The organism is Serratia sp. 22278 (assembly GCF_052045405.1).
GTDB lineage: Bacteria > Pseudomonadota > Gammaproteobacteria > Enterobacterales > Enterobacteriaceae > Serratia > Serratia marcescens.
On record NZ_JBQEOW010000001.1, the window covers coordinates 341,539 to 395,940 of the forward strand.

Below are 54,402 nucleotides of genomic sequence, written 5' to 3' on the forward strand. Positions count from 1 at the left end.
CAGCAGTTTATGCCTAACCTGTTGTCCGATACCGAATTTGCTGGCAATCATGATGACCTCCTGAGAAACAATGCCTTGCTCATATATGGGGGCAAGGCAGCGCATTTCAAGTTACATCACCCGACAAGCGAAGCCTTTCAGATACAGCCCCTCAGGATACGTGGCGATCACCGGGTGATCGGCAGCCTGGCGGAACTGCTCTATAAATTGTACATCACGTCCGGCATCTACAGCGGCATCGGCCAAAATTTTCTGGAACAGGTCGGTCGGCATCAGGCCGGAGCAGGAGAAGCTGAGCAGAATGCCGCCTGGATTCAGCAACTGCAGCGCCAGCATGTTGATGTCTTTGTAGCCGCGGCAGGCGCTGGCCAACTGATTCTTGTTCTCGACGAACTTAGGCGGATCCATGATGATCAGATCGAATTTTTCGCCTTGAGCGCGGTAGTTGCGCAGCAGTTGGAACACGTCATCGCGAACGAACTCCGCCTTGCTCAGGTCCAGCTTGTTGAGCTCGACATTCTGTTTTGCGATGTCCAGCGCCGCCTGTGAGGTATCCACGCTGATCACTTGCTCGCAGCCGCCCATCAGAGCGGAAACGGCGAAGGCGCCGGTGTAGGAGAAGCAGTTCAGCACCCGGCGGCCGGCAGAGTAGTTCCGCGCCGCCAGGCGACTGTCGCGCTGGTCGAGGTAGAAACCGGTCTTGTGCCCTTGCTGAATGTCCACCAGCAGCTTCATGCCGTGCTCGGTAATAGGCAGCAGTTCCGGCGGCAGATCGCCCAGCACCGGGCCCTGCGCCAGCGGCAGGCCTTCTTTTTTACGCACCGCAACGTCGGAGCGATCGTAAATCGAACATTCCGGGTAGCAATGCTGCAGGGCGGAAAGCAGGGCCGGGCGCTGGTATTCGGCACCGGCGGACAGCAGCTGCAGCACCAGGTAATTCTGGAAGCGATCGATAGTGATGCCCGGCAGGCCGTCGGACTCGCCGGCGATCAGGCGGTATCCGTCCAGACCGTCACGCTGCGCGACCCAATCACGCCAGCTTTGCGCTTGCTGCAGGCGGCGAATGAAGAAATCGATGTTAATCTCTTCATCCTGTTGGAAAGTCCAGACGCGTGCGCGGATCTGCGACTCGGGCGAATAGGCGCCGCGCGCCAGCCACTTGCCCTGGCTGTCGAGGATATCGATGGTTTCACCGGAGAGGGCTTTACCCTCAACGCGTTGAACGGCGCCGGAGAACACCCAAGGGTGGCGACGGAGTAAGGACTTTTCACGTCCTTTGGCGAGATGTAAGCGCATGGTTAAACTACTTTTTATTCAATGGGTTAATTGGCGGTTTTGAAGAATTGCCAAAATAAGTTCGTCATCATAGCTGAATCTTACGGTGTTCACTACCGCGTTGGCTCGCATTGTATCGCGTTATCTCTGCTGACGTCACACCGTAGAGAGAGAGAGAAAGTGCAGCCTTCAAACTGAAGAAATGACAGCTTAAATAGGTGTATTATAGCGAGGTAGAGATGAACGCACGTCGAACAGCGTGTGAAGGCGCCTCGTTACCTGTAGGCGCCGATATTCGTCTGAGGCATTATGCTTTATAGGAAATAAGGCTGAATAGTAATGTTTTATTTTAATTAAGAGTGTTGCTGATTGTTTTTAAGATATGAATTGAAGGGAGTGCACCAGTGAGGATGTTTTTGTTTTTAATTTTTTTTATGACGACTAACACAGTATTAGCTAACGAGTGGGTTTTTCATGGTGATGAAAACACTATAAGTGATGGAGTATTAAAGATTTCGGTTCAGGCCGGGCATTATAAAATTTTATTTCCACCCACTGCGAACCCAAACTCAGGTGCTGTGTTGATTAACGGCGAGCGATTTTACGGCAACCGTTATTTTGGATTCGACGGCGAGCAAGCGGACAGAATGATTGATAGGTTATTAAAGGTAAAAAATGCTCAGGTTGAATATGATGATCGTTTTAAAACGAAAGTCGTTCGCAAGTTGGTTGATTTTTCTGATATTACATCATCCCTCGATAACTTGAAAAAAAATCATTGACGCCTCTCACATAATCGTCAATGGAGCAGATGGCTTTACTCGAAATAGGAATAGCGCTGCCGCTTGGTTGTCCGACGGTAAGTGTAACAACGACGGCATGTCGACGGTGCGCTTTCTTGTGAGCAAGCAGAGCCTATCATTCAATGGGGGTTGGGGATTGGTTTTTTTAATTAATTGATTGTTATCGTTTTATTTTCGTAGTAATTGACTTCAGACTGTCGTTTGCCTCACGGAGGAAAGCCTATCCTCCGGGCGACGGTTTGTAAGTTCTTTGTAAGTTTTTTGTGATTTTTAGGTTTTTTCGCATTGACAAAAATCTTAACTTAATCTGTTATTGAGCACCTGATATTTATTATTTAGATGTTAGGATTTTTCTTAAATGGCTAAAGAAAGAAGCTTATCGTTTGATTTTTTGAAAGGGTTGCTTATCTTGCTCGTCATTGTGGGACATGTATTGCCTGGCAGTGCTGATGTTGGTTTGCGTGGGGCAATATATTATTTCCATATGCCGCTTTTTCTAGGGGTGACGGGCTACTTTGTTCGGCGCTATTTTCTTGATGGCGGCGTGATTAGTGTGCTGAAAAAGTATCAGTGGCGAATGATAATTCCTTATGTGTTGGCATTCGTTGTTTACAGTGTTTATTCTCTTTACTTCTCAGAAGAAGTAGGCTTAAAGCAACTCATCGGTCTATTTCTCTACCCCTACTATCATCTTTGGTATATCCCAGCAGTGATCATATTTGTGCTATATACTATGGTCATTTACAAGAGTAATTTCTTACTCGGTTTCTTTCTGTTCACTTCCGCCATATTGTCTATTGTCTGGTACTGTTACGCCGACACGCTGGAAAACCAATATGCCTGGCTGAAATTCATTGGTGATAAGCGTTTCTATTATTACTACTCCTTCTTTTTATTAGGCTTCCTGGTGGGGGATAAGAATTTTTACGGTAATCCGCTGGCATTGTTCGCTATCGCGTTGGCCGTAGGTATATTAGGGTATTATGAACCGAGCGGGGCACTGCTGGATGCCGCCTCATGGTTTGCATTTAATGCTGCGCTGTTGTTGTTGATGCTGAGTTTGTGTAAGCGCCTGAAGCTAAGAATTGAGGGCTTAGTGGTCAAAATGGGGCAGGTATCTCTGCCTATTTATCTTTGGCATGTGTTACCCATTTTGCTTGTCGGAGCAATGGTCGATAAGGATTCGTCAGGTTTTTATCTCAGCGTAACGGCCATTATTTTCGCCCTGGTCATCATATTTATCCGCTTGCGTGGCAAAAGCAGATTTATCGACTCTTTCTTTTACGGGGAAAGGGCCAACTGGCTACCCGCCGAAAAATAGAACGTCTGTCCCGGCCGAGGGGACTCGGCCGTCTACTTTTTACGTAAGCCTCCATTAGACAAATTGTTGTCCTATGGCTCCCTGTCTCTTTATCTTTTGATTGAGTTTCTATACTCAATACATCCTTATTCTTTAGACAAGACAACAGGGGGCGATTATGTCACAAGTTTGCATTGCTGCGTATGTGTATGGCGTGGTGCAGGGGGTAGGGTTCCGCTATTCCACTCAGCGGCAGGCCGAGGCGTTGGGGGTGACCGGCTATGCGCGCAATCTCGATGACGGCAGCGTTCAGGTGGTGGCCTGCGGCACACAGGCGCAGGTGGATAAGCTGGTGGAGTGGTTGAAACAGGGCGGCCCGCGCAGCGCGCGCGTCGAACGCGTGCTGGTGGAGCCGCAGGGGGTGGCCGATTACGCCGGGTTTGGCATTCGCTACTGAATGCTCGCCTGCAGCGGCGCTGCGGGCTGAGCGGTCAGATGCATTTCACCGGTTTCGGCAAGCCGGCGATTTTGGTGGCTTGTTTGGCCGGCCCTTTCGGAAACAGGCGATACAGATAGCGGCTGTTGCCTTTTTCTTCGCCGTATTTCTGCGCCATGGCTTTGACCAGCATGCGAATAGCCGGCGAAGTATTGAATTCCTGATAGAAGTCGCGCACGAAGCGCACCACTTCCCAGTGTGCTTCGGTGAGCACGATCTCTTCCTGCGCGGCCAGCAGCGGCGCCAGGCCTTCATGCCAGTCGGCGCTGTTTTTCAGATAGCCCTGCGCGTCAGTGTCGATAACCTGACCTTCAAACTCCAACATACTGCCTCGATAACGGATAATTCGGAACGGCCGCCAGTTTAGCAAATTTTTTCGGCCGCAAAAAACAAAGCCCCGCCGGAGCGGGGCCTGGAAGGCATGCGTAACGCGCGATCAGTTGCTGCGGGCGAAGCCCAGAATGCTCAACAGGCTGATGAACATGTTGTAGAGCGACACGTACAGGCTAACGGTGGCGCGAATGTAGTTGGTCTCGCCGCCGTGAATGATGTTGCTGGTTTCCCACAGGATCGCGCCGGCGGAGAACAGGATGAACAGCGCGCTGATAGCCAGGTGCAGAGCAGGGATCTGCAGGAACAGGTTGGCGATCACCGCCACCAGCAGCACCACAAAACCGGCCATCATCATGCCGGACAGGAACGACATGTCTTTACGGGTGGTCAGCACATACGCCGAGCAGCAGAAGAACACCGCGGCGGTGCCGCCCAGCGCCAGCATGATCAGATCGCCCGCGCCGGCGTTCAGGAACGAACTGAGGATCGGGCCGAGGGCGTATCCCATGAAACCGGTCAGCGCGAAAGCCGCCAGAATGCCCGCCGGGCTGTTGGCCAGTTTATGGGTCAGGAACATCAGGCCGTAGAAACCGACCAGCATCAGCAGCAAGCCTGGCGCAGGCAGACCCAACATCGTACTGGCGGTCGCGGTCAGGGCTGAGAAAGCCAGGGTCAGGGATAACAGGAAATAGGTGTTGCGCAGGACTTTATGCGTGCTGAGCAGCGAGTCGCGCGAAGAAGATGAGACGACAATGCGGTCCATAATGATGCTCTCTCTTATCAGGCCATCACAAAATAATCCCGATGATAGGCAGCGCAAGCGCTTGATTAAAGTTTGTTTACCAATCTTTACCCTTAGTTATCATTATGGCAACAACGGGGAAGGTGTTCGTTTGATCGCCGCTTGCTTTGCCTGCGGCGATTTTTCGCGCGGTTGAACGCGTTTGGGCTTTACAAGCGAATAAGGTCTGTTTATAGTGCGCGTCGTTGCGGAGGGGTGGCCGAGTGGCTGAAGGCAACGGTCTTGAAAACCGTCGACGGGAAACCGTTCCAGAGTTCGAATCTCTGCTCCTCCGCCATACATTCTGACCCCGTGCTCTCTGAGCACGGGGTTTTTTGCTTTTGCGTGCGGATAAACCGGGGCGCTTCTGCAGGAAACGCGATCGGCTATTGATAAGGGCCATGCGTCGGTGAGATTATGCACCCATCAAGGTCGGCCGCTCGGATGCCTGCTGTTGCCAGGCGTTACCGGTGCGACAAGCAACGCCGCCTTATCAATTTCGCTTAATGCTCTTATGGAGACAGAGATGAACTGGTATCAAGTCGCCTTATGGACGATGATCTTTTTGAAGTCCGGCGCTTTTCTGGTGTTCGTATGGTGGTGGATGTTCAAACGCGCGACCAAACCTTATGTCCGCCCGCAAGACGTCGTGGTGGATGATACGCCGTACGATGAGAACCTCACCATGGAAGAGGTGATGAAAAACCATGGCATCGTCCGCACGGATATGTCGGTAAAATAATCCTCCCGCCTCCCCAACCGCTATCTGGGGCGTGTTTGCCAAGAGCACGCCCCCTTGTGTTTCTTCGCTGTCGCTTTATGGCATTCTGCTTTCACGTTAACGGCATAACGTGACCGGGAAAAGCACGCCATGAACGATGTACGCATCCTGTCGAACTTTACGCATCGAAAAAACGCCGTTCTTAATGCCGAGAGAGATCATGGGGATTTCTTTGGTCAACTCATCCGGCGCGTTATCGTCGGGGGCTTTGCTGATTTCTCGGTGGGTGGTCATGTAAAATCCGTGATCCAACCTCTTTATATCAAAGTTTATTTTCCTATCCAGGCTGTAGGTTTTTCCTCCCACGCTAATGTCCCCACGTTGAACGATCATGGCGCGATGCTCGTCATAGATGAATAAACTGCCCGTCACTTTTAGTTCCAGGTCATCGCCTGAAGCTAATCGTTTTTTTGTGATCGTATCGGCTTGGCAATTCATATGTACAGGTGCGGCGGGTGTTAAAACGCGAAGCAGGACAATGAAGAGAATCACTGCCAAAAATCCGATAATCAGTGTTTTTGGGTTGCGCAATGCGGCCATTTATTTTCCATTGAGAATTTTGTAGGTAACACACTGGGTGTATCGATCTTGCGAGCCGAGATAACACACTCCGAGGAAGGTGTTATAAATCAACGTATGTTTTTCGGAGGAAAAATAGATATCCGCCTTATTGGCTAGACAATCCACACCGCTGCCTTCTAATGCCTGGTTGACCATGCGTTTTTCCAGTTCGTCATCAATATGTTTATCTGCATCCAGAGAATATAGGGTGCAATTTTCTTTTTTTCCTAACGCAACTAAATTCTCCCGAGGTTGATCAGCCGGTTCGATAGGATAAAGCGTCGCTGCGATCAATAGAGGAATAAATACGCAGCAGACAGTGGCAACAGCGCTAACCTTTACCTTTTTCTGCGGCGGCACGTTGTGTGGTTCGGCAACAGGAGCCAGGGACGAAAGCGACTCTGAAGCATAAGAAGGCGGCGTTTCGCTGACGGTTACCTGCGGTGGCGGATAAATTTCAATCATAGCGGTGAAACAAAAACCGACTTTTGCCAGGGTCTTTATTGGGGAGGTTTCTCTGCCCAGAAGTTTGAATGCTTTCCTTATTTCACTGACGGCCACATTTAGACTGATCGATGAGCCTGAAAAACCATACTCTTCCCATACCTTTTTTATCAACATCTCGCGTTTCAATGGGATATTGGGATGAGTCAGCATTTCAATTAGCAGGCGCGAAGCCGGGTTGGATATCCGTATCGATGACTCATCATTATCAATGAGTTGGAGACGACAGGCGTTTGCGTCATAGATGACGCAGAGGTCGATAATATATTTCATGTGTTCAGGTTTTTATAATGATATAGGCTTCCAGTTCACGGCTAGTATTTAGTGAAACTTCGGGTAGGTCAAGGTTCTGGGCGGGGAACATAAATAATTAAGGGCATTTTTTTATTTTGTCGGCGAACGGAAAACGCAGTTCGTTGCCGTTTTTTATGTCATTTTTGGTGTTAAATTCTAAAAAAGTTAGTTTTCATAGATTATAATAATTAAAGTTTAGGTTAATAAAAATAATGTTCCTGCCGTTAATGATTTGATGCAGAATTATCTTAGTGTTTACGGCGCTTGTTTATGTGCCAATCGCTTATTGTTTGCTCCCGAACGGCAATGTGAGTTTTCCAAGAAAAAGACAGGTATTTAGTGCAAGGTATCGACGTTGTCTTTGACCATGGATGGAGGAAGTATGCTCAGTATCGGTATCGTATCTGAAAACATTTTCTTCAGAGAGGCGATAAAAAGAATATTGATGCCAAGGATTTTTCATAAAGATCACGTTATTGCCTACTATGACGATCTGCCTTTGGCTATGGGGCGAAATTGCCACGATATTCTGATCGTCGATGATGCGGTAAAAAGCATGTTGCGTTTCAGTATGGCTGTGGCGTTATTGGCTGCTATTCATGGTGTAAAGATTTTTCTGACGACGGAAGAGAAGCGCCGTCTGTTATTTCGCTCTGTCTCGCATGATATCGTCGTGCTCGATAAAAAAGGCAGTGTCCCCGGCATCAGTAAAGAGTTGTCTTTTCTGATGGATAATATCTCGCAGCATCCTGCATTGAATGGAAGCGTTGAGAGAGGAGTGGGCCGCCATACGGAAAGTTGTCTGACGGAAAGTGAAGTGGAAACACTCCATTTGCTTTCCTTCGGCTATACGGTGACTCAGGTTTCCAAGATTCTTGATAAAAGCGTAAAAACGGTCAGTACGCAGAAATGCAGTGCATTACGCAAAATGGGATTGAAGAATCGGGTGCACAACTTACTGGAAATATCATCCGGTTTCTCGGAGGTTTCCTAGATATTCGTTATTTTCATCGTTTCTATTGTCGGGTGATTAATAACGTCATTGCTTGATTTTATAAAAACAGGAATGTGTTCATCCTTTTGCCTCTGTATTACGGGGAGGGATTGTTTTATCCCGCCGGCAGCGGCTGATTTTTATTTATTCTCTTAAACCAAACTGTTATGGAGTTTTATCTCATGATGAAGAAGATGTTTTCTGTTGCAATCATGGCGGCTGCGGTCGCTGCCCCTACGGCTTTTGCTGAAGACAATTCCGCCGGTGGCATCATTAACTTTACCGGCGCCATTACCGACACCACCTGTACGATTAACGGCGGAAAAAGCGCGGATTTCACCGTTGCGCTGAGCCCGATCTCGGTGACCGACGCGGGTAACACCGTTGGACCAATCACCAAGAACAAGAAGTCCTTCTCGCTGACCTTCTCCGGCTGTTCGCCGGCGGCCGGCACTGCAGGCACCCCGCTGAAAATCTACTTCTCCTCCGCGGATAACATCTCCACCGACGGCAAATATTTGCTGAACAATTCGGTCAACGAGAACGACGCTTCCGTCGCGAAGAACGTGGGCTTCTCTCTGGCTGAAACCGGTTCTTCCACCCCGATCCAGCTGAACGTGCCTTATGTCACCGACATCATGGGCGATAAAGCGGCGCCGGATTCAGAAACCCTGACGCTGGACGCGTACTACTACAAAACCAACGCCGAAGCGGCAAAAGTGGGCGCTCTGAGCTCCAACGTGACTTACACCATTTCTTACCTGTAATCGCGCTGAAAGCCAGGCCCTTGATGGGCCTGGCCACCCGGGGGAACGATGAAAAAATATATGATGATAGCGGCGCTGTTGCTCGGTTCCGTTGGCGCGCAGGCCAATGTGGTGGTTAACGGTACGCGGGTGATCTACCCGGCAAACAACAAGGATGTGATTGTCCAGCTGCTAAATAACGGTGCCGATCCCTCACTGGTTCAGGCCTGGATCGACGACGGCGACATCAATTCCACCCCGGAAACCGCCAACGTACCGTTTTTGCTATCGCCACCGGTGGTGAAAGTGAACGGCAACAGCGGGCAGCAGCTGCGCATTCAGAAAATCGGCGCCGCGTTGGCGGCGGATCGCGAATCGGTGTTCTATCTCAACGTGCTGGATATCCCGCCGACGCCGGAAAACCTGCAGGGTACCAATACGCTGCAGTTGGCGATCAAATCGCGCATCAAGCTGTTCTACCGCCCGCAGGCCTTAACCCGCGGCGTAGAAAACGCGTTGGAAACACTGACGCTGCAAGCCAATGGCAAGGGATTCAACGTCATCAACAACAGCCCGTATTTCATCACGGTAGCGAATATCGGCCAGGGTGAGGACAAGCATCTGCTGGTTGATTCGCTGATGGTTGCGCCGTTTTCCACCCAGTTTGCTGCCAGCAAACTATCGGTCAGTAAGAACGCGCGTTATGACCTGATGTATATCGACGATCTGGGGGCTTACAAGTCTAAAGCCATCACCGCACACTAACCTGAAAGAACAACAATGAAGCTGAATAAAAAAGTCCTCTCGCTGCTGACCGCCTCTTCATTCTTGTTGCCGGATACGGCCTGGGCGGTGACGTTCGATACTTCGCTGTTGGCCGGCGAATCGCGCGATTCCGATCTTTCGCGTTTTTACCTCAACAATGACATGCCTGCCGGCCGGCAGGAGATCGATGTGTATGTCAATCATGACTGGAAAGGGCGCTACGCGCTGCTGTTTGGCACGCAACGCGACGATATTCAAATTGGCTACCAGGATGCGCAGCGGTTGGGCATCGATCTGAGTCAATTGCCGACACCTCAGGCGCCCCAGACGACGCTGTCGATCGCCTCGCTGGTACAGGGCGGGCGGTTCGATATGGACGTCGGCGCGCTGAGCCTGCGGTTGACGGTACCGCAGGCGCGGATCAACCGATCGGAAGCAGGATACGTGGATCCGGCTTTCTGGAATCGTGGCATCTCCGCGTTGACGCTGGCCTACAACGCGACCTACTACCACGCCGAGGCGCGCGGCGAAGGCAATCGCAGCAACAATGACGATTTTTATACCGGGCTGGAATCCGGGATCAATCTGGCCGGCTGGCAATTTCGCGACAGCAGCAGCTTTCGCCACGGCAGCGGGCGGGGGAGCCATTGGCAAAACAACACGCGTTATCTGCAGCGCGGCTTCGCTGACATCAAATCAAACCTGACCGCCGGTGATTTTTATTCGCCGGGGGAGCTGTTCGACTCGGTACGCATTCGCGGGGTGGCGCTGGCGTCGGATATCAGCATGCGGCCCAACTCGCAGCAGGGTTTTTCACCGATCGTGCGTGGCGTGGCGCAATCCAACGCCCTGGTGAAAGTGGTGCAGAACGGCAACGTGATCTACCAGGAAAACGTGCCGCCGGGCGCCTTTACCCTCGACAGCATTCAGCCGACCGGTTCGGCGGGCGATCTGTGGGTGACGGTCAAAGAGGCTGACGGGCGCGAGCAGTCGTTCAGCGTGCCGTTTTCAGCCGTACCCAACATGTTGAAACAGGGTGTCAGCCAATACAGCGTACTGGCCGGCAAGGTAAACGAAAACAATACCGATTACGACCCCGGCTTTGTACAGGGCACCCTGCAGTACGGTTTCAACAATCTGGTAACGGGTTATGCCGGCAGCATTTTGAGCGACGATTATCAGGCCTGGCTGCTCGGCAGCGGCTGGAACCTGCCGATAGGGGCAGTGTCCATTGACCTGACGCATGCCGATACTCGCCTGAAAAACCGCCGTGAAAGCGGGCAGAGCTTCCGTATCGCCTACAGTAAATTTCTCGATGTCACCGCGACCAACTTCACGCTGGCTGCCTATCGCTACTCCACCCGCGGTTACTACAGCTTTACCGACGCCATTTACTCCAATGACGGCTATCGCCAGCTGGAGCGTCAGGTTGATCGCTGGCGCGACGAGGAGGGCGTGTCCGAACTGGATATGAACACCTGGGATGCGCTGCGTTCGGCTCGGCCGAAAAATACCTTTACGCTCAACCTGAACCAGCGTCTTAACGAAGGGTGGGGCACGCTGTTCTTCTCCGGCTCCCAGCGTGATTACTGGACGGCCAATGCGAAAAGCCGCGAATACCAACTGGGGTACTCCAACAATCTGGGGCGCGTCAGCTACTCCGTTTCCGCCAGCCGGGTGCGCAACAGCCAGCGTGAGGAAGAGACGCGCTATTACCTGTCGTTCAGCTTACCGCTGTCGGTGTTCGATAATAACGCCTACCTCAGCACCGGTCTGTCTGCGACGGACTCTCACTATCAGCAAAGCACGGTCAGCCTGAGCGGCAATGCGCTGGAATCCAACCGCCTGAGCTACTCGCTGAGCGGCAGCAATCGCAGCGGCGGCGACAATATGGCCAGCGTCAATGCGGCCTATCGCGCGCGCGCCTCGACGCTGGGCGTCTCCTACAGCGAAGGCGATGATTATCGTCAGAGCGGCCTCAGCGCGCGTGGCAGCCTGGTGGCGATCCCCTGGCATCTGCTGGCGTCGAACGAGATCGGCAACACCATGACGGTGGTCGAGGCGCCGCAGGCCGAAGGGCTGATGGTCAACGGCGACGAAAGCATCGTGACCAATGCGCAGGGGTTGGCGCTGGTGCCTTACGCCACGCCGTACCGGCAAAACTCGGTCACGTTATCGGATACCGGCCACAGCAGCGGGGCGGAAATCAGCGGCAACGTCGCCAACCATGTACCTTACTACGGCGCGGTCAGCTACCTGAAATTCGAGACCGACCAACGCCGGCCATTCCAGCTGCGGGCGCTGCGCGCCGATGGTGCACCGCTGCCGTTCGGCGCCGAAGTGATGGATGAAAACGCTCGGTCGGTAGGTTTTGTCGGCCAGGCCAGCGTGTTGTACCTGCGCGCTGAACAGCCGCCAACGGCGTTGACGGTGCAATTGCGCGACGGCAGTTGCCGCATCGCCAAACCGACTCTGGCGCTGGATGCGTCGCCCGGCGTTTGCCGCTAATACAGGATAACCGAATCTATGATCAGGCTGATTTTTTTGCTGCTGCTGTCCGGGCTGTTCAGCGGCTATAGCCATGCTTCCTGCTATGGCAAAGGAGCGGAGTTTGCGCCCCCGATTTTTGTTGATCTCTCCGATAAGCTGAGCGCCAATATGCCGGTCTGGGAGGCACAATATAATACCCAGTACACCGGCACATTTAACTGTAGCAAGTCCAAAAGCAACTTTTCCTACACCATCAAGCTTTCGCCGAAAGATTCGCAGGCCGCGATTTTCGGTTTTAACAACGGTCAACAGTGGATCCGGGCGGAAATCACCAACAAGATAAGCGACAGAACGTTGAGGGGGCGCGGGGAACACTCCGCGTCAGAGTTAAACTCGCCGATGACCATTCGTTATTCGCTGGTGCAAAAACCCAAGGATGGGCGGGTGGTGCCTGGCGATACCTTGATGCTCGATGACGTTTTACTGGTGAGCGATGTGACCGGCATCGGCATTCTGGAATTGCCGTTCTGGCTGTTGGAGCAAGTGGGGAAATTGCTCACCTGGTTGCTTACCGGCAACTGGCCTTATGACGATCGCGACATGTACGGCCAGCCGATGAACATCAAATACGCGCCGAAAACCACCACCTGTCGTTTCGACAACGCCGGCCTGACGGTCAGGTTGCCCAAAATGGGCATGGCGCAGGTGCTGAATAACAATCAACCCGGCTACACGCCGTTCTCGCTGAACATCAGCTGCCAGAACATGCAGCAGGAAGGCATCGCCGATCGCGCCGTTGAGATGTTCCTGTCCAGCAATAACCTGCTGGCCTCCGACGCCAGCGTGTTGACCAATGCCAATGCGGGCGGCGCGCAAGGAGTGGGGCTGCGCCTGGTCAAGCGCGACATGCCGAGCTCGCCGGTGGTATTGTCGCCTTCCAACGTCGATCGCGGCAGCGCCACTTCACTGTTTCATGTCGCCGCCGGCGGCAGCCTGAACAGTCACTTCATCATCGGCATGGGCGCTTATTATTACCCTTATCAGCGCGATGGCGTAACGCAGGGGGAAATCAACACCTCGGCCACGTTGAACATCATCTATCCCTGAGAGGCCCGGGAGAACCGGTGCGCAACCTGTTTCGCTCACCGGTGTTCCGTCGGGTGTTCGAAAATATGCGCGCCGGCGCCCTGTTGGCCCAAAATATCGTTTGGGTTGCGCAGCGGGCAGTCGGCGAGCGACAGGCAGCCGCAGCCGATGCAGCTGTCGAGATGGTCGCGCAGCACCGTTAGCCGTTGAATACGTTCATCCAGCGTTTTGCGCCAGGCGGAGGACAAAAGCCCCCATTGTTCTGAGGTCAGTTTGCTGCCGCTGGGAAAGCGGCCCAGCGTGGCGCGGATCTCCTCCAGTGGAATGCCCGCGCTTTGCGCGATCTTGATCACCGCGATGTAGCGCAACACCACCGGCGTGTAGCGGCGCTGGTTACCGGCGTTGCGCGTTGCCTGAATCAGCCCCTTGCTTTCGTAAAAGTGCAACGCGGATACCGCCACGCCGCTGCGCTTCGCCACTTCTCCAACGGTCAATAGCCGATAGGTGTTAATCGGTTCATTTCTTGCCATTCCACGTTCCTCAGCTTGACCTCAAGTTAACCTGAGGTTTTATAGTGCAGCCAGCCGGGCTTGGCAACCGGCATCTCTCGTCACCTGCCTGCGCTGCGTCGGGGGAAGGATGGCTTTGGCTGTAAAATCAGGAAGAAACCGTTACATGATGAAACGATACCTCATTATTGCCGCGCTGCTGGCGGCGCTCGCCGTCGCTGCGGTCGCGATGCGATCCACCGCGCGGCAAAGCGAAGGCGCGCCGGCCTATCCGCCGGTGAAAGTGGCGCTGGCGCCCGCACTGCGTGAACAGGCGGCGCGCAGTTACGCCGGCGTGGGCGAGCTGGAGGCGGCCAGCCAGGTGGAAGTGGCGGCAGAGACCAGCGGCCGCATCACGCGCATCCTGTTCGAATCCGGCCAAACGGTGCGGCAGGGGCAACTGCTGGTGCAGCTCAACGATGCGGTCGAGCAGGCTGAGCTGGTGCGCCTGCAGGCGCAATTGCGCAATGCCGATCTGCTGTTGGCGCGCATGCGCAAGCTGATGAACCTCAACGCCACCGCGCGACAACAGCTGGACGATGCGCTGGCCGAACGGGATATGGCGTTCGGGGCGGTGCAGGAAACGCAGGCCAAAATCGCACAAAAGGCGATCCGCGCGCCGTTCTCAGGCACCATCGGCATTCGTCGCGTGCATGAAGGGCAATACCTCAACGCCGCCGAGGCGGTGGCGAACCTGGTGGACGCCGATACGCTGCGCGTCAACTTCTCGCTGGACGAACAAAGCAGCGCCGGGCTGGCGTTGGGGCAGGCGGTGTCGGTGCAGGTCGGGGCCTATCCCGAGCGCGCTTTCCCCGCCGCCATTACCGCTATCGACCCGATGATCGGCAAATCCCGCACCGTGCAGGTGCAGGCGACGTTGGCCAACCGTCAAGGATTGCTGAAAGCCGGTATGTACGCGGGCATTCGCGTCACGCAGCAGCAGCGCGTGGCGGTGCTGACGGTGCCGGAAACGGCGCTGACCTATACGGCGTACGGCGATACCGTGTTTCTGGCCCAGCAGGGTGAAAAGGGCATGACGGTCAAGCGCGTCTCAGTCACCGTGGGTGAGCGCAACGACGGGCGCGTCGAGATCGTCAGCGGTCTGCAGGAAGGCGACCGGGTGGTGACTTCGGGCCAGCTCAAGCTGAGCGACGGCACGGCGGCCGAGCCGGTGGCGCAGGATACTCTGAACGCCGCCCAGGCCGGTTCCTGAGGAGAGGCTGATGACATTTACCGATCTGTTCGTGCGCCGGCCGGTGCTGGCGCTGGTGGTCAGCACCCTGATCCTGCTGTTCGGCGCGCTGGCGCTCAGCAAACTGCCGATCCGCCAATACCCGCTGCTGGAAAACTCTACCATCACCATCAGCACCGACTATCCCGGCGCGTCGTCCGAGCTGATGCAGGGCTTTGTTACGCAGCCGATCGCCCAGGCAGTGTCCTCCGTCGAGGGCGTTGACTACCTTTCTTCCTCCTCGGTGCAGGGGCGCAGCGTGGTGACGGTGCGCATGGCGCTGAACCGCGACTCCACCCAGGCGCTGACCGAAGTGATGGCCAAGGTCAACCAGGTGCGCTATAAGCTGCCGGAACAGGCTTACGATCCGGTGATTGAGCGCTCAGCCGGTGAAGCCACCGCTGTGGCCTATGTCGGTTTTTCCAGTAAAACGCTGTCCACGCCGGCGCTGAGCGAATACCTGACGCGGGTGGTGGAACCGATGTTCACCACCATCGACGGCGTCGCCAAGGTTGAAGTGTTCGGCGGGCAAAAAATGGCGATGCGCCTGTGGCTGGACAGCGATCGGCTGGCCGGCCGCGGTCTGACCGCTGCCGATGTGGCCGATGCGGTGCGGCGCAACAACTACCAGGCGGCGCCGGGCAAGGTGAAAGGGCAGTATGTGGTTGCCAACGTGCGGGTGAATACCGATCTCACCAGCGTAGAGGAGTTTCGCAATCTGGTGGTGCGCAACGACGGCAACGGTCTGGTGCGCCTGAAAGACGTCGGCACCGTGGAGCTGGGCGCCGCAGCCACGGAAACCAGCGCCTTGATGGATGGCGAACCGGCGGTGTTCCTCGGCGTCTTCCCTACGCCGACCGGCAACCCGCTGGTGATCGTCGACGGCATTCGCCACCTGATGCCGGCGATCGACAAGATGCAGCCGCCGGGCGTGAAGATGGCGCTGGCGTTCGAAACCGCGCGCTTTATTCAGGCCTCGATCGATGAAGTGGTGCATACCCTACTCGAAGCGCTGGCGATCGTTGTGGCGGTGATCTACCTGTGTCTGGGGTCGCTGCGCACCGTGTTGATCCCGGTGGTGACCATTCCGCTGTCGATACTTGGCGCTGCCGGGCTGATGTTGGCCTTTGGCTTCAGCGTCAATTTGCTGACGCTGCTGGCGATGGTCCTGGCGATCGGTTTGGTGGTGGACGACGCCATCGTGGTGGTGGAGAACGTGCATCGCCATATCGAAGAGGGGAAAACGCCGCTGGCGGCGGCGATGATCGGCGCACGCGAGGTGGCCGGGCCAGTGATCGCCATGACTCTGACGCTGGCCGCGGTCTATGCGCCGATCGGCCTGATGGGCGGGCTGACCGGCGCGCTGTTTCGCGAATTCGCGCTGACGCTGGCCGGGGCGGTGGTGGTGTCCGGCGTGGTGGCGCTGACGCTGTCGCCGGTGATGAGCTCGCTCCTGCTGCCGGCCAAACAGAGCGAAGGGCGCGTGGCGCACGCCGCCGAGTGGTTCTTCGGCGGCCTGACGCGGCGCTATGCGCGCGCGCTGGATTTCTCGCTGCACCACCGTTGGGTGACCGGCACGCTGGCGTTGCTGGTGATGATCAGTCTGCCGCTATTGTACCTGATGCCGCAGCGCGAGCTGGCGCCGACCGAGGATCAGGCCATTGTACTGACCGCCATCAAGGCGCCGCAGCACGCTAACCTGAACTATGTCGAACGCTTTGCCTACAAGCTGGATGAGGTTTACAACCGCATGCCGGAAACCGAAAGCCGCTGGATCATCAACGGCAGCGACGGCACGGCGTCCGGTATCGGCGGCATCAACCTGACGCTGTGGCAGGCGCGCCAGCGCTCGGCGTCGGCGGTGCAGGCCGATCTGCAACGGGCGGTGAACGATGTTGAAGGCACCAGCATTTTCGCCTTCCAGCTGCCCGCCTTGCCAGGCTCCACCGGGGGGCTGCCGGTGCAAATGGTGCTGCGTACGCCGCAGGACTACCCGCAGCTGTATCGCACCCTGGAGGAGGTGAAGCAGAACGCCAGAAACAGCGGCCTGTTTATGGTGGTGGACAGCGATTTGGACTACAACAACCCGCTGGCGGAGGTGCGCATCGATCGCGCCAAGGCCAACAGTCTGGGGATACGCATGAGCGACATCGGTGAATCGTTGGCGGTGCTGGTGGGAGAGAACTACCTCAACCGCTTCGGCATGGACGGGCGCGCTTATGACGTCATCCCGCAAAGCCTGCGCGAACAACGGCTGACGCCGCAGGCGCTGGCGCGGCAATATGTCCGCACCCAGGACAATACGCTGGTGCCGCTCTCCACCGTGGTATCGGTGGCCGTTAAGGTCGAACCGAACAAGCTGACCCAGTTCAACCAGCAGAACGCCGCCACCCTGCAGGCCATTCCCGCGCCCGGCGTTTCGATGGGCGAAGCGGTGGCTTTCCTCGAACGGCAGGCCAATGCGCTGCCGGCCGAATTTAGCCACGACTGGCAGGGGGATTCGCGCCAATACACCCAAGAGGGCAGCGCGCTGGCGTTCGCGTTCCTGGCGGCCTTGGTGATCATTTACCTGGTGCTGGCGGCGCAGTACGAGAGCCTGAAAGATCCGCTGATTATCCTCATCACCGTGCCGCTGTCGATCTGCGGCGCCTTGCTGCCGCTGGCGCTGGGCTACGCCACGATGAATATCTACACCCAGGTCGGGCTGGTGACCCTGATCGGGCTCATCAGCAAGCACGGCATTCTGATGGTGGAGTTCGCCAATGAGCTGCAGATGCATCAGGGGCTGACGCGGCGCGGCGCGATTTTGCAGGCGGCGCAAATTCGTCTGCGGCCGGTGCTGATGACCACCGGGGCGATGGTGTTCGGTTTGATCCCGCTGCTGTTCGCCAGCGGCGCCGGGGCTGCCAGCCGCTTCGGCCTGGGGCTGGTGATCGTCTCCGGCATGCTGGTGGGCACGCTGTTTACCCTGTTTGTGTTGCCGACGGTGTATACGCTGTTGGCGCGCGATCACGCGGTAGCCTCACCCCGTCAGCGTGAGTTGGCCGCCGCGCAAAAAGCGCTGACGGAATAATCCGCCGGCGCCCGCGTGAAAAATAAACCCGCTTCGGCGGGTTTTTTCGTCAGTTTTTGCAGCCCATCAACTCCGGCAGGACGCCGGGTTTGCTCTTCAGCGAAGCCTGCACGTCGTCCGGCAGACCGGCCCAGATGATCAGGCCGGTGCGTTTCTCGATCTCGTCCACCGTCACGCGGAATTGGCAGAAATCGGCGCCCTTCGGCGTGTTCTGATCGAACAGGAAAGCGGCATAGTGGTTCACCGCCGGGCTGTTGTTGATGAAAATCACCTTCCAGTAGGCGCTGGGGATGGTGTGCGCTTTCTGGGTGCCCGGCAGTTTGCCCATATCGCGTTCATACAGCGGCCCGGTCACGGTATAGACCGAGGAGATATCGGCGCGATCGATCAGCTTGCGTTCCTGATCTTCCAGCCGCGCCCAGGCGCCCTGGTTAAGATCGGACTTTTGCGGCGTGATGTTGGACAGGTAATTCAGCGATTCCCAGTCGGAGACGCCCGCCAGCGAGGCCAGCGGCGCCTGATGACCGCGATCGACCTTCAGCGCCGCGTTGGCGCCAGTGTAATCGGCGGGCGCCAACGTGTCCGCCGGGTTGAGCGCCGGATCGGTTTTCCAGTTGCGCGTCTTGCCGCTGGCCGGTGTGTCTTTGGTGATGTGATAAGCCACCCAGTTGGCGAACTTGGTGGTGCTGTTGTTGTTCAACGTATAAGCATGACGCACGATAGACACGTTGCTGCTGCCGCCGGTCGGGCAGCCGACCGCGCAGTTGTCGATGGATTCGAGCGTGTCGGCCGACGCCTGTGCGGCGAACAGCAGGGCGGCCAGGGCCAACATCTTGTTGTTAAAGCGCATATTCATATCCTCAATAAGTTAAAAAAGTACTGTATATATTTACAGTAAATTAAACTTATCGCAGTGAAACGAATACAACAATGCAACATATTCATGTTGTGAATGTGTCAGTCATGGTACAGCCACGCCGCACGTGAAATGCGGCGGAAATAAAAACGGCGTCCAACAGACGCCGTTTCAAAGGGGGGATTATTCCAGCAGGTCGTTGACCGTGCGGCGAACGTAATGCGTCATCTGCGCCAGATCGTCCGGTGATACCGGGCCGCCGCCGGCGAGCACCACCTGCTGTTCGATCTGGGCGATTTCCTGCTCGACCTTGTTGGCGATCTGCACTTTGACTATCTTGTCCACCGAAGACAGCAGCACCTTCAAGACGACTTTCAGCGCGATGTTTTCGCAGAACGAGTCGTAGTGATGAACCGGCGGCGGCGGGGCCGGAGCCGGCTCGGGCGCGCGCGGAGCCAGAGCCTTGAAGCTGTCTACATTTTCAATAATAAGATCCATGTCTCTTATTAGTTCATCAAAATCTTTAGACACTGACTTATTCCCTTCGCTGTGCGCAAAAAACAGAACGCCCGTCCTCAGGCTGAAAGCGGATGAGCGACGGGCAGAACGAATTCGGGCCTGGCCTTCAGACGCTGAATGGCCGGGGGAGGGGCATTCTAACCTTGCGGCGGGTCGGCAACAAGATGGGGCCGAGCGAATGCGCGGCCCTTTGGATCACGAGGCTGGAGGGCGCTTAACTTTTCAGCTTGGCGGTGATTTTGGCCACGTGTTCGCCCTGATAACGGGCAATGGTCAGCTCTTCGTTGCTCGGCTGCCGCGAGCCGTCGGCGCCGGCGATGGTGGTGGCGCCATACGGGGTGCCGCCGCGCACCTGTGAAACGTCAAACAGCTCCTGCGTCGCATAGCCGATCGGCACGATGATGAAACCGTGGTGCGCCAGCGTGGTCCAGGTCGAACTGATGGTCTGTTCCTGGCCACCGCCGGTGCCGGTGGAGGAGAAGACGCTGCCTACCTTGCCGTACAGCGCGCCGGAAGCCCACAGGCCGCCGGTCTGATCGAGGAAGGTGCGCATTTGCCCGGCCATATTGCCGAAGCGGGTCGGCGTACCGAAGATGATGCCGTCATAGTCCGCCAGCTCTTGCGGGGTGGCGACCGGCGCCTGTTGATGTTGTTTGCCCCCGGCCTTGGCGAAGGCCTCCGGCGTCATGGTTTCCGGCACGCGTTTAATCGTCACGTCCACGTTATCGACCCGATTCGCCCCTTCGGCCACCGCCTGCGCCAGGCGTTCGATGTGGCCGTACATTGAGTAATAAAGCACCAACAGTTTCGTCATGTTCCGTACTCCCGCTCAGATGATTAACAAAAACCCCTGATAAGCATAGAAGCGAATGGCGAACTTGGCGTTACGGCGTTACTTGATGCCGGCGATCGCCAGCAGGGCGCCAAAGGCGATCAGCAGCCCGCCAAAGGTGCGGTCGATGCCGCGGCGCAAACGCAAAAAGCGCGCATTGACGCCCGGTGCGGAAAATAGCAGCGCGACGGCGGCAAACCAGAAGATATGGACGGCGGCGATAAAAAGACCATAGCCGATTTGCACGCCGAGCGGGGTGTGCGGAGAAACCACCTGCATGAACAGGCTGACGATGAAGATGGTGGTTTTCGGGTTTAACGCGTTGGTGAAAAAACCGGTTTTCAAGGCGGCGAAATCGCTGATGGCGGCCGGCGCTGTGCTGGGGACTGCGTCATGATGCGCCGCGTTGCGCAGCAGCGTAACGCCGAGGTAGATCAGGTAGGCGGCGCCGATGGCTTTAAGCAGGTTAAACAACCAGGGCGACTGTTGAATCAACACGCCGACGCCAATCAGCGTATAGCTGACATGGACCAGCACCCCGGCGCCAATGCCGCAGGCGGTCAAGACGCCGGCGCGGCGCGAAAGCAACAGGCTATTGCGCGAGACCATGGCAAAGTCCGGCCCCGGGCTTATCACGGCGAGTAAAGTAATGGTGACGACAGCGATGAGTTCAGTCATAGTTATCCTTGCGGTGTTTATCAATAGAGTGACTGATTTATAAGAGTAATTTTTCTCGGTGACAAACGATGAATAGTGACAATATCGGTGAGAAAAACTCACGCAAAACCGGCAGGCCGTTGCCGTTGGGCGGGCTGCGCTGCTTCGAGGCCGCCGCGCGATTGGAAAGTTTTACGCAGGCGGCGCAGGGGCTGAATTTGACGCATGGCGCCGTCAGCCGGGCGGTGCGGGCGCTGGAAGAGGAGCTGGGCGTGGCGCTGTTTGAGCGCCGCCATCGGCGGGTTCTGCTCACGGCGGCGGGGCGCAAGCTGTTTCAGGCGACGCAGCAGGCCTTCGGCATTCTGGATCATACCGCGCTGGAACTGCGTCAGCAGGCGCTCGACGCGCCGCTGGTCTTGTCCTGCGAACCGACCTTATTGATGCGTTGGCTGATCCCGCGTCTGCCGGCTTTTCAGCAGGCGCACCCGGATATCAACTTACAACTGGTGGCCGGTGGCGGGCCGTTTTCGTTCCATGACGGCATTACGGCGGCGATCAGGCGCAATGACTTCGATTGGGGAAAGCAGGTGCATAGCCTGGCGCTGTTCAGTGAAAAGGTTGGGCCGGTGTGCCAACCCGAGGCATTGGCAAGGATGACGAGCGCCGAGGGCAGCCTGCGGAGTTTGCGGCCCGGCACTAAACTGCTGCATTCTGCCACCCGACCGGATGCCTGGCGGCACTGGGCGCAGCAGCAGGGGATGACGTTGGCAGGGCATTCGGAGCAGCGCTTTGATCATTTCTATTTCAGCCTGCAGGCGGCGGTCGCCGGTCTTGGTATCGCGATCGGCCCGTGGTTGCAAGTGCGAGACGATCTGGCCGCCGGTTTGTTGAGTGCGCCGTTCGGTTTTACGCCCGACGGCAGCGGCTATTACCTGCTGTCGCCGCAGGCGATCGTGCCGGGCAGCGCGTTGGCCCGGCTGGCCGAGTGGCTAACGCTCACGGCAGACGCCTGAGTTTTTGCGCCAACCGCTGTTCCTGCCAGCGGCTGAAGACGTTGCGCAGCAGCAGAGTGCGCACCGCCCGCATGACCAGCGCGAGGCTCATGCCGCCGATCGCCCACAGCGACCAGAGATAGTGCGGGTGGGTAAACCAATTGATGGCGAACAACATCACGCCAATCACGGCGAAACGCACCGCCATGCTCAGCAGTTTGCCTTCTGCCGCGACCTGGCGACGAAGGCGCTGTTCGTCAGGCGCCTCCTCCTCTATTGTCTGTTGCGGCTGTGCGTTGAGATCGCGGACCTGCACGCCCAGCGCGGCGGCGATCGCGGTCAAGGTTTCCAGGCTGGCCTGTTCGCCGTTTTCAATCCGCTGTACGGTGCGGGTGCTGAGGCCGGCGATGGTCGCCAACTGTTCCTGCGACCAGCCTTTCTCCAGACGTAACGGCCTGATGCGGTACTTTTGCATGATGCACTCCCGAGTTCGCTGTCACTGTCATCCAGTGTAGGAGGCGCGGGGTGGCGGCGCCACGACAGCGGCACGACAGCGACACGACATCCGCCGCCGGCGCGGGCCGGCGGGCAGTCAGAAGGCGACGTTGCGGATAAAGCGCAGCGGGAGGTCGCCGTGGTTGGCGTAAGCGTAACGTTGATCGCTGTTGAAGGTTTGCGCGGCGCCGGCGCTGAGCGTCAGCGTGCCTTGTTCCAGTTCCAATGTCAGGGTGCCGGCAATCACGTAGATCATTTCACTCCAGCCTTCGGCGTCCGGCGCCGAGTCATAGCGCTCACCCGGCATCAGCGTCCATTCCCACAGCTCGGCCCGTTGGCGCGCCGGCACGCTGGCGGCGAACAGCGCCTGGCTGCCCGGCTGTGCGCCTTGCCAGGCCAACTCGCCCACCAGATGGTTGCCGCGAGCCTCCGGTGCCTGAATCAGATCGGTAAAGGAAATCGCCAGGGCGGCGGCGATCTTGTCGAGTACCGCCAGGCTGACGTTGCGATCGCCGGCCTCGATGCCCGCCAGCATGCGGCGGCTGACGCCGGAAAGCTCGGCCAGCGCCATCTGGCTCAGGCCCGCCTGTTGGCGGTAGCCGCGCAGATTGCTGCTCAGGTACTGCAGCACTTTGGGGGGATCGGTTTTCGCGTTATGCGCCGTATTGCTCATCGCCGGACTTTATCTCATACTGGCAGGATCTGTGCATTATATTGCACTCAGCAGGAAGGGCAAGCCGGTGTCAGCAGCAAAAAAATCCTTTATTTCCGCCGTGGTTCCGCAGATCAGGCTGCCGGAAGCGGTGTTGATTTTCATCACGATGATCTGGGGCGGCACCTTTTTGGCGGTGCATCACGCGATGCAAGTCAGCGGGCCGTTCTTTTTTGTCGGCCTGCGTTTCGCCACCGCCACGCTGGCGTTGACGTTGTTTTCGCTGCGCGTGCTGCGCGGCCTGACCCTGTATGAACTGAAGGCGGGCGTGCTGATCGGGCTGGCGATCATGTTCGGCTACAGCATGCAAACCGTCGGTCTGCAGACGATTAGCAGCAGCCAATCGGCGTTCATCACCGCCATGTACGTGCCGATCGTGCCGCTGTTGCAATGGCTGGTGCTGGGGCGCTTCCCCGGCATCATGTCGTGGATCGGCATTCTGCTGGCCTTTACCGGCCTGATGCTGCTGGCGGCGCCGAGCAGCACCGACATGACGCTGAGCCTCGGCGAAATGCTGACGCTGGCCGGCACGCTGGGCATGGCGGCAGAGATCATCCTCATCGGCGCTTTCGCCGGCAAGGTGAATATCCGCCGCGTGACTATAGTACAGCTGGCGACCGCCTCGCTGGCCTCGTTTTTGATGATGGTGCCGACCGGCGAGTCGCCGCCGCCGTATTCGGATTACCTGTTGTACAGCGCCATAGGGCTGGGGCTGGCCAGCGCGTTGATTCAACTGACCATGAACTGGGCGCAGCGCAGCGTTTCACCCACGCGCGCTACGGTGATCTACGCCGGTGAACCGGTCTGGGCGGGCATCGTCGGGCGGCTCGCCGGTGAGCGTTTACCGGGCGTGGCGTTATTGGGGGGCGCGTTGATCGTGATTGGGGTGGTGGTCAGCGAGCTGCGCGTGCGGCGCAAGGATAAAGCGGCGGTGGCGACGGAAGCGGATTAGCGCAGAGGCGTAAAAAGAAAGGAGCGGAGAGATCCGCCCCTTTTTGCATCACGCGGTTTTCTTCTTGCGCAGGAACACGTAAGACAGGCCGAGCACGATGAACCACAGCGGGGTGACGATCAACGCCTGGCGGGTGTCTTCGCGCAGCGACAGCAGCACCAGCACGAACACGAAGAACGCCATGCACACCCAGCACATCAGTTTGCCGGCAGGCATCTTGTAGATCGATTTCTGGTGCAGCGCCGGGCGCCGTTTACGGTAGACCAGGTACGAGCACAGGATGATGGTCCAGACGAACATGAACAGAATCGCCGATACGGTGGTCACCAGAGTGAAGACCGTCATCACGTTCGGGATCAGGTAAATCAACACCACGCCACCCAGCAGGCAGATGCAGGAGAAGGTGAGGCCGTTGGCCGGCACCGCGCGCTTGGACAGGTTAGCGAACGATTTCGGCGCGTCGCCTTCCTGCGCCAGCCCGAACAGCATGCGGCTGGTGGAGAACACGCCGCTGTTGGCGGAAGAGGCGGCGGAGGTCAGCACCACGAAGTTGATTACGCTGGCCGCGGCCGGCAGGCCGATCAGCACGAACAGCTCAACGAACGGGCTCTTGTCAGGCACCACGGAGTTCCACGGCGTTACCGACATGATGACGATCAGGGCGAACACGTAAAACATGATGATGCGGATCGGAATCGAGTTGATGGCGCGCGGCAGCGACTTCTCCGGATCCTTGGTTTCCGCGGCGGTGGTGCCCACCAGCTCAATGCCGACGAAGGCGAATACCGCGATCTGGAAGCCGGCGAAGAAGCCGCTGATGCCTTTCGGGAACATGCCGCCGTCATTCCACAGATGGGTGAATGAGGCCACGGTGCCGGTCGGCGACTGGAACTGCATGGCGATCATCACCAGCCCGGCGACAATCAGCCCGACGATGGCGACGATTTTAATCATCGCAAACCAAAACTCCATTTCGCCGAACATTTTCACCGTCGCCAGATTAAGGCCGAGCAGCAACAGCACGCACAGCAGTGAAGCGATCCACTGCGACAGCTCGGGGAACCAGAACTGGGCGTAGGCGGTGATCGCCACGACGTCGGCGATGCCGGTGACCACCCAGCAGAACCAGTAGGTCCAGCCGGTGAAGAAACCGGCCCACGGGCCGAGCAGATCCGCGGCGAAATCGCTGAACGATTTGTATTCCAGATTGGACAGCAGCAGCTCGCCCATGGCGCGCATCACGAAGAACAGCATAAAGCCGATGATCATGTACACGAAGATGATCGAAGGGCCGGCCAGGCTGATGGTTTTACCGGAGCCCATAAACAGACCGGTGCCGATGGCGCCGCCGATGGCGATCAGTTGAATATGTCGGTTAGTGAGGTTTCGCCGTAGATGATCTTCTGAAGCGGGCGTCGCGTCAGTCGCTATTTTAGAGTGATCTACCATCTGATGATGTCCTGTTTTACCTGTCATTAGTGAAGTCGTGAGCTCTGAAGTGGCTCTTTTTTATACATTTATCCGGTTGATCCGGCTTTAGTAAGGTAGTGCAATAACGCCACCTTTGTGCAACATGTTTACAACATTTATACGTGGGATAAAAGTCGATCAATCTTTACACGGAGGAGGCAAATCGGACGTTCAGGGAGCGGAAGATTACTCTTCAAAAGAGGGGATTAACAGACCTTATGCGGCTTATCTCGTTGATTAAACAAAGGGTTGTAAAATTCGCATGAGAAAAAGTAATGAGTGGAAGCGTTTGACAGCAGCACTGACGAGGAGGGCAACTTACCGCGTTGGGTCGTTAGCTCAGTCGGTAGAGCAGTTGAAGCTTAATCAATGGGGCACAGGTTCGAACCCTGTACCACCCACCAACCAAATCAGCGTGTTACGCTCAGGCTTTTCTCTGCTTGTTCCCTCGTTGCGCCGTTTTAAGCGCGCTTTTTGCAAAAAAATTCGCATTTTTCGACTGATGTTCAGAAAGGTGATCTGGCGCAAACTGCGGTGTCGCACTGCAGTTTATACGGCAAGAGAGGCTGTGCGCTGGCGCAATGTCGGCGCAGGGGCGAGCCATTTGCCCAAGAATCTTTCAGGTCAAGAAGCGGGGGAATAAATGCGCCGCCGACATCAAAAGCAGCGCCCAGACGCCGGCCGAGAGCGCGGCGGTGGCATAGACGCGCCGCGCCGGCAGTTGCAGCATGCCGGCCATCAGCGGCACGGTGTAACGCATCACCGCCAGAAAACGCGAGGCGAACAGCAGCGGTAGTCCGCGCTTTTGCAAGGAACGTTGCGCTTTGCGCAGCGGGGCGTGAAAGCGTGCCGGCAGTCGGCGGCCAAGATCGCGGCCGTGCAGCCGTGCGCCACAGTGGAAAGACAGGATCGAGCCCAACGCGGCGCCGAGGGCGATGGCCGCCCAAACCGCGCCGAAGGGCAGCGCGTGCTTGCCTGCAACGATGCCCATCAGCAGCGTCACCGAGGCGGGCGGCAGGGCGGAAGACACCACGATCACGGATTTTCCCAGCGCGAACAGGAAAATCAGCAGCAGCAACATCCCCGGTTCCGGACTGTATTTGGCGATAATGTGCGTCAATTCATCCATTTAACACCTGCGGGCGAGAGGGCTGAGTGCCAGTGTCCCATCCGCAGGTTCAATAAGGGTTAAATAACGCGCCGCTATCCGGCAATCTCCGCGTCTTGCTTGCTCACGTCGGCGCGCCGGTTTCTGAGCGCCCACAACAGCGTGGCGCACAGCAGCGAAAAGGCGGCCAGCACCAATGGCCCGGCATGCGGGCTGTGAAAACGCTGTTCCGCCTCCGTGCGGATCAGCGGGGCTAAAAAGCTGAATGCGGCGCCGAGCGTGGTGCAAAAACCGATGCCGGCCGCCAGCGCCGGGCCGGTGAGCACCTGCGCGGGAAACGTCCAGAAAATCGGCTGCACCGCCAGGAAACTGACTGCGCAGCAGCTCAGGGCGACGATGGCGAGCAGAGGGCCGGCATAGGAAGACACCACCAACCCCAGCGCTGCGGCGACCATGCACCCGACGGCGATCGGTAATCTTCTGGCGGTGTTTCTGTCGGCATAGCGCGGCAGGAAATAGACGCCCAGCGCGGAGAACGCCCAGGGGATGGCGGCCACCAGCGAGGCCTTGAAGCCGAGATGGGTGCCCATCAGCGAAGCGACCTGCGACGGCAGGAAAAACATCAGGCCGTATACGCCAATCTGCAGGGTGCCGTAGATCAACGCCAGATGCCAAACGGTGCCGCTGCTCATCGCCGCTTTGACGCTGCTGGTTTCGGTCTGCTGCTGTTCATCGGCCAATTGTGCCACCAGCGCCGTGCGTTCTTCCTCGGTCAGAAAGCGGGCCTGCCGTGGGTTATCGTCGAGATAGAAAAAGGCGAAGACGCCGAGGGCGACGGCCGGCAGCCCTTCCAGCACGAACATCCAGAACCAACCGGGTTTACCCAACACGCCGTGCATCTCCAGCAATGCCCCCGACAGCGGTGAGCCGAGCGTCAGGGCCGCCGGCACGCCAAGCACGAAAATGCCAATAACCGAGGCGCGCACCTTATTGGGAAAATAGATCGACGCCAGCAGCAGGATGCCGGGGTAAAAGCCGGCTTCGGCGATCCCCAGCAGAAACCGCAGAACGATAAATTGCTGTTCATTGGTCACCAGCCCGGTGCAGGCCGACAGCGCCCCCCACAGCGCGGTGGTGGCGCTGAGCCAGCGTTTGGCCCCCCAGCGGTTCATCAGCAGGTTGGCCGGGATGCCAAACAGCGCATAGGCGGCAAAAAATATTCCGGCGCCCAGTGCAAAGGCGGATTGCGACAGCGCGATATCGATGGCCATCGCGTCCTTGGCAAAGCCGACGTTAACCCTATCGATAAACGCGATGAAGTACATGGCGAACATCAAGGGCACCAGTCTGCGCCAGGTTTTGCGAATGGCGGCGTTGAGCGCAGGAACGGCATAGGTGGCGTGATTCACTGGCGGTAACCTCTCTTCTGAGAATGACAAGCGTCGGTCATAAGGACCGTCCTGGCGCCGTTGCCCTCAACACGACGGTAACAGCGGACTTTCTTCGCGAGCCTTAAAGGTCTAATGGTCAGGCCTTTAAGGGTGAAAAAAATGCCGCATATCGGGTCGGCAGGTTGATGCAGACATCACCATGGTGAATGGTGTGTTGCTTTTTTGTTAATCAGACGTTCACACAGGGCCAGGGCGCGTTCAAGCGCTTTGATCGAGATCTGTGTGCGCTATCACCGAATTGGCAACCCGGCGATAGACCTGGAGTATGGCGCTTTCATCTCGGGAGTGAGGACGATAAGGTGAGGCACGGCAAAACAGAATGCAGGAGCGCAACATGCTGAAGGTCATCGCTGAAGATTTTATCCACCCGGAACACATTGACACCGTTATGCCGTGGTACCGCGAGCTGGTGGAGAAAACCCGTCAAGAGCCGCTGAACATCAGTTATGAACTGTGCATCGACCAGCAGGATCCCGGGCATTTTATTTTTATCGAAAGCTGGCCGGATCGCGCCGCCCTGGACGTGCATTGTCAGACCGAGCATTTCACCCGGCTGGTGCCGCAGATCAATCAGTATCAACGCAAGCCTTGCACCTTCCTGTTTATGGAGGCATTTCCTGAAACAGGTGATAAGTAGGCGAAAAAATCCCCGCAGGGGGCGGGGTTAATGGCTTCTCAACACTATCTTGATCTTGTTGTGATTAAAAAATAGGCTGATAATGATTTTCATTCTCTAAGAATGCTCTTAAATTAATCAATCTGGTGAATGATTCACCGCCTGCTTTTCGCTGGCGGTTTTAATGGCGCGCAACATACGGCGCCGTATCAACCCGCTCACCAGGCGAATAGCATACCAATAGGGGGTAAACCGCCGCCGGCTGGCGTCGTCAGGGCAGAAGATGCGCGTTTCCGTCACCAGACGACAGCGCCCGCCCTCGGGGGAACTCACAACATAACCCAGCGCCAGTTTGGCGACGCCGGGCTGAGCGAAGGCCAGAAAGCCCGCCCCGTCAGCGACCTGCTCCAGACCGTATTCAGCCTGCCAAAAGCGGCCGATCAGGCCATAGACCAACGCGCTGTCATCCTGCTCAAGCAGGCAAAAGTTATGCAGGCCAAACGGCGGCGGGGTGGGCGTTCGGCGCGGCATCAGCCGCGCAGGCAATTCGCGCAGCGCTATCATGCTGCGGAAGAAACGATCGTGCTTGGGATCGTAGGCGGCCACGGCCGTCAGGATCCGCGCCTGCGGCGCGGCGATGGCGATCGCATGCCGTTCCGAGAACTGGTATTGCCCAAGGTATTTATTCAGCAACGTCATGCCTTGCATTCTCCCGCCATTCACTTTGCAGCAGGGCGAAACCGAATTCGTCGCCCCATGCGCCTTTGAAAAACACGTTTTGCCGCCAATAGGCCTCGCGCCGAAAACCCAGTTTGCCGAACAGCGTGGCGGCGGCAAGATTACGCGCGTCCACCACCGCAGTAATACGGTGCTTCGCCAGCGGCCCGAACAGCAGAGCGATGACGGCGTTCAGCGCCTCGCGCGCCAGCCCTTGACGCTGGTGGCTGGGCGCGAAGGTCACGCCCAGTTCAGCCTGGCGCCCCTCATCGAAGAAATGCACCGCGATATCGCCGAGCAACGCGCCGTCCTCGCGGCGTTCGACCGCCAGTTGAAACCAGCTGTCGTCACGGTTGAATTCGAGCCGCCGTTGCTGTGCGAAAAAGGCCTGTGCCTCGGCGACGCTGTAGTCGCTCCAGCTTTGATAGCGCGCCACGTCAGGGTGGCTGCGGTAGGCGGTAAAGTGGGGCAGATCGTCGGCGGTGAACGGGCGCAGGATCAGTCTGGGGGTCAGCAAAGGCAAGTGGCGCATTGTTTTTCCTTATCAGCGCATTAGGGCTACCGGCAGTGTAGCCCAGCGCCGAGAGGCGGGCTGCGTAAAATGAGCGGTGGAGGACAAACGGGAAATGCCGGTTCAGGCGAACCGGCAGGGGCATTATCGGCGGGCGGCGGCCTGACGCAGGCGCTCGACCGGGCCTTGTTGAAAATCGAATGAGGGGGCTTCTTGCCGTGCCAGCCCCTGGCGCACAATGGCCTTAACCGCCTGGCTGGCGGCAAGATCTTTTCCGGCGATCTGTTCGGCGATGCGCAGCGCCTCTTCCCGGGCCGCCCCCTCGCTGATGCGAGAAATGGCGCCGTGTGACAACGCCTCCTGTGCGCCGACGGTTCTGCCTGTCAGCAGCCAGTCGAGCGCGACATAGGGAGAAATACGCGCCGGCAAGCGCGCGCACCCGCCTTGTGCGGCGACTAACCCGAGCCCGGTTTCGGGGAAGCTGAAGCGCGCGTTCTGGCCGGCGACGATCAGATCGCACGCCAGCGCCAGCTCAAATCCGCCCCCGAACGCGATACCGTCAACGGCGGCGATGATCACCTTGGCGATCTGTGCATGGATCAGCCCGCCAAACCCCTCCGGCGTGACGATGGGCAGTTCACCCTGATGAAAGGCGTTGATATCCATGCCGGCGGAAAATACCGCCGGTTGACCAGCCAGGACGATCGCTCGCACCGAGTCATCGTTATCCGCCTGCCGCAGGTAAGTGCGGATCAGCTCGGCCATCTGCAGGTTGATGGCGTTTTTTTTCTCCGGCCGATTGAGGGTGATGACCGCAACCTGCGCGCCATAACGTTCGTAAAGCACCGGCGGTGATTCACTCATCGCTGGCCTCCCCGCGGAAAAAGATCAGCGTCAGCAGCAGGGCGATGGCGCCGAGCGGCAGCGAAAACAGCGGCAGGTAATAGGCCGGCAGCGCGTAGAGCGCCAGGCCGCCCAGCATGCCGCCCGCCGCGATGCCGGCGTACAGTACCGAGCTGTTGAGCGATACGGTCAGCGCGCCAAAGCGTTTCGATAGCGACAACAGGTGATGCTGGATCGGCACCAGATACATCCAGCCGGTGATGCCCCAGACCAGAAAGATGGCCAGCACCCACCAGGGGGAAGTGACATAGAAGGCCAGCAGAAACAGGGACAGCGTCTGGATTGCCACGGAAAACAGCAGCACGAACTTGCTGCCGAGGGCATCGGTTAACGCGCCGGAGGCAAAATTGCCGATCACCGCGCCAATGCCGAACACCAGCAGCGCGAGGGGCAGGATCGCCTGCGGGCCGAACTGGGTGTTTTTCAGCAACACGCTGACGTAGCTATAGACGATGTGTTCCGAGCAAACGGCAAAAAAGGTGATCAGCAGCGTGGTCAGCACCGCCTTTTGTCTCAGCGGGGCGAGCCGCTCTTTCAGCGAATGCTTGCCCGGAGGCGCAATGGCCCGCAGCGCCAGCGACAGGCCCAGCAGCGCAATCGCCCCCAGCAGGGCGATGAACAGGAAGATTTCACGCCAGCCGATCAGTTTGGCGAGAAAGGTGCCGAACGGAATACCGAGCGCAATAGCCAACGTCATGCCCCCATAGACGATGGAAATGGCCAGGCCGCGGCGTTTTTCCGCCACCAGCCCCACCGCGGCGGCGGCGGCCTGTGGCGTGTAACAGGCCGCCCCCAATGCCGCCAGCACTCTGCCGAACGAGATCTGCAGGTAGCTGGTGGCCCAGGCGCAGGCCAGGTTGCCGGCGATGAACAGCACCAGCGCCAACTGCAGGATATGCTTGCGGTTGACGTTGCCCAGCAGCCAGGCGGTGAGGGGGGCGAACAGCATATAAGCCAGCGCGAATACCGATATCAATTGCCCCGCTTGCGCGGGGCTGACGGCAAAGGTATCGGAAATGTCGCTGAGCACGCCGGCGACGATAAAGGCGTCGGTGCCGATGGCGAAGGTACCGGTCGCCATCAGACAGAGCGTGATCAGATGGCCATTATAATCCGCTAACTTCATCCCGCCCTCCGCAGATCGTTCGCCGCCCAGACTCGCCCCAGCGCCGCCAGGAAGGTCTCCACGTCGGCATGGGAGTGCGCCGAGGTCGGCGTCACCCGCAGCCGCTCGCTGCCTGCGGGCACCGTCGGGGCATTGACCGGTTGCACGTAAATATCGTGCTCATCGAGCAGCACTTTACTGATGTGTTTGTTGCGGTGCGGATCGCCGACCAGCAGCGGCAGGATATGGCTGTCTGCCGACACCAGCGGGATGCCGGCGGCGCGCAGGCCGGTTTTCAGGTGATCGACGATCGCCAGCAGGTGTTTGCGTTGGGTGTCATGCTCGAGGTTGTATTTAAAACTGGCCAGCGCGGCGGCCACCACCGGCGCCGGCGACGAGGTGCTGAAGACGAATGCCGGGGCCCAACTGCGCACGGCCTCCACCACCGAACGGGGCGCGGCGATATAGCCGCCCGCCGCACCGTAAGATTTGCCGAACCCGCCCTGAATAATGGTGATTTTATCCAGCAGGCCCAGTTGTTCGGCGTAGCCCAGCCCCCGTTCGCCATAGACGCCGGCGGAGTGGATCTCGTCGAGATAGGTCAGCGCCTGATACTGCTCCGCCAGCGCCACGATCTGCGCCAGAGGGGCGAAGTCACCGTCCATGGAATACAGCGACTCGAAAGCGATCAGCTTTGGCCGCGCCGGATCGGCGGCCTGCAGCAGCTCGGCGAGGTGCGCCACGTCGTTATGGCGGAAGATTTTTTTCTCCGCCTTGCTGTAGCGTATCCCGTAAATCATCGAGGCGTGATTCAGCTCGTCGGAGAACACGATCAGATCGGGAATGGCGTCGCACAGGGTGGACAAGGTGGCGTCGTTGGCGCCGAAACCGGTGGTGAACAGCAGCGCCGACTCTTTGCCGTAGGCGCTGGCCAGCAGCGTTTCCAGCTCGCTGTGGTAGACCGAGGTGCCGGAAATGCTGCGGGCGCCGCAGGTGCCCAGCCCGACCCGGTTAACCGCATCGGTGGTGGCCAGCAGCACTTTGGGGTGGTGGCTCATCGCCAGATAGTCGTTCGAGCACCAGACGTTGAGACGGCGCTCACCGTGATGGCCGTGGCTGGTGGCCCAGGGTTTGTCCTGCACGCCGCGTTCAAGGTTGAGGAACTCGCGAAAACGCCCCTGTTTTTTGGTTTCCGCCAGCTTTTCTTCAAGAATGTTCAGTACGCTCATCGTATGTTCCTTGTGTTAAACGGCTTTAAGGTTTAATGACAGCCCCTGACCGACGCCGACGCACATCGTCACCAATGCGTTGTTCGCCTGTTGGTCGCGTAATTCCAGCGCCGCCGACAGCACCAGGCGCGCGCCGGACATCCCCAGCGGATGACCGAGTGCGATGGCGCCGCCGTTCGGGTTGACGCGCGCGTCGTTGGTGCCGATACGCCAGTGTTTCAGCGCCGCCAGAACCTGTGAGGCGAACGCTTCGTTAATCTCGATGATGTCGAAATCGTTCAAGGTGAAGCCGCCGCGCTGCAGCAAGCGCTCGGTGGAGGCGATCGGCCCCAGCCCCATCAGCGCCGGTTCAACGCCGGCGGCCGCGCTGTCGCCGATCTCCGCCAGCGGTTGCCACCCCTGGCGTTTCACGTAGCGGCCGGAGGCTAATAGCAGCGCGGCGGCGCCGTCGTTGATGCCGGAAGCGTTGCCTGCGGTGACCGAACCGCCGACGGAGAACGCCGGTTTCAGCGCCTGCAGCTGTTGCAGCGTGCTGAGCCGGGGGAATTCGTCCTGCGCGAATGTGCGGGTAGTTTTACGATCCGCCGGCACGTCCACGGGCGTGATTTCCCGCGCCAGCCGGCCGCTGTCGATCGCCCGGCGGGCTTTTTGCTGCGAGCCCAGCGCGAACAGATCCTGTTCCTCGCGCGAGATACCCTGCTGTTGGGCTACGTTTTCCGCCGTGATGCCCAGCGGATCGCTGCCGTAGCGCTGCGCCAGCCGCGGGTTAACAAAGCGCCACCCCAACGTGGTGTCGTACAGCTTTACCCCCTTGTCGAACGGCGTTTCGCCTTTGCTCAGCACATAGGGCGCGCGGCTCATGCTTTCCACACCGCCGGCCAGAATCAGTTCGCTGAGGCCGCTGCGGATTTTCGCCGCGGCGTAGATCACCGCATCCAACCCGGAGGCGCAAAGGCGGTTGAGGGTGATGGCTGGCACCGACGGATCCAACCCGGAAAGCAGCGTCGCCATGCGGGCGACGTTGCGGTTGTCTTCGCCGGACTGGTTGGCGCAGCCCAGAACCACTTCGTCCAGATCTGCTTCCGCCGCGGGATTGCCGTGTGCAGCAGGCGTAAAAACAGCGCCTTATTGGCCGCAGAGGCGTGGCGGCTGTGCGCCGCCGCCAGATACGTCGTGTCGGCGTAGTTCAGGGCGACATCGACCACAAAGGCATCTGCTGCCGTCTGCTCGGCCAGTTGGCTCGCCGTGCGGCCATCGGTGATGCTGACGGTGAAAGCGTCATTGATCTGGACGGCCGACCCCAGCCCCGGTAATGCCGGCCGTTGTTCCACGCGCAGCTGTGGCCACTGAAGCGCGGCTCGCTGCTGTAACAGGGTAAAAAAAGGGTGCTCGCCGTAAACGCGCAGCGTCTCGACGTCTGCATTGCTGGCGGCCGTCACCGGCGGGGCGGTTTCTTCGGCGGCAAAATAGGAGCGGCCGTTCTTTTTCCCCAACAGACCGGCATCGACCAGTGAACGCTGCAGATGACCGGGGGTATAGCGCGGGTCGTATTGCATGTCCTGCCAGATTTGCCGACTGACCTGATAGTTGATGTCTTGGCCGATAAAATCGGTCAGCTCGAGCGGCCCCATGCGGAAGCGCCCGCCGGCCTTGAGAGCGCGGTCGATCTGCGCCGCGCGCGCCACGTGTTCTTCCAACAGGCGGAACCCTTCCAGGTAGTAGGGGCGGGCCATGCGATTGACGATGAACCCCGGCGTGGCCTGGCAGACGACATCGTGTTTCCCCAACGCCGCCACCAGTTGGCGGCAGCGTTCGGTGGTGGCGTGCGCGGTAAAGTAGGCCGGAATGATTTCAATCAGCTTCATCAGCGGCGCGGGGTTGAAAAAATGCAAACCGATAAAGCGTTCGCTGTGCGTCACCGCAGTAGCCAGCTTGTTAAGCGACAGTGAGGAGGTATTGGTGGCGATCAGCGTGTTGGGCTTGACCACCGCGGCGATGGCCGCCAGCACCTCAAGTTTGGTTTGTTCTTGCTCGGCGATGGTTTCTATCACCAGCTCGCTGTCGGCGATGGCCTCAAACACTGAAGTGAACATCAGATTGGCCAGCACCGCGCCTTTATCCTGCAGCGCGATCTTGCCCTGTTCGACTTTCTTGTTCAGGTCTTGCGCGATATATTCGCGAGCCTGATTGAGGGTATTGCCGTTGCGATTATAAAGCACCGTGCGAATGCCTTTTTGCGCGAAAAGATAAGCGATGCCTCTGCCCATCGTTCCCGCGCCGATAATCGCAGCCGATTGAATTGCCGCATTACTTTCTGCCATAGAAAATCCCCGTCACTGTATGCCATGCGAAATTCGCAAATGCTTATTATCTCTTTGGATTTACGGCGGCACTGGGTGCCTGTCTGGAAAGTAATTGGTGGTGTCCTGGCTGTCTAACGGTAGAAATGACAGGTTTACGTGCCGAGGAGAGTATGCTATTCGCGTAGTTTTCCTGTTCGGCGCAATAAAAAGGCTTATTTTAAGGGGAATAGCTGTTTTCGTTATAGCGTTGGTATTTTTTATTATATGAAACGGCTACTGGCGCCGGGCGGCGATATTCTATAGTGAACCTGACCTATCGATAAATCGACATCGCTATCTGGAGAACCTGCGTTATGGATACCCGCACTCAACGGCTCATGGCGGAGGTAATTGGCAGCCTGGCCGATCGCGAATGCTTTCTGACGCAACTGGGACCCTGCGCCGAGGCGTTGGGGTTTGATTATTTCTCTTACATCGTGTTTTCCTGTTATCCGGCCAGCAGCCCCAAGATGCTGATCGAAGGGAATATTTCAACGAACTATCTCGAAGATTATCGGCGGCAGCGGGTGTATTTGCAGGATCCGGTTATTGAGCGTGCTCACCATTCCACGCTGCAGTTCCAGTGGGACGAAAGCTTTTATCATGAGCGGCCGACGCTTTGGCGGCGTATGGCGCAATTCGGCCTGTGCGCCGGTTGGTCGCAGTCGGTCAAGGATTGCTATGGCAGGTTGGGGATCCTGACGTTTGCCGGTAAAGCGCTACCCGAGCAAACGCCGCAAGTGCGTGCGGCAAATGAAACTTTTTTCCTTTGGCTGGCGCAAACCGCCCATAAAACGCTGCGGGAGGCCTTGATATCGGTGAATGATGACGCGATAAAAGATGTGCTGACGCTGCGCGAAAAAGACATTTTACGCTGGTGCAGCGAAGGAAAAACGGCGGAAGAGATCGCGTTGTTGATGGGGGTGAGCGAGCGCACGGTCAATTTCCACATCGGCAACTCGATTAAAAAACTTTCTGTCGCCAATAAGACCGCCGCTACCGCCAAAGCGGTTTATTTACAGCTGATTTAATCTCGAGTAATAAATAATTAAGCGCCTATCCGTTATCGGTGTAATGTTTATATTTTGTTAAATTAAAAACTATCCTTATCAGTATTTACCCCCCGATCACAAAAGCGTGATAAAGCGATTCACCGCGCCCGTGCGCGGCAGTATTCTGTTGGCACCCGGTTTACATAGAAAGGACGTGATATGTACAAGACTATTTTAGTGCCGATCGATATTGAAGAGGACCTGTTGACCGAGCATGCGCTGAAGCATGTGGAATATTTGGCGAAGATGTCCGGCGCTAAAGTGCATTTCTTCCATGCGCTGCCGGATGCCTCGGCGTTTGTTACTGCCTATTCGTTCGGTCTCAAGGAGTTTGAGAATCAGGCGGAGGTGAAGGCGGTGGATAGACTGAAGAAAATCATGTCGGAAATCGATCTGCCGCTGGATCGCCTCAATTACACCGTTAGCTTCGGTTCTGCACGCGATCAGGTGTTGGAACTGGCGGAAGAGATCGACGCCGATCTGATCATCATCGGTTCGCGTCGCCCGAGCGTGAAAACCTATCTGCTGGGGTCCAACGCCGCCGCTATCGTTCGCCATGCCAATATTTCGGTGATGGTGGTCAGATAATCCATCTTAAACTCACCATTTTCGGGCACGTTCTGCGGTTACCGGCCGGCTGCAGAGCGTGCTTTGCGTTTTATTGCCATCCCAGTCTGAACTGCTACGATTTCAGCTGACGTTTTTATGCCAACCGGGCCACCGGCCTTGCGCATATTTTCCATTTCAGCCAGAAGAGGGGCAGCTATGCCATTAGAAGTCGATGGGATTATCAGAGGCGATCGGGGCAGTGAACCGAGCCGTTGGCAACATGCGTCAACCAAACCGCTTATCACGCTGACCTGGCATCACACTATTCCCTGGAACTGTTTGCGTAATGTCTGGAATGGGCTGGTGGCGGGGCAGCATTGGAACGCGCTGGACGAGTTTATGAACCTGATCGGTGTGCCAAACCGCGCGGCGGTGCTCAAACAGATCCAAAATAAGAATCTGCAGGATCGCGATGGATTACACACTCTGGTGACCTGGCAAGGATGGAATATCGTCGAGGGGCCAGGTAATGAGTATCGCGCGCAGGGGGACGATCCCGGTGAAAACTTCGACGGTTGGTCGGGGAAGGGCATGAGCACTAATCAGCAAGCGACGCTGCAGCAGGTCAACGTGTTGTATCAGGTGATGGCGCCGCTGGGAAGCCGTGCGCTGGACGCCGCCAGACAGGCGCCGCCCATTACTGCGGAAGAAGCAGACGTCTTGCAACGGACGATTAAACAGACCCGCCCAACGTTGCGAGGAAAGGAACCGATCCGGTGGCAAGAAGGCATGTGGCATCAGGTGCAGCCGGGTAAAGAGGCGAAACACTTCGCCCGCTGGGACACCAAACCGGTGTGGCGCAAACGCCTGCACAGCGACCTGGCTCAGGCTGGATAAGCCTCTCCCCGCGCCGGGTTGCCGGCGCGGGGCATTAATCCAGCGTTAATCGCACAGCGCCACTATGTCGTCGTACAACGCCTTGGGGATTTCCACGCCGTATTGCTCGCTCTGGCGCCGTTGCCGATAACGGCGTTCGCCGGGGATGCGGGCGCCTTGTGCCTGCATATCGGCAAACATCGCCTCCGCTCCGGCGAAATATTTCGCCTTATCCGCACCGAGAAAACGCTCGGGATCCAACGCGATGACCAGCTCACCGCCGTAAGGCGACGAACCGGTGCCATCGTCATAGGCCAGCGATTCCTTGCTGGTCATATCGCCGATCAGCGGCCCTGCCAGCAATTCAACCATCGCCGCCAGCGCCGAGCCCTTATGCCCGCCGAAGGTCAGCATCGCGCCCTCCAACACGCTGGCGGCATCGGTGGACGGATTGCCTGCCTTATCAATGCCCCAGCCTTCAGGCAGCGGGGTGCCAGCGCGGCGGTGTAATTCGATTTCGCCGCGCGCCGCCGCGCTGGTGGCCATGTCGAACAAAAATGGCGGCCGATCCGGACGCGGCCAGCCGAAGGCGATGGGGTTGGTGCCGAAGAGCGGTCGCGAACCGCCGGCCGGCGTCACCCAGGCGTGGCTGGGCGTGCAGGCCAAGGCCACCAACCCCTGCTCGGTCAGCGGTTCGATATCGGCCCACAGCGCGGAGAAATGCACGCAGCGGTTGATCGCCAGCGCGGCGAGGCCGTTGGCGCGCACTTTCTCGATAAAGGCCGGCAGGGCGGTGCGGTAGGCCAGCAGGGAGAACGCGCCGCCGGCGTCGGCGCGCAAGATGGCCGGCGCCTGGTCGAGCAACCTGGGCATCGCATCGGCAGAAACCTTGCCTGCCCGCAGCGATCGCACGCAGCCCAACAACCGGTACAGCCCGTGAGAAGCGCAGCCGTCGCGTTCGCCCTGAGTGACATTTTGCGCCACCGCTTCGGCATGCGCCTGATTGAAACCGTTGTTGCGCAGCGTACGCAACGCCAGTTGATAAGCCTGTTCCAGCGACAGCACATGCATGGATGTCATTTCGATGTCCTCCCTGGGGTCATTCTTCTTCATCGCCGATAAAATTGGCCTGGGGTAAACAGGTATAGGCGCCCCAGTAGTAAATCGCCAGCGCAATCACCGACATGGTGAGGGTGTCCCATGGATGAGCAATAGCGCCGATGCCGCCGAAGCTGCTGAGGTAGGAAAGCCCGATCACCAGCGCATAGAAGACGATCAGCCACAGCGAGGACCAAATTTGCTGCCTGAGGCTAACGGCGTGGGTTGGCACCTGATTCTTGAACAGGATATAGATGAAGAACATCAAGATCTGCAAGCCGAGCAGCCAGGAGACGGTATCCCAGCCGGACCAGAAGACGATCAGCGCCGAAATGATAAACGACAGCGGGCCGAGCACGCAGAAACCGCGGACCCGGAACGGACGCGGCATATCGGGCGCATTGCGCCGCAGCCCGGCGGCGGTCACCGGGGCGATGGCGTAGCTCAGCACCAGTGCGGCGGATACCACGCCGATCAGTTTTTCCCAGGATGGGAACGGCAGCGTCCAGAATACCGAGAGAGCGAAGGTCAGCCACAGCGCCGGGCGGGGAATACCGGACTCGCCATCCACCCGAGTGAACAGTTTGAAGAAGGTGCCGGCACGCGCCCAGCCGTAGATCACGCGAGGCGTGGCGTTCATATAGATATTGCCGGTGCCGCTCGGCGAAACGATCGCGTCGCTGACCACCAGAAACGCCAGCCACCCCATGCCCAGCGTGATGGCGATGTCGCGGAACGGCAGGGAGAACTGTTGGCTGATGCCGGCCCAGCCGCCGCTCAGCATCTCGCTGGGGATACTGCCGAGAAACGCTATCTGCAGCAGCACATAGATGATGGTGGACAGCACTACTGACAGGATCAGCGCGATGGGAATGGTGCGCTGCGGCCGTTGCACCTCGCTGGCGACCGAAATGATCGGTGTCAAGCCGAGGTAGGCGAAGATGATGCCGCCGGCGGAAATGGCGGCCTCAACGCCGGCGGAACCGAAGGGAGCAAAGCCCTGGCTGTGCAGGTTTTCCGGTTTGAAAAAGCTGAACAACACCACGATCACCAACAGCGGCACCAGAAACTTCAGCACGCTGATCACGTTATTGGATTTGGCGAAGGTTTTGACGCTGTAATAGTTGAACGCGAAGAAAAAGCACAGCAGCGCCAGCTGCACCAGCCAGCCGATCGCTGTTGGATCACCGGAACCCGGCTGGCTGAGGAACGGGAACCAGGCGGCGGCGTACTGCCGGGCGGCGACGACTTCGATGGCGATCAGGCTGGAGAAGGCGATCAGCGTGATAAACCCCAGCAGATAACCCATCAGTTCGCCGTGCGAGAATACCGGATAGCGAATGATGCCGCCGGCGCGCGGCAGGGCGGCGCCCAGCTCGCAGTAGACGATGCCGAGCAGCAGCACCGCCAGGCCGCCGATCAGCCAGGAATAAATGCCGGCCGGGCCGGCGATGGAGGAGACATGGCTGGCGGCGAACAGCCAACCGGAGCCGAAGATGGCGCCCAGACCGATGAACGTCAGATCGGTGAGCGTAAGCTGCTTCTTGAATTTGCCTTGGGTTGTCATGGTATTACCCTTTTGTTATTGGGTGGCAGGCAGATGCGGCCGAGCTAATGTTGGGCAGGTGAAACCAGGGGATCTCGGGTGTAAACGCCGTTAACCAGTCGCAGCAGGTTGAGCGGATTGGCGTCCTGCAGCGCCGGCGGCAACAGCGCCGCAGGGGTGTTTTGCAAACAGACCGGCCGCAGGAAACGCTCGATGGCCAGCGTGCCTACCGAGGTGCCGCGTGCGTCGCTGGTCGCCGGGTAAGGGCCGCCGTGCACCATGGCGTCGCACACTTCCACCCCGGTCGGATACCCGTTGAACAGCACCCGACCGGCTTTGCGCGCCAACAGTGTCGTCAAACCGGCGGCCACATCGAGATCGTCGTCGTCTGCCAGCAGCGTGGCGGTCAACTGGCCTTGCAATGCCGTTAGCGCCGCATGCAGCTGCGTTTCGTTATCCACCGCCACCAGGATGCTGACCGGGCCGAAGACCTCTTGTTGCAGCAGCGGGTCAGCCTGCAGCAACAGCGCCTCCTCCGCCTGATAAAGCTGCGCCGCCGCTCGAAGAGCGGGCGTTTCGCTTCGGCCTGCCAGCCGCCGCATACCCGGGTGGGCATCAAGGGCCGCCACCCCGTGACGGTAGTGCTCCAGGGTGCCGGCATTCAGCATCGGCTGCGGCTCGGCGGCGTTGACCAGGGCACTCATCGTTTCGGTTAACCGATCCAAGGCGGCGCCGCGCAGCGCGACGATCACGCCGGGCTTGGTGCAGAACTGACCGTAGCCGAGTGTGAAGGAAGAGACCAGCTCCTGCGCAATGTGCTGCCCGCGCCGCGCCAACGCCTTGGGCAGGATCACTACCGGATTGATGCTCGACATTTCTGCAAAGACCGGGATAGGTTGAGGGCGTTGCATCGCCAGATCGAACAGCGCTCGGCCGCCTTGCAGCGAGCCGGTGAATCCCACTGCCTGAATCGCCGGATGTTGTACCAAATCAGCCCCCACGCGGTTGCCGAAGATCATGTTGAAGACGCCGGCGGGCATCCTTGTGCGTTCCCGAGCGCGCTCGATCGCCTGAGCGGTCAGCTCGGCGGTGATCATATGGCCGCTGTGCGCCTTGAACACGACCGGGCAGCCGGCGGCGAGCGCGGCGGCGGTATCACCGCCCGCGGTGGAAAACGCCAGCGGGAAGTTGCTGGCGCCGAATACCGCCACCGGGCCGAGCGCCGTGCGGTATTGACGCAGATCGGGGCGCGGCAGGGGGGAACGCTGCGGCAGCGCGCAGTCGATGCGCACCCCCTCGACGTCGCCGCGCCGCAGCAGCGTGGCGAACAGCCGCATCTGGCCGCTGGTTCTGGCGCGTTCGCCGCTCAACCGCGCAGGCGGCAAAGCCGTTTCCTGCATGGCGAAGGCGAAGAAAACATCATCCAATGCGTCTAACTCTTCGGCGATGGCGTCGAGAAAGTTCGCGCGTTGTTCTGCACTGAGCTGCGAATAGGGCGCAAAGGCCGCGGCGGCGGCTTCTGCGGCGGCGGCGGTTTCTGCCGCCGTGGCCTGGTGGAAGCGGTAGCCGGTTGGCTGACCGTCGTCGGCGCGCAGGCTAAACAGCGACGCTTCCCCTTCGGCGCGGCGCTGGCCGCCAATAAATTGTTGGCCGCTGATGGCGGCGTAGCGATCGTTGGGCATCGTTTCCCCCGGTAGATAAAGCATGACGCCCGGCATGGCCGGGCGATGAAGGCGTCACAGGCCGACGTTCGGCAGCGCAGGGCGGGTGGCCAGCGCTTTATCGATCACGGCGTTGATCTCGGTGAGCGTTTCTCCCTGCAGCGCCAGGCGTGGAGGGCGAGTGACAGCGCTGCCGCGGCCGACCCGCTGTTCGCAGAGTTTGATGCACTGCACCAGATCGGGGCGGGCATCGAGGTGCAGTAGCGGCATAAACCAGCTGTATAGCGCCAACGCTTCCTCATAGCGTTTTTCCTTCGCCAGCCGGAACAGGGTTTCCCCTTCGCGCGGGAAGGCATTGGACATGCCGGAGATCCAGCCTTGCGCGCCGACGGCGATGCTTTCCAGCACCACATCGTCCAACCCGGCGAACAGCACGAAGCGATCGCCGACTTCATTGCGCAGGTCGATAAAGCGGCGGGTATCGCCCGACGAGTCTTTGAAGCACACGATGTTCTCGCAGTCGACCAGCGAGGTCAGAATGTCGGGCGTGACGTCATTTTTGTAAATGGGAGGGTTGTTGTAGACCATTATCGGCAGATCGGTCGCGCCAGCGACGCTGCGGAAGTGCGCGGCGGTTTCGTGCGGTTTGGCGGAGTAGACCAGCGCCGGCATCACCATAATCCCGTCGACGCCAGCCTTTTGCGCTTCACGCGCCATGTTCTGCGCGAAGGCGGTGGTGAACTCGGCGATGCCGGCGATCACCGGCACTTTACCGTCGGCGGCGTCTTTCGCCACTTCGATCACCGCCAGTTTTTCCTGCACCGTCATCGAAGTATTTTCACCGACGGTGCCGCACACCACCAGGCCGGAGACGCCGTCGCGCACCAGGTTTTTGATCACCGTATGGGTGGCGTCGAGATCCAGAGAGAAATCGTTGCGAAATTGGGTCGTCACCGCCGGGAATACGCCGCTCCAGCTTATGGTTTTATGGCTCATCGTGTTGTCCTGTCGTCCGAAAGTGTTAATGAAAAGTGAATCTTTGGTAAGGCTCACCGACAGATTGACCGGTATTGCGCAGGGAGGCTTGACGCTTTTCGCCGATTGCCGCGACGAAATTGGCACAATAGCGGCGGAAAACGGGCGTAAAAAATCGGGCGTCGGTACGCCGTGAGAAGAGAAGGTTAACGGGGTAAATCAGCGCGTTAAGCGGAAAGCGTCAGGCGAAAATCGCGTGGCGTGGAGCCGGTCATCGCTTTGAACTGACGGCTGAAGGCGCTGTGATCGGTATAGCCGCACTGCAGCGCGATGTCCGTGATCGGCAGATCGCCGGCCAGGAGTTCCGTGGCCTTTTCCAGCCTCACTTTGTGGATCATCTGGCGCGGGGTGAGGTGGAAGATACGTTTGCAGTAGCGTTCGATCTGCGCCACCGATAACCCGGTCAGCGCCGTCAGCTCTTCAAGCGCGATCGGTCGGGCGTAGTGGCGGCGGATATGCACGTCGATCGCCGCCAGCCGCTGGTAGGCCGGGTGATTGGCTCTGGCCTCCTGCAGATCGTGAGAAATACCCGCCATACCGATGATTTTTCCCTGCGCGTCATACAGCGCCAGCTTTTGCGTCAGACACCAGCCGGTTTCTCGGCCGTTGTACAGGTGCATTTCCAGCTGATCCTGGATCAGCACGCCGTGGCGCAATACCCGCAGATCCTGCTCGGTATAGCCGGATCCGAGCTGAGCGGGAAAAACGTCGGCGGAGGTTTTACCCAGCAGCGGCGTGACGGTTTTGAAACCGCAGCGCCTGGCCAGCGTCAGGTTGGCCAGCAGGTAGCGAGCCTGGGCGTCTTTGATAAAGAACACGACGTTGGGAATCGCGTTCAGCAACGGCGCGATCAGCGCCAGCGTATTCAGCAGATCGCGCAGATTGTTCGGGCGCTGCTGCGCCAGTCCGTCGCACAGGCGCGACAGATGTTCGACGGCAAAAACGTCCTCCTGCTCCGGCAGCCCCACAAGCGAAGGCGGCGAGAGAGAAACCGGAGGCGGGTAGTCTGAAGTGGATCGCATAGCAGTCCCTTTTCGGTCGTTAGCCGGAAAAACAGGCGGGCCAGGTTGGCGCTTTCGCATCAATATTAACTTTTTTGTAACGAAGCAAGCGCTATTTCCGGCGGGCTGCCAAATATGCGGATTGCCGCATACTTTTGCCGGACGGTGTTTGGCGGTTGCTTGAAAACTGCGGCGTTTCTCGCTAGGCAAGGGTTTAGCATGGAAATAACAATATGATAAATAAGTTATTATTATGACAATCGTTAAGTTCATACCCGCGGCGCGTCAGTCCCGACTTTTGTCACTGTGCTGATTTCTTCATTCGCTGCGCCGAAACGCATCAAGCCGTCATGCTCACATTCGTTCAGGCTAATGCTATTGGTAACATCTCATTAACCCAGGAGACGCCGATGGCACTTTCTGCGCATATCACCGCTTTGCGGGCGATCGATTCTCATACCGGCGGAGAGCCGACCCGCCTGATCGTGGAAGGTTTTCCCGATCTTGGCGAGGGTAGCATGGCGGAACGGCGGGCGCGTTTCGCACAACATTATGACGATTGGCGCTGCGCGGTGATGCTCGAACCGCGTGGCAATGACGTGCTGGTGGGGGCGTTGCTGTGCCGCCCCTGCTCGCCACAGGCCACCGCCGGGGTGATCTTCTTTAACAACAGCGGCTATCTGGGCATGTGCGGGCACGGCACCATCGGGCTGGTCGCTTCGCTGGCTCATCTGGGGCGCATCCACGCCGGGCGCCATCTGATCGAGACCCCGGTCGGCCCGGTAAGCGCCACGCTGCATGATGACGGCAGCGTCACGGTGGAGAATGTGGCGGCTTATCGTTACCGCCGCCAGGTGCGGATTGAGGTTGCCGGTCACGGGCCGGTGACGGGCGACATCGCCTGGGGGGGCAACTGGTTCTTCCTGATCGGCGAGTCACCGTTGCTCATTGATAAACACAATCTGGAGGCGTTGACCGCGTTCACCTGGGCGGTGCGGCAGACGTTGGAACAGGCGGGCATCCGCGGTGAAGACGGCGGCGCTATAGACCATATCGAACTGTTCGGTGACGATCCGCAGGCCGACAGCCGCAGCTTCGTGCTGTGTCCCGGCAAAGCCTATGACCGTTCCCCGTGCGGTACCGGCACCAGCGCCAAACTGGCGTGTCTGGCGGCGGACGGCAAACTGCCGCCGGACACGCAGTGGCGGCAGGCCAGCGTGATCGGCAGCGAATTCCAGGCCTATTATCGTTGGAACGGCGATCGCATTGCCCCCTTTATTCGCGGGCAGGCCTATGTGTGCGCCGATAGCCAACTGTTGCTCGACGAACGCGATCCCTTCGTCTGGGGAATACGCTGATGGGCGCCGAGCGGGGAGCCGATGTCATCGTGGTCGGCGCCGGTATCATCGGCGCCGCTTGCGCCTGGCGGCTGGCGCGGGAAGGGTATCGTGTCTCGGTGGTGGACGACCGCCGCGCCGGCGCCACCGCAGCCGGTATGGGGCACCTGGTTTGCATGGACGATAATCCTGCCGAGCTGGCGTTAAGCGCTTATTCGCTGCGGTTGTGGCGCGAAGTGACGGGGCGCATGCCGGAAGCCTGCGCCTGGCGCGGTTGCGGTACGCTGTGGTTGGCGGATCAAGCGGATGAAATGGCCATCGCCGAGCAAAAGCGGGCGCGGCTGGCGGAGCAGGGCGTAGCCGCGGAACTGCTGGCGGCGGAGCAGATCGCCGTCATGGAGCCGATGCTGCGGCATGGCCTGGCCGGCGGACTGCGGGTGCCGGGCGACGGCATTCTGTATGCGCCGCTCGCGGCTCGCTGGCTGTTGGCCGACGGTGGTGCGGCAATTGACGTGGTGCATGGTGAAGCGACAGCGTTGGAGGAGGAAGCCGTGCGGCTGACGGACGGCAGACGTCTGGTCGCGCCGGTGGTGGTCCTGGCCTGCGGCCTTAGGGCCAATAACCTATTGCCACAGACTTTGCTTCACGCCAAGAAGGGCCAACTGGCGATCACCGATCGCTACCCGCCGCGGGTGCGGCATCAACTGGTGGAGCTGGGGTATGGCGCCAGCGCGCATGCCAGCAACGGCACGTCGGTGGCTTTCAATGTGCAGGCGCGGCCCACCGGACAATGGCTGATCGGCTCTTCCCGCCAGTTCGACGCCGTCGATTCGGCGTTGGACATGCCGCTGTTGGCGGCAATGCTTACGCGTGCGCAGCATTTCTTGCCCGCACTGGCGCAGATGAACATCATTCGCTGCTGGACAGGGTTGCGCGCCGCCTCTGCCGACGGGCTGCCGCTGTTGGGCGTGCATCCGCGGCATTCCTGGCTGTGGCTGGCTCTGGGGCATGAGGGATTGGGCGTCACGACTGCACTCGGCAGCGCTGCGCTGATTACTGCGCAGATTGGCCGGCAAATGCCGGAGATTGATGATTTCCCGTATTTGGCTGCGCGGGCGTTTGCCGCCGAGGAGTTGCCTGTATGAATGAAAGACAAAATACGATCGCGTTGAGCATCGATGGAGAACACCGACAGGTGCCGGTTGGTCTCAGCGTTGCTGCGGCGCTCAGCCTGTGCGGCGACGATCGTTGTCGGTTATCTGTTTCACACCAACCGCGTGCTCCCTTTTGCGGCATGGGCGTTTGTCAGGAGTGCCGGGTGACCATTAACGGTCTGCGTCGCCTGGCGTGCCAAACGCTGTGCCAAGCCGGCATGCGCATAGAGAGGAGCGATGATGAGTAACTTCGACTGTGAGGTGCTGATCGTCGGCGCTGGGCCGGCCGGCATGGCGGCGGCGCTGGCCGCTGCGGAAAGTGGTGGCCAGGTGCGAATGATTGATGATAATCCGCATCCCGGCGGGCAAATCTGGCGCGATGGACCGCAGGCGGCGTTGCCTGAAACGGCGAACCGCTATCGGCAGGCGGTGGCGGCGCGGGAAAATATTGCACGGCAGTCCGGCTGCAAGCTGGTGGCGCAGTGTGGCGCTAACCGATTGGCATATGAAGACGCTGAAGGCTGTGGCGTGATTCGCTATCAAAAGCTGATTTTATGCAATGGCGCGCGTGAACTGTTGTTGCCGTTTCCCGGCTGGACGCTGCCGGGGGTGACCGGTGCCGGTGGGCTACAGGCGCAAATCAAGCAGGGATTGGCGATCCGCGGCGAGCGAGTGGTGATAGCCGGCAGTGGTCCGCTGCTGTTGGCGGTGGCCGACTGCGTGAAACAGGCCGGCGGAGAGGTGGTCATGTTGGCGGAGCAGGCGCCGCTTTGGCGGTTGGCGGCGTTTGCCGGCGGCTTGTGGCGCTGGCCGGCCAAACTGCGTCAGGCGTTTTCTTTGATGCCGCATCGTTATCGTGCCGGCAGCCGGGTGCTGGCGGCGTTGGGGCAAGACCGTTTAACCTCGGTGCGTGTCAATAACGGCGGGCGGGAAAGAACGATCGCCTGCGACAGGTTGGCCTGCGGTTTTGGTCTGGTGGCGAACATTGAGTTGGCGATGCTGCTGGGGTGTCGGATAGAACATGACGCCGTGGCGGTGAATCATTGGCAGCAAACCTGCCAAGCGCAAATTTATGCCGCCGGGGAGTGTACCGGCGTCGGCGGCAGTGAATTGGCGCTCACCGAAGGCGCCATTGCCGGTTATGCCGCCACCGGGCAGCGGGAAAAGGCAGAGCGCCTGGCGGCGCAGCGGCGGCGGTGGCGGCGTTTCGCCACGGCGACAGCGGCCGCTTTTGCGCTCGATGAGCGCTTGAATTCGCTGGCCAATCCGCAAACGTTACTGTGCCGCTGCGAAGACGTTACGTTGGAACAGGTACGCCATCAGCCGGATTGGAACACGGCGAAGATGAGCAGCCGCTGTGGCATGGGGGCATGCCAGGGTAAAGTCTGCGCAACGGCGGCGAGGCAGCTTTTGAGTTGGCCTTTACCGTCGCCGCGTGTGCCTTTAACGCCGGTCAGGACGGAAACGCTGGTTGCGCTGGGGCTGAGCCGATGTGATGACGACGGTTGAATGGGTTTGCGGGCATTTCGCCTCAGGCAAACGCCGCCACATCACCATTGCGGCCAATAGTAGGTTTTCTCCCGCCAGCCTTTGCCGTACATACAGGCTTCGATGGTGGCGTCTCGGGCGGACTGATTGCGATCGGTCTGCACTGTTTTAATCGACGGTTCCTTGTCGTAGCGGTATCCCGATGGACAGTCTTTCTTATTCTTCTCGCAAGGAATGTATTTGTTTTCGTAGCTGAACTCCACGTCCCGCACCACGTCCGGGGGGAAGCGATCGTATCCGCGGCTGCGGCATTCGGCATATTCGGCGTTCCGGGTACTCTCAACCGCGCCAGGCCTCTCCCATTGGGTGCAGGCGGTCAACATCAATAACGGCAAAACAATCAAACAACGGCAATTCTTCATGGTGTCCCTAACTCTTTCTCTATCCTGAGGCTCGCAGCCTAGGAATGTTCCTAACTGACGAGGTAGGAAAGTGTAATAAACTGGCGGAACAATTGGAAATGATAATGGTTATTGTTTAGGTATGATTGAGGAAGTGCCGCGTTGAGAGAGGATGTGGCGCATTGAGGGCAGTCTGTGAGGATCCGCGACATCACGGCGAGGGCTGGACGATGTGGCATTGATTTTATTCATTCTCTTTATGCCGCAATGATCCGACCGCAATTGCATCGTTTTGATGAGGGAAATAATATGCAAGCTAAGCATTTTCTTATCTGGTATGAATATTATTTTTATTTAGGATATTTACCCATGCCAAGGATTTAATTCTCGGTATTAATACCTTATTTTTTTATTTCTGTTTTTTTATTGGGGTTTTGTTTTCAGGTTTTTTCTGGGGAAGGCTTTTTAGTTACAGGGAATTCATTTGCATTTTAAATTTGGATTTTTTAAATTCATTTTAGAGGAAGGATAACCGTAGGCGACAGAGTCAAAAAAGGAGTTTATTTTGTCTGGGATAAAGAAAACGCCTGAAAGTCATGACGGTTTACCTTCACCATCAGAGGATTATGATACTTTTAAGCACCTCTCCGATGTTGGCGCCGTGTTGGGATATGGGCGAACCCGCTTTTATCAGTGGTGCCGTGGGCGCGGTTTTCTAACCCCGATGAACGTTCCGTCCCATGAAATGATCAGCCTGGGATATATGGTGGCGGTGTTATCAGAGACCGGTCATACCCGGGTTTATGTCACGCAGGATGGCTTCAGTTACGTCAGTGGTGCTTTTGCGGCAGATATCCAACGTGGCATGATCAAGTTTTAAATCTGCAAGAATCGCCTTTATTTCAATGGCTTTAATGCAGAATCTTCTTATCCCTGCAGGTTCGTGAGAGGAGTGGGAAGTTATCCGATTTTTTCGTCTCTGCGGTATGAATGCTACTGGAGACAGCTATTCTCTTGTTACGATAAGCATTATTTTCTTCAGGAGCCAAGGATGAAGCATTACGCCGCGTTGTTATTTGCCTCTGCACTGCTGACGGGGTGTGCGACTCAAGCCGTACCGCCGCAACAGGCTGAGTTGCCCCCCCCAAGCCGTCTGATGCTCTATCAGAATATCCCGGATACGCCTTACGCTACGGTGGTCGTGGTGCGCGACAGCGGCATGCTGGCGGGCAGCTGCCGTACCGGCGTATATGTGAATGGGGAGTTTGCCGCTTCACTCGAGGCGAAAGAAAAAGCAGAGTTTCGCGTGCCGCCAGGCAATATTTCGGTCAGTATCGGGCAAGATATGATCGAGAACTCTCTATGTATTTGGCGTGAAACCAGCGGCAGCGTGCCGATGACGCTGCGCGCCGGTGAAAGCCGCTATCTGCGCATCGCCGGCGATCGGCAGCGAGGCTTCGTGTTGCAGGCAGGGCGGCCGTAACAGCTCAGGCAAGGGCGTTAATGCCCTTGCCACCATCCCCACAGCGTAATTAATAGCCACGCCGCCGCAATCCAGCACAGTACCGCCGCACCCAGCGCTAACGACAGCCGCAGACTGTTAATCAGGAAATACAGCGAAATCAAATACACCAGGTAGGGCAATACCGCCCACATGCCGAAAATCAGCGTCGTTTTCAGTGCCGCAATTGAACGTTCGCTGCCGACAATGTAATGCGCAATCAGGGCGAAAGTGGGAAAGAGCGGGACTAAACCGGCGATATAATAGTTGCGCGTTTTGGCCAACAGGCCGATCAGAACCACGACCAGCGCGCCGATCAGCGCTTTGACAAGGATGCCCATAACGGTCTCGGGTGTGGGGGAGAAAGTCAACACACTGCCCGAAAGCACGTGCAAGATCAATGGGGTGTGGCGTAGCGTGGTGAAAAGCAGACCCACAAGAAGTGCGGGTCTGGGGCGCAACGCTTACTGACGGTAAGCGTGCTTGATTTGCTGAATGCTGTTCTTGAAGATTTCTGCCTGGGTCGGATCTTCAATCTGCGCGATGAAACGTTCCATGTTGATGATGACTTTCCCGGCGTCGGCCTGGCCGATCGACTTCAAGATCAGCGTCAGCGTAGCTTTGAGGCAGGCAACTTCGGTCGCCAAGATTTCCGGGTTTGCAGACGTAGTGAAATCAACGTTGCTCATTTTCTCTCCTGATTTTCTGAGGCCGTAGCCTGATACAAGCTGCTTTGGCGCACCGCGCGCGGGCTAAAAATTAGCCCCTGGCGCGGCGGCGAATTTAACTGGGCGCGGAGTATAGCATAGCATGAGTCTGCCATCTGCACCGGGCTTGCTCAGGTCACGCAAGTGGGCAACGTTCGCTCATTGCCTGTCTGAATCATCTACTCTCGGCAAGTTATTTCGAGGTGGTTAACAAGTATTTTTCCGGTACGTTATTGTTGAACAATCGGGGTTATTATAATTATTGGGGGCGGAGGCGCCGATTTTACCGACGTTTGCCGGGAATAATAGTTTCGACCGTGGGTTGCCAGACCCGCGTCAGCCGCGGATTTTGTTACGCCTTTAAATATCAAATGATTACAAACAGCCAACAGCCGTGTTAATATTATTCATGTCGTGATTGCTTACACAGATTTCTCCCTCGCGGCATGATTGTCGCGCTATCCTGTGTCAGACGCAGCGCGACGAAATTATTTTCGTCGCCCGATCTTTTCCGACGTGACGATTTATCGGCGGCATAGACGGCTAAAATTGAAAAATCAGCTCTGCTCCGCAAAGTTATTCGGAAGTATGTATTAATCTGTGTTCATTCTTGTCTGAAAAACAAGTAATATCTCTGGCGAAAACAGAGGCCGATTGCGTTACTCCCTTTTTTTGGAGATTTTTCCTTGATTAGCGTTCTTCTTGTTGATGACCACGAACTGGTGCGCGCAGGGATACGACGCATTCTTGAAGATATCAAAGGTATAAAAGTTGTCGGTGAGGCTCAGTGCGGTGAAGACGCCGTAAAATGGTGCCGTGGCAACGCTGTCGATATCGTGCTGATGGACATGAATATGCCGGGCATTGGCGGGCTGGAAGCCACGCGCAAGATTGTGCGTTATGCACCCGACGTCAAAGTCATCATGTTGACCATCCATACTGAAAATCCTTTGCCCGCGAAGGTGATGCAGGCGGGTGCCGCCGGTTACCTGAGCAAGGGCGCCGCGCCGCAGGAAGTGATTAACGCCTTGCGTTCCGTGCATGCCGGGCAGCGCTATATCGCGTCTGATATCGCCCAGCAGATGGCCCTGAGTCAGTTGGAACCGCAGGCTGAAACGCCGTTCAGCTGCTTGTCTGAACGCGAGTTACAGATCATGTTGATGATCACCAAAGGCAAAAAAGTGAATGAGATCTCGGAGCAACTGAGTCTCAGCCCGAAAACGGTGAACAGCTACCGTTACCGCATGTTCAGCAAACTGAATATCAGCGGCGACGTTGAATTGACTCACCTGGCCATCCGACATGGATTGTTCAATGCGGAGACGTTGTTAAGCAGTGAATGACCGTTTTGATGCCAAAGCCTTCCTGAGTACCGTCACCAGCCAGCCCGGCGTCTACCGTATGTACGACGCCACGGGTACGGTGATCTACGTCGGTAAAGCCAAAGACCTGAAAAAGCGTCTCGCCAGCTATTTTCGGCAGCAGGTCAGCAGCCGTAAAACCGAGACGCTGGTTAAAAATATCGCGCAAATAGACGTAACGGTTACCCATACTGAGACAGAAGCGCTGTTGTTGGAACATAACTACATTAAATTGTACCAACCGCGATATAATGTTCTTTTGCGAGACGATAAATCTTATCCGCTGATTTTTCTCAGTGCGGATACCCATCCCCGTTTGGCGGTGCATCGCGGCGCCAAACACGCCAAAGGCGAATACTTCGGGCCTTTCCCCAACTCTTACGCCGTGCGCGAAACGCTGGCGCTGCTGCAGAAGCTGTTCCCAATCCGCCAGTGCGAAAACAGCGTGTATCGCAACCGTTCGCGTCCGTGCCTGCAGTATCAGATCGGCCGCTGTCTGGGGCCTTGTGTTGCCGGCCTGGTGAGCGAAGAAGAGTACCGGCAGCAGGTGGACTACGTGCGGCTGTTTCTTTCTGGCAAAGATCAGCAGGTATTGCACCAGCTGATTGAGCGTATGGAAGAAGCCAGCAAACTGCTTAATTTCGAAGAGGCGGCGCGCATTCGCGATCAAATTCAGGCCGTGCGCCGCGTTACCGAACGGCAGTTCGTGTCGGGCGACAGCGACGATCTGGACGTGATCGGCGTGGCGTTCGATGCCGGTATGGCGTGCCTGCACGTGCTGTTCATCCGTCAGGGCAAGGTGCTGGGCAGCCGCAGCTATTTCCCTAAAGTGCCGGGCGGCACGGATATGGGCGAGGTGGTGCAGACCTTTGTCGGCCAGTTCTATCTGCAAGGCAGCCAGGCGCGTACGCTGCCCGGCGAGATCCTGCTGGATTTCAGTCTGCCGGAAAAAGACCTGCTTGCGGAATCGCTTTCCGAGTTGGCGGGGCGCAAGATCCAAATCCAAAGCAAACCGCGCGGCGATCGCGCCCGTTATCTGAAACTGGCGCGCACCAACGCGGCAACGGCGTTGACCACCAAGCTGTCGCAACAGTCGACGATCCATCAGCGGCTGGCGGAGTTGGCCAAAGTGCTGAACCTGACGGAAATCAACCGTATGGAGTGCTTCGATATCAGCCATACCATGGGTGAGCAGACCGTGGCTTCGTGCGTGGTGTTCGACGGAAACGGCCCCGTGCGAGCGGAGTATCGGCGTTACAATATCAGCGGCATCACTCCTGGCGATGACTACGCGGCGATGACGCAGGTGCTAAAGCGCCGTTACGGCAAAGCGCTGGAAGAGAAAAAGATCCCGGATGTCATCTTCATCGACGGCGGTAAAGGGCAGCTCGGCATGGCGATCGACGTATTCAAATCGCTGAATGTTACCTGGGACAAGAATAAGCCGCTGCTGATCGGCATCGCCAAAGGTGCCGACCGCAAGGCAGGGTTGGAAACGTTGTTCTTCGTCCCGGAAGGTGAAGGGATTTCTCTGCCGCCGGATTCGCCGGCGCTGCATGTGATCCAACACATCCGCGACGATTCGCACAATCATGCCATTACCGGTCACCGGCAGAGAAGGGCGAAAGTCAGAAATACCAGCGCATTGGAGCTGATTGAAGGCGTAGGGCCGAAACGGCGCCAGGTGCTGTTGAAGTATATGGGCGGACTGCAACCTTTGTTGAACGCCAGCGTGGAGGAAATTGCAAAAGTGCCGGGTATTTCACAAGCATTGGCAGAAAAGATCTACAATGCATTGAAACACTGAGGGCAATGTAGCAACATACTCTTAATTTCCACTCTAGCCAGATAGTTACCGTAGCATTATGCAATTGAATATACCGACTTGGCTTACCCTGTTTCGCGTAGTTCTGATCCCATTCTTTGTGCTGGCGTTTTATCTGCCGTTCAACTGGGCTCCGATGGTTTGCGCCGTTATCTTTGTGTTTGCCGCCGTCACCGACTGGTTTGACGGCTTCCTGGCACGTCGCTGGAAACAAACGACGCGCTTCGGAGCGTTTTTGGATCCGGTCGCGGATAAAGTGATGGTGGCGGTGGCGCTGGTGCT

The 54,402-nt window shown here is 58.0% G+C and carries 57 protein-coding genes, 2 tRNA genes and 1 pseudogene (2 of these 60 cut by a window edge); 29 read left to right on the plus strand and 31 right to left on the minus strand.

Annotated features, from left to right (window positions below):
• Together hspQ and rlmI are read right to left on the minus strand one after the other, a co-directional pair.
• Nucleotides 1–51, minus strand: the beginning of a protein-coding gene (hspQ, locus tag ACTJJ6_RS01530) for a heat shock protein HspQ (protein WP_004928104.1). 267 nt of this gene lie to the left of the window's left edge; 51 of the gene's 318 nt are visible here — the first part of the coding sequence; the start codon lies at nt 49–51; the stop codon falls past the left edge of the window.
• A gap of 60 nt (nt 52–111) precedes the next feature.
• Nucleotides 112–1,296: a 23S rRNA (cytosine(1962)-C(5))-methyltransferase RlmI gene (gene rlmI / locus ACTJJ6_RS01535; RefSeq protein ID WP_049300498.1), complete on the minus strand. Its 1,185-nt coding sequence runs from the start codon at nt 1,294–1,296 to the stop codon at nt 112–114.
• Between the two features lie 383 nt (nt 1,297–1,679).
• Here rlmI and ACTJJ6_RS01540 point away from each other — a divergent pair, with 383 nt between their 5' ends.
• The 3 genes from ACTJJ6_RS01540 (at nt 1,680) to yccX (ending at nt 3,835) form a co-directional block, all read left to right on the plus strand.
• Nucleotides 1,680–2,057: a hypothetical protein gene (locus ACTJJ6_RS01540; RefSeq protein ID WP_151254377.1), complete on the plus strand. Its 378-nt coding sequence runs from the start codon at nt 1,680–1,682 to the stop codon at nt 2,055–2,057.
• Between the two features lie 379 nt (nt 2,058–2,436).
• The gene (locus ACTJJ6_RS01545; RefSeq protein ID WP_016928279.1) at nt 2,437–3,399 is read left to right on the plus strand and encodes an acyltransferase family protein; all 963 of its coding nucleotides are present in this window, start codon (nt 2,437–2,439) and stop codon (nt 3,397–3,399) included.
• A gap of 157 nt (nt 3,400–3,556) precedes the next feature.
• Complete coding sequence (yccX, locus tag ACTJJ6_RS01550) at nt 3,557–3,835, plus strand: acylphosphatase (RefSeq protein ID WP_049300496.1); 279 nt, start codon at nt 3,557–3,559, stop codon at nt 3,833–3,835.
• A gap of 34 nt (nt 3,836–3,869) precedes the next feature.
• Here the strand turns inward: yccX and tusE are convergent, their stop codons facing one another.
• Nucleotides 3,870–4,199, minus strand: coding sequence for a sulfurtransferase TusE (gene tusE / locus ACTJJ6_RS01555; protein ID WP_004928095.1), 330 nt, complete (start codon nt 4,197–4,199; stop codon nt 3,870–3,872).
• A gap of 111 nt (nt 4,200–4,310) precedes the next feature.
• Complete coding sequence (gene yccA / locus ACTJJ6_RS01560) at nt 4,311–4,970, minus strand: FtsH protease modulator YccA (RefSeq protein ID WP_004928091.1); 660 nt, start codon at nt 4,968–4,970, stop codon at nt 4,311–4,313.
• Between the two features lie 228 nt (nt 4,971–5,198).
• On the opposite strand from yccA, the gene ACTJJ6_RS01565 reads away from it, so the two are divergent.
• Together ACTJJ6_RS01565 and ACTJJ6_RS01570 are read left to right on the plus strand one after the other, a co-directional pair.
• Nucleotides 5,199–5,286, plus strand: a tRNA-Ser gene (locus ACTJJ6_RS01565).
• Between the two features lie 228 nt (nt 5,287–5,514).
• A complete protein-coding gene (locus ACTJJ6_RS01570; RefSeq protein ID WP_016928277.1) occupies nt 5,515–5,730 on the plus strand; it encodes a hypothetical protein in 216 nt (71 codons plus the stop codon).
• A 96-nt stretch (nt 5,731–5,826) separates the two neighbouring features.
• On the opposite strand, the gene ACTJJ6_RS01575 is transcribed toward ACTJJ6_RS01570, so the two are convergent.
• Nucleotides 5,827–6,309, minus strand: coding sequence for a hypothetical protein (locus tag ACTJJ6_RS01575; RefSeq protein WP_033640789.1), 483 nt, complete (start codon nt 6,307–6,309; stop codon nt 5,827–5,829).
• A complete protein-coding gene (locus ACTJJ6_RS01580; protein ID WP_049300495.1) occupies nt 6,310–7,107 on the minus strand; it encodes a winged helix-turn-helix domain-containing protein in 798 nt (265 codons plus the stop codon).
• A gap of 403 nt (nt 7,108–7,510) precedes the next feature.
• On the opposite strand from ACTJJ6_RS01580, the gene ACTJJ6_RS01585 reads away from it, so the two are divergent.
• The 5 genes from ACTJJ6_RS01585 to ACTJJ6_RS01605 all read left to right on the plus strand — a co-directional run bounded on the left by ACTJJ6_RS01585 (nt 7,511) and on the right by ACTJJ6_RS01605 (nt 13,230).
• Nucleotides 7,511–8,122 (plus strand): LuxR C-terminal-related transcriptional regulator, encoded by a 612-nt coding sequence (locus tag ACTJJ6_RS01585; protein ID WP_197817530.1) that lies wholly within the window; start codon nt 7,511–7,513, stop codon nt 8,120–8,122.
• 182 nt (nt 8,123–8,304) lie between these two features.
• Nucleotides 8,305–8,889: a fimbrial protein gene (locus ACTJJ6_RS01590; RefSeq protein WP_080286924.1), complete on the plus strand. Its 585-nt coding sequence runs from the start codon at nt 8,305–8,307 to the stop codon at nt 8,887–8,889.
• Between the two features lie 48 nt (nt 8,890–8,937).
• Nucleotides 8,938–9,633 (plus strand): fimbrial biogenesis chaperone, encoded by a 696-nt coding sequence (locus ACTJJ6_RS01595; RefSeq protein WP_049300494.1) that lies wholly within the window; start codon nt 8,938–8,940, stop codon nt 9,631–9,633.
• 15 nt (nt 9,634–9,648) lie between these two features.
• The gene (locus ACTJJ6_RS01600) at nt 9,649–12,141 is read left to right on the plus strand and encodes a fimbria/pilus outer membrane usher protein (protein ID WP_117286944.1); all 2,493 of its coding nucleotides are present in this window, start codon (nt 9,649–9,651) and stop codon (nt 12,139–12,141) included.
• An 18-nt stretch (nt 12,142–12,159) separates the two neighbouring features.
• Nucleotides 12,160–13,230, plus strand: a complete 1,071-nt coding sequence (locus tag ACTJJ6_RS01605) for a fimbrial protein (protein WP_048795979.1) — start codon at nt 12,160–12,162, stop codon at nt 13,228–13,230.
• A 35-nt stretch (nt 13,231–13,265) separates the two neighbouring features.
• On the opposite strand, the gene soxR is transcribed toward ACTJJ6_RS01605, so the two are convergent.
• Nucleotides 13,266–13,739 (minus strand): redox-sensitive transcriptional activator SoxR, encoded by a 474-nt coding sequence (gene soxR, locus ACTJJ6_RS01610; protein ID WP_016928275.1) that lies wholly within the window; start codon nt 13,737–13,739, stop codon nt 13,266–13,268.
• Between the two features lie 145 nt (nt 13,740–13,884).
• Here soxR and ACTJJ6_RS01615 point away from each other — a divergent pair, with 145 nt between their 5' ends.
• Together ACTJJ6_RS01615 and ACTJJ6_RS01620 are read left to right on the plus strand one after the other, a co-directional pair.
• Nucleotides 13,885–14,970 carry an efflux RND transporter periplasmic adaptor subunit gene (locus ACTJJ6_RS01615; RefSeq protein ID WP_049300491.1) on the plus strand — a complete coding sequence of 362 codons (1,086 nt, stop codon included), beginning with the start codon at nt 13,885–13,887 and terminating at the stop codon, nt 14,968–14,970.
• 10 nt (nt 14,971–14,980) lie between these two features.
• Nucleotides 14,981–18,061 carry a MexW/MexI family multidrug efflux RND transporter permease subunit gene (locus tag ACTJJ6_RS01620; RefSeq protein WP_049300490.1) on the plus strand — a complete coding sequence of 1,027 codons (3,081 nt, stop codon included), beginning with the start codon at nt 14,981–14,983 and terminating at the stop codon, nt 18,059–18,061.
• Nucleotides 18,062–18,110: 49 nt separating this feature from the next.
• Here the strand turns inward: ACTJJ6_RS01620 and ACTJJ6_RS01625 are convergent, their stop codons facing one another.
• The 4 genes from ACTJJ6_RS01625 to ACTJJ6_RS01640 all read right to left on the minus strand — a co-directional run bounded on the left by ACTJJ6_RS01625 (nt 18,111) and on the right by ACTJJ6_RS01640 (nt 20,946).
• Nucleotides 18,111–18,911 carry a DNA/RNA non-specific endonuclease gene (locus ACTJJ6_RS01625; protein ID WP_015377376.1) on the minus strand — a complete coding sequence of 267 codons (801 nt, stop codon included), beginning with the start codon at nt 18,909–18,911 and terminating at the stop codon, nt 18,111–18,113.
• Between the two features lie 189 nt (nt 18,912–19,100).
• Nucleotides 19,101–19,415 carry a hypothetical protein gene (locus ACTJJ6_RS01630; protein ID WP_176063406.1) on the minus strand — a complete coding sequence of 105 codons (315 nt, stop codon included), beginning with the start codon at nt 19,413–19,415 and terminating at the stop codon, nt 19,101–19,103.
• A gap of 235 nt (nt 19,416–19,650) precedes the next feature.
• Nucleotides 19,651–20,250, minus strand: a complete 600-nt coding sequence (gene wrbA / locus ACTJJ6_RS01635) for an NAD(P)H:quinone oxidoreductase (protein ID WP_004928045.1) — start codon at nt 20,248–20,250, stop codon at nt 19,651–19,653.
• 78 nt (nt 20,251–20,328) lie between these two features.
• Nucleotides 20,329–20,946, minus strand: a complete 618-nt coding sequence (locus tag ACTJJ6_RS01640) for a LysE family translocator (protein ID WP_016928269.1) — start codon at nt 20,944–20,946, stop codon at nt 20,329–20,331.
• A gap of 68 nt (nt 20,947–21,014) precedes the next feature.
• Between ACTJJ6_RS01640 and ACTJJ6_RS01645 the strand changes: the two genes are divergently transcribed.
• A complete protein-coding gene (locus tag ACTJJ6_RS01645; RefSeq protein WP_016928268.1) occupies nt 21,015–21,938 on the plus strand; it encodes a LysR family transcriptional regulator in 924 nt (307 codons plus the stop codon).
• Here the strand turns inward: ACTJJ6_RS01645 and ACTJJ6_RS01650 are convergent.
• Together ACTJJ6_RS01650 and ACTJJ6_RS01655 are read right to left on the minus strand one after the other, a co-directional pair.
• Nucleotides 21,922–22,392, minus strand: a complete 471-nt coding sequence (locus ACTJJ6_RS01650; RefSeq protein WP_016928267.1) for a helix-turn-helix domain-containing protein — start codon at nt 22,390–22,392, stop codon at nt 21,922–21,924. The genes ACTJJ6_RS01645 and ACTJJ6_RS01650 overlap by 17 nt on opposite strands.
• A 117-nt stretch (nt 22,393–22,509) precedes the next feature.
• Nucleotides 22,510–23,085, minus strand: a complete 576-nt coding sequence (locus ACTJJ6_RS01655) for a helix-turn-helix domain-containing protein (RefSeq protein ID WP_049300489.1) — start codon at nt 23,083–23,085, stop codon at nt 22,510–22,512.
• 67 nt (nt 23,086–23,152) lie between these two features.
• Here ACTJJ6_RS01655 and ACTJJ6_RS01660 point away from each other — a divergent pair, with 67 nt between their 5' ends.
• The gene (locus tag ACTJJ6_RS01660; protein ID WP_016928266.1) at nt 23,153–24,076 is read left to right on the plus strand and encodes a DMT family transporter; all 924 of its coding nucleotides are present in this window, start codon (nt 23,153–23,155) and stop codon (nt 24,074–24,076) included.
• A gap of 48 nt (nt 24,077–24,124) precedes the next feature.
• Here the strand turns inward: ACTJJ6_RS01660 and cycA are convergent, their stop codons facing one another.
• Nucleotides 24,125–25,525: a D-serine/D-alanine/glycine transporter gene (gene cycA / locus ACTJJ6_RS01665; protein WP_028128006.1), complete on the minus strand. Its 1,401-nt coding sequence runs from the start codon at nt 25,523–25,525 to the stop codon at nt 24,125–24,127.
• A 349-nt stretch (nt 25,526–25,874) separates the two neighbouring features.
• Between cycA and ACTJJ6_RS01670 the strand changes: the two genes are divergently transcribed.
• Nucleotides 25,875–25,950: transfer RNA gene (locus ACTJJ6_RS01670), tRNA-Lys, on the plus strand.
• A 215-nt stretch (nt 25,951–26,165) separates the two neighbouring features.
• On the opposite strand, the gene ACTJJ6_RS01675 is transcribed toward ACTJJ6_RS01670, so the two are convergent.
• Nucleotides 26,166–26,675 (minus strand): DedA family protein, encoded by a 510-nt coding sequence (locus ACTJJ6_RS01675; RefSeq protein ID WP_049300488.1) that lies wholly within the window; start codon nt 26,673–26,675, stop codon nt 26,166–26,168.
• A gap of 74 nt (nt 26,676–26,749) precedes the next feature.
• The gene (locus ACTJJ6_RS01680) at nt 26,750–27,988 is read right to left on the minus strand and encodes an MFS transporter (protein WP_250648469.1); all 1,239 of its coding nucleotides are present in this window, start codon (nt 27,986–27,988) and stop codon (nt 26,750–26,752) included.
• A 451-nt stretch (nt 27,989–28,439) separates the two neighbouring features.
• On the opposite strand from ACTJJ6_RS01680, the gene ACTJJ6_RS01685 reads away from it, so the two are divergent.
• On the plus strand, nt 28,440–28,742 hold the full coding sequence (locus ACTJJ6_RS01685) for a putative quinol monooxygenase (protein WP_028128007.1): 303 nt from the start codon (nt 28,440–28,442) through the stop codon (nt 28,740–28,742).
• A 117-nt stretch (nt 28,743–28,859) separates the two neighbouring features.
• On the opposite strand, the gene ACTJJ6_RS01690 is transcribed toward ACTJJ6_RS01685, so the two are convergent.
• The 7 genes and pseudogenes from ACTJJ6_RS01690 to ACTJJ6_RS01720 all read right to left on the minus strand — a co-directional run bounded on the left by ACTJJ6_RS01690 (nt 28,860) and on the right by ACTJJ6_RS01720 (nt 35,507).
• Complete coding sequence (locus tag ACTJJ6_RS01690; protein ID WP_049300522.1) at nt 28,860–29,420, minus strand: hypothetical protein; 561 nt, start codon at nt 29,418–29,420, stop codon at nt 28,860–28,862.
• Nucleotides 29,404–29,970 carry a GNAT family N-acetyltransferase gene (locus tag ACTJJ6_RS01695; RefSeq protein ID WP_016928260.1) on the minus strand — a complete coding sequence of 189 codons (567 nt, stop codon included), beginning with the start codon at nt 29,968–29,970 and terminating at the stop codon, nt 29,404–29,406. Before ACTJJ6_RS01695 ends, ACTJJ6_RS01690 begins: the two co-directional genes overlap by 17 nt.
• Before the next feature lie 123 nt (nt 29,971–30,093).
• Nucleotides 30,094–30,813, minus strand: a complete 720-nt coding sequence (locus ACTJJ6_RS01700) for an enoyl-CoA hydratase-related protein (protein WP_016928259.1) — start codon at nt 30,811–30,813, stop codon at nt 30,094–30,096.
• Nucleotides 30,806–31,978: an MFS transporter gene (locus ACTJJ6_RS01705; protein ID WP_015377389.1), complete on the minus strand. Its 1,173-nt coding sequence runs from the start codon at nt 31,976–31,978 to the stop codon at nt 30,806–30,808. The genes ACTJJ6_RS01700 and ACTJJ6_RS01705 overlap by 8 nt, the downstream gene beginning before the upstream one ends.
• Nucleotides 31,975–33,186, minus strand: coding sequence for a 5-aminolevulinate synthase (gene hemA, locus ACTJJ6_RS01710; protein ID WP_015377390.1), 1,212 nt, complete (start codon nt 33,184–33,186; stop codon nt 31,975–31,977). Before hemA ends, ACTJJ6_RS01705 begins: the two co-directional genes overlap by 4 nt.
• A gap of 15 nt (nt 33,187–33,201) precedes the next feature.
• Nucleotides 33,202–34,215, minus strand: a pseudogene (locus tag ACTJJ6_RS01715) (acetyl-CoA C-acyltransferase); the annotation flags it as partial.
• Entirely contained in the window at nt 34,113–35,507 is a 1,395-nt protein-coding gene (locus ACTJJ6_RS01720; protein ID WP_440801836.1) for a 3-hydroxyacyl-CoA dehydrogenase NAD-binding domain-containing protein, read from the minus strand. The pseudogene ACTJJ6_RS01715 and the gene ACTJJ6_RS01720, both read right to left, overlap by 103 nt.
• Before the next feature lie 335 nt (nt 35,508–35,842).
• Here ACTJJ6_RS01720 and ACTJJ6_RS01725 point away from each other — a divergent pair, with 335 nt between their 5' ends.
• From ACTJJ6_RS01725 to ACTJJ6_RS01735, 3 genes are all read left to right on the plus strand, one after another.
• Nucleotides 35,843–36,559, plus strand: coding sequence for a LuxR family transcriptional regulator (locus tag ACTJJ6_RS01725; RefSeq protein WP_028128010.1), 717 nt, complete (start codon nt 35,843–35,845; stop codon nt 36,557–36,559).
• A 180-nt stretch (nt 36,560–36,739) separates the two neighbouring features.
• The gene (locus tag ACTJJ6_RS01730; RefSeq protein ID WP_004927993.1) at nt 36,740–37,168 is read left to right on the plus strand and encodes a universal stress protein; all 429 of its coding nucleotides are present in this window, start codon (nt 36,740–36,742) and stop codon (nt 37,166–37,168) included.
• A 177-nt stretch (nt 37,169–37,345) separates the two neighbouring features.
• Nucleotides 37,346–38,026, plus strand: coding sequence for a hypothetical protein (locus ACTJJ6_RS01735; RefSeq protein WP_028128011.1), 681 nt, complete (start codon nt 37,346–37,348; stop codon nt 38,024–38,026).
• Nucleotides 38,027–38,071: 45 nt separating this feature from the next.
• On the opposite strand, the gene ACTJJ6_RS01740 is transcribed toward ACTJJ6_RS01735, so the two are convergent.
• From ACTJJ6_RS01740 to ACTJJ6_RS01755, 4 genes are read right to left on the minus strand one after another with little or no spacing between them, the layout of a single operon-like run.
• Nucleotides 38,072–39,085, minus strand: a complete 1,014-nt coding sequence (locus tag ACTJJ6_RS01740; protein WP_033640770.1) for an Ldh family oxidoreductase — start codon at nt 39,083–39,085, stop codon at nt 38,072–38,074.
• Between the two features lie 19 nt (nt 39,086–39,104).
• Nucleotides 39,105–40,670: an APC family permease gene (locus ACTJJ6_RS01745; RefSeq protein ID WP_440801839.1), complete on the minus strand. Its 1,566-nt coding sequence runs from the start codon at nt 40,668–40,670 to the stop codon at nt 39,105–39,107.
• A 44-nt stretch (nt 40,671–40,714) separates the two neighbouring features.
• Nucleotides 40,715–42,331, minus strand: a complete 1,617-nt coding sequence (locus ACTJJ6_RS01750) for an aldehyde dehydrogenase (NADP(+)) (RefSeq protein WP_440801841.1) — start codon at nt 42,329–42,331, stop codon at nt 40,715–40,717.
• A gap of 54 nt (nt 42,332–42,385) precedes the next feature.
• Nucleotides 42,386–43,306, minus strand: a complete 921-nt coding sequence (locus ACTJJ6_RS01755; protein ID WP_016928251.1) for a dihydrodipicolinate synthase family protein — start codon at nt 43,304–43,306, stop codon at nt 42,386–42,388.
• 28 nt (nt 43,307–43,334) lie between these two features.
• On the opposite strand from ACTJJ6_RS01755, the gene ACTJJ6_RS01760 reads away from it, so the two are divergent.
• Nucleotides 43,335–43,481: a hypothetical protein gene (locus ACTJJ6_RS01760; protein ID WP_197758088.1), complete on the plus strand. Its 147-nt coding sequence runs from the start codon at nt 43,335–43,337 to the stop codon at nt 43,479–43,481.
• Between the two features lie 31 nt (nt 43,482–43,512).
• Here ACTJJ6_RS01760 and ACTJJ6_RS01765 read toward each other — a convergent pair whose 3' ends face one another.
• Nucleotides 43,513–44,367, minus strand: a complete 855-nt coding sequence (locus tag ACTJJ6_RS01765; RefSeq protein ID WP_031300114.1) for an AraC family transcriptional regulator — start codon at nt 44,365–44,367, stop codon at nt 43,513–43,515.
• A gap of 389 nt (nt 44,368–44,756) precedes the next feature.
• Between ACTJJ6_RS01765 and ACTJJ6_RS01770 the strand changes: the two genes are divergently transcribed.
• From ACTJJ6_RS01770 to ACTJJ6_RS01785, 4 genes are read left to right on the plus strand one after another with little or no spacing between them, the layout of a single operon-like run.
• On the plus strand, nt 44,757–45,704 hold the full coding sequence (locus tag ACTJJ6_RS01770) for a 4-hydroxyproline epimerase (protein WP_097102381.1): 948 nt from the start codon (nt 44,757–44,759) through the stop codon (nt 45,702–45,704).
• Nucleotides 45,704–46,828, plus strand: a complete 1,125-nt coding sequence (locus tag ACTJJ6_RS01775; RefSeq protein WP_440801844.1) for an NAD(P)/FAD-dependent oxidoreductase — start codon at nt 45,704–45,706, stop codon at nt 46,826–46,828. Before ACTJJ6_RS01770 ends, ACTJJ6_RS01775 begins: the two co-directional genes overlap by 1 nt.
• Complete coding sequence (locus ACTJJ6_RS01780; protein WP_071525942.1) at nt 46,825–47,085, plus strand: (2Fe-2S)-binding protein; 261 nt, start codon at nt 46,825–46,827, stop codon at nt 47,083–47,085. The genes ACTJJ6_RS01775 and ACTJJ6_RS01780 overlap by 4 nt, the downstream gene beginning before the upstream one ends.
• Nucleotides 47,078–48,346 (plus strand): FAD-dependent oxidoreductase, encoded by a 1,269-nt coding sequence (locus ACTJJ6_RS01785; protein WP_049300480.1) that lies wholly within the window; start codon nt 47,078–47,080, stop codon nt 48,344–48,346. The genes ACTJJ6_RS01780 and ACTJJ6_RS01785 overlap by 8 nt, the downstream gene beginning before the upstream one ends.
• A gap of 41 nt (nt 48,347–48,387) precedes the next feature.
• Here the strand turns inward: ACTJJ6_RS01785 and ACTJJ6_RS01790 are convergent, their stop codons facing one another.
• Nucleotides 48,388–48,747 carry a hypothetical protein gene (locus tag ACTJJ6_RS01790; RefSeq protein WP_004927961.1) on the minus strand — a complete coding sequence of 120 codons (360 nt, stop codon included), beginning with the start codon at nt 48,745–48,747 and terminating at the stop codon, nt 48,388–48,390.
• Nucleotides 48,748–49,291: 544 nt separating this feature from the next.
• Here ACTJJ6_RS01790 and ACTJJ6_RS01795 point away from each other — a divergent pair.
• Both ACTJJ6_RS01795 and ACTJJ6_RS01800 read left to right on the plus strand, forming a co-directional pair.
• Nucleotides 49,292–49,606: a hypothetical protein gene (locus ACTJJ6_RS01795; protein WP_033633390.1), complete on the plus strand. Its 315-nt coding sequence runs from the start codon at nt 49,292–49,294 to the stop codon at nt 49,604–49,606.
• Nucleotides 49,607–49,777: 171 nt separating this feature from the next.
• Nucleotides 49,778–50,209: a hypothetical protein gene (locus ACTJJ6_RS01800; protein ID WP_028128013.1), complete on the plus strand. Its 432-nt coding sequence runs from the start codon at nt 49,778–49,780 to the stop codon at nt 50,207–50,209.
• A 17-nt stretch (nt 50,210–50,226) separates the two neighbouring features.
• Here ACTJJ6_RS01800 and ACTJJ6_RS01805 read toward each other — a convergent pair whose 3' ends face one another.
• Both ACTJJ6_RS01805 and ACTJJ6_RS01810 read right to left on the minus strand, forming a co-directional pair.
• The gene (locus tag ACTJJ6_RS01805) at nt 50,227–50,568 is read right to left on the minus strand and encodes a GlpM family protein (RefSeq protein ID WP_016928244.1); all 342 of its coding nucleotides are present in this window, start codon (nt 50,566–50,568) and stop codon (nt 50,227–50,229) included.
• 123 nt (nt 50,569–50,691) lie between these two features.
• The gene (locus ACTJJ6_RS01810; RefSeq protein ID WP_004927950.1) at nt 50,692–50,916 is read right to left on the minus strand and encodes a DUF2594 family protein; all 225 of its coding nucleotides are present in this window, start codon (nt 50,914–50,916) and stop codon (nt 50,692–50,694) included.
• 704 nt (nt 50,917–51,620) lie between these two features.
• Between ACTJJ6_RS01810 and uvrY the strand changes: the two genes are divergently transcribed.
• The 3 genes in view from uvrY to pgsA are tightly spaced (at most 58 nt apart) and all read left to right on the plus strand, a layout consistent with a single transcriptional unit that may run on beyond the window.
• A complete protein-coding gene (uvrY, locus tag ACTJJ6_RS01815) occupies nt 51,621–52,277 on the plus strand; it encodes a UvrY/SirA/GacA family response regulator transcription factor (protein ID WP_004927947.1) in 657 nt (218 codons plus the stop codon).
• A complete protein-coding gene (gene uvrC, locus ACTJJ6_RS01820; RefSeq protein ID WP_004927940.1) occupies nt 52,270–54,102 on the plus strand; it encodes an excinuclease ABC subunit UvrC in 1,833 nt (610 codons plus the stop codon). Before uvrY ends, uvrC begins: the two co-directional genes overlap by 8 nt.
• Nucleotides 54,103–54,160: 58 nt before the next feature.
• Nucleotides 54,161–54,402: the 5' portion of a CDP-diacylglycerol--glycerol-3-phosphate 3-phosphatidyltransferase gene (gene pgsA, locus ACTJJ6_RS01825; RefSeq protein WP_004927937.1), read on the plus strand. It continues 307 nt past the right edge of the window; the window shows 242 of its 549 coding nt (coding positions 1–242); its start codon is at nt 54,161–54,163; its stop codon lies beyond the right edge, outside the window.

Bases quoted from the DNA above. Each gene is read 5' to 3' on its own strand.
- rlmI (WP_049300498.1), bottom strand. From the start codon at position 1,296: ATGCGCTTACATCTCGCCAAAGGACGTGAAAAGTCCTTACTCCGTCGC.
- ACTJJ6_RS01545 (WP_016928279.1), top strand. From the start codon at position 2,437: ATGGCTAAAGAAAGAAGCTTATCGTTTGATTTTTTGAAAGGGTTGCTT.
- yccX (WP_049300496.1), top strand. From the start codon at position 3,557: ATGTCACAAGTTTGCATTGCTGCGTATGTGTATGGCGTGGTGCAGGGG.
- tusE (WP_004928095.1), bottom strand. From the start codon at position 4,199: ATGTTGGAGTTTGAAGGTCAGGTTATCGACACTGACGCGCAGGGCTAT.
- yccA (WP_004928091.1), bottom strand. From the start codon at position 4,970: ATGGACCGCATTGTCGTCTCATCTTCTTCGCGCGACTCGCTGCTCAGC.
- ACTJJ6_RS01570 (WP_016928277.1), top strand. From the start codon at position 5,515: ATGAACTGGTATCAAGTCGCCTTATGGACGATGATCTTTTTGAAGTCC.
- ACTJJ6_RS01575 (WP_033640789.1), bottom strand. From the start codon at position 6,309: ATGGCCGCATTGCGCAACCCAAAAACACTGATTATCGGATTTTTGGCA.
- ACTJJ6_RS01580 (WP_049300495.1), bottom strand. From the start codon at position 7,107: ATGAAATATATTATCGACCTCTGCGTCATCTATGACGCAAACGCCTGT.
- ACTJJ6_RS01585 (WP_197817530.1), top strand. From the start codon at position 7,511: ATGCTCAGTATCGGTATCGTATCTGAAAACATTTTCTTCAGAGAGGCG.
- ACTJJ6_RS01590 (WP_080286924.1), top strand. From the start codon at position 8,305: ATGATGAAGAAGATGTTTTCTGTTGCAATCATGGCGGCTGCGGTCGCT.
- ACTJJ6_RS01595 (WP_049300494.1), top strand. From the start codon at position 8,938: ATGAAAAAATATATGATGATAGCGGCGCTGTTGCTCGGTTCCGTTGGC.
- ACTJJ6_RS01600 (WP_117286944.1), top strand. From the start codon at position 9,649: ATGAAGCTGAATAAAAAAGTCCTCTCGCTGCTGACCGCCTCTTCATTC.
- ACTJJ6_RS01605 (WP_048795979.1), top strand. From the start codon at position 12,160: ATGATCAGGCTGATTTTTTTGCTGCTGCTGTCCGGGCTGTTCAGCGGC.
- soxR (WP_016928275.1), bottom strand. From the start codon at position 13,739: ATGGCAAGAAATGAACCGATTAACACCTATCGGCTATTGACCGTTGGA.
- ACTJJ6_RS01615 (WP_049300491.1), top strand. From the start codon at position 13,885: ATGATGAAACGATACCTCATTATTGCCGCGCTGCTGGCGGCGCTCGCC.
- ACTJJ6_RS01620 (WP_049300490.1), top strand. From the start codon at position 14,981: ATGACATTTACCGATCTGTTCGTGCGCCGGCCGGTGCTGGCGCTGGTG.
- ACTJJ6_RS01625 (WP_015377376.1), bottom strand. From the start codon at position 18,911: ATGCGCTTTAACAACAAGATGTTGGCCCTGGCCGCCCTGCTGTTCGCC.
- ACTJJ6_RS01630 (WP_176063406.1), bottom strand. From the start codon at position 19,415: ATGGATCTTATTATTGAAAATGTAGACAGCTTCAAGGCTCTGGCTCCG.
- wrbA (WP_004928045.1), bottom strand. From the start codon at position 20,250: ATGACGAAACTGTTGGTGCTTTATTACTCAATGTACGGCCACATCGAA.
- ACTJJ6_RS01640 (WP_016928269.1), bottom strand. From the start codon at position 20,946: ATGACTGAACTCATCGCTGTCGTCACCATTACTTTACTCGCCGTGATA.
- ACTJJ6_RS01645 (WP_016928268.1), top strand. From the start codon at position 21,015: ATGAATAGTGACAATATCGGTGAGAAAAACTCACGCAAAACCGGCAGG.
- ACTJJ6_RS01650 (WP_016928267.1), bottom strand. From the start codon at position 22,392: ATGCAAAAGTACCGCATCAGGCCGTTACGTCTGGAGAAAGGCTGGTCG.
- ACTJJ6_RS01655 (WP_049300489.1), bottom strand. From the start codon at position 23,085: ATGAGCAATACGGCGCATAACGCGAAAACCGATCCCCCCAAAGTGCTG.
- cycA (WP_028128006.1), bottom strand. From the start codon at position 25,525: ATGGTAGATCACTCTAAAATAGCGACTGACGCGACGCCCGCTTCAGAA.
- ACTJJ6_RS01675 (WP_049300488.1), bottom strand. From the start codon at position 26,675: ATGGATGAATTGACGCACATTATCGCCAAATACAGTCCGGAACCGGGG.
- ACTJJ6_RS01680 (WP_250648469.1), bottom strand. From the start codon at position 27,988: ATGTTCGCCATGTACTTCATCGCGTTTATCGATAGGGTTAACGTCGGC.
- ACTJJ6_RS01685 (WP_028128007.1), top strand. From the start codon at position 28,440: ATGCTGAAGGTCATCGCTGAAGATTTTATCCACCCGGAACACATTGAC.
- ACTJJ6_RS01690 (WP_049300522.1), bottom strand. From the start codon at position 29,420: ATGACGTTGCTGAATAAATACCTTGGGCAATACCAGTTCTCGGAACGG.
- ACTJJ6_RS01695 (WP_016928260.1), bottom strand. From the start codon at position 29,970: ATGCGCCACTTGCCTTTGCTGACCCCCAGACTGATCCTGCGCCCGTTC.
- ACTJJ6_RS01700 (WP_016928259.1), bottom strand. From the start codon at position 30,813: ATGAGTGAATCACCGCCGGTGCTTTACGAACGTTATGGCGCGCAGGTT.
- ACTJJ6_RS01705 (WP_015377389.1), bottom strand. From the start codon at position 31,978: ATGAAGTTAGCGGATTATAATGGCCATCTGATCACGCTCTGTCTGATG.
- hemA (WP_015377390.1), bottom strand. From the start codon at position 33,186: ATGAGCGTACTGAACATTCTTGAAGAAAAGCTGGCGGAAACCAAAAAA.
- ACTJJ6_RS01720 (WP_440801836.1), bottom strand. From the start codon at position 35,507: ATGGCAGAAAGTAATGCGGCAATTCAATCGGCTGCGATTATCGGCGCG.
- ACTJJ6_RS01725 (WP_028128010.1), top strand. From the start codon at position 35,843: ATGGATACCCGCACTCAACGGCTCATGGCGGAGGTAATTGGCAGCCTG.
- ACTJJ6_RS01730 (WP_004927993.1), top strand. From the start codon at position 36,740: ATGTACAAGACTATTTTAGTGCCGATCGATATTGAAGAGGACCTGTTG.
- ACTJJ6_RS01735 (WP_028128011.1), top strand. From the start codon at position 37,346: ATGCCATTAGAAGTCGATGGGATTATCAGAGGCGATCGGGGCAGTGAA.
- ACTJJ6_RS01740 (WP_033640770.1), bottom strand. From the start codon at position 39,085: ATGACATCCATGCATGTGCTGTCGCTGGAACAGGCTTATCAACTGGCG.
- ACTJJ6_RS01745 (WP_440801839.1), bottom strand. From the start codon at position 40,670: ATGACAACCCAAGGCAAATTCAAGAAGCAGCTTACGCTCACCGATCTG.
- ACTJJ6_RS01750 (WP_440801841.1), bottom strand. From the start codon at position 42,331: ATGCCCAACGATCGCTACGCCGCCATCAGCGGCCAACAATTTATTGGC.
- ACTJJ6_RS01755 (WP_016928251.1), bottom strand. From the start codon at position 43,306: ATGAGCCATAAAACCATAAGCTGGAGCGGCGTATTCCCGGCGGTGACG.
- ACTJJ6_RS01760 (WP_197758088.1), top strand. From the start codon at position 43,335: ATGAAAAGTGAATCTTTGGTAAGGCTCACCGACAGATTGACCGGTATT.
- ACTJJ6_RS01765 (WP_031300114.1), bottom strand. From the start codon at position 44,367: ATGCGATCCACTTCAGACTACCCGCCTCCGGTTTCTCTCTCGCCGCCT.
- ACTJJ6_RS01770 (WP_097102381.1), top strand. From the start codon at position 44,757: ATGGCACTTTCTGCGCATATCACCGCTTTGCGGGCGATCGATTCTCAT.
- ACTJJ6_RS01775 (WP_440801844.1), top strand. From the start codon at position 45,704: ATGGGCGCCGAGCGGGGAGCCGATGTCATCGTGGTCGGCGCCGGTATC.
- ACTJJ6_RS01780 (WP_071525942.1), top strand. From the start codon at position 46,825: ATGAATGAAAGACAAAATACGATCGCGTTGAGCATCGATGGAGAACAC.
- ACTJJ6_RS01785 (WP_049300480.1), top strand. From the start codon at position 47,078: ATGAGTAACTTCGACTGTGAGGTGCTGATCGTCGGCGCTGGGCCGGCC.
- ACTJJ6_RS01790 (WP_004927961.1), bottom strand. From the start codon at position 48,747: ATGAAGAATTGCCGTTGTTTGATTGTTTTGCCGTTATTGATGTTGACC.
- ACTJJ6_RS01800 (WP_028128013.1), top strand. From the start codon at position 49,778: ATGAAGCATTACGCCGCGTTGTTATTTGCCTCTGCACTGCTGACGGGG.
- ACTJJ6_RS01805 (WP_016928244.1), bottom strand. From the start codon at position 50,568: ATGGGCATCCTTGTCAAAGCGCTGATCGGCGCGCTGGTCGTGGTTCTG.
- ACTJJ6_RS01810 (WP_004927950.1), bottom strand. From the start codon at position 50,916: ATGAGCAACGTTGATTTCACTACGTCTGCAAACCCGGAAATCTTGGCG.